General features: G+C 48.3%; 49 protein-coding genes and 2 pseudogenes (1 of these 51 running past the window's edge). 19 read left to right on the forward strand and 32 right to left on the reverse strand.

The genetic code is table 11. The features are described from left to right. Positions 1 to 203: 203 nt before the first annotated feature. The 4 genes from GM173_RS13095 to ilvB form a co-directional block, all read right to left on the reverse strand. Complete coding sequence (locus tag GM173_RS13095; RefSeq protein ID WP_203571835.1) at positions 204 to 677, reverse strand: HAD domain-containing protein; 474 nt, start codon at positions 675 to 677, stop codon at positions 204 to 206. Between the two features lie 226 nt (positions 678 to 903). After that, positions 904 to 1,920 carry a ketol-acid reductoisomerase gene (ilvC, locus tag GM173_RS13100; RefSeq protein WP_028449663.1) on the reverse strand — a complete coding sequence of 339 codons (1,017 nt, stop codon included), beginning with the start codon at positions 1,918 to 1,920 and terminating at the stop codon, positions 904 to 906. A gap of 80 nt (positions 1,921 to 2,000) precedes the next feature. After that, the gene (gene ilvN, locus GM173_RS13105) at positions 2,001 to 2,492 is read right to left on the reverse strand and encodes an acetolactate synthase small subunit (RefSeq protein ID WP_203571836.1); all 492 of its coding nucleotides are present in this window, start codon (positions 2,490 to 2,492) and stop codon (positions 2,001 to 2,003) included. A 12-nt stretch (positions 2,493 to 2,504) separates the two neighbouring features. Continuing rightward, complete coding sequence (ilvB, locus tag GM173_RS13110; protein WP_203571837.1) at positions 2,505 to 4,265, reverse strand: biosynthetic-type acetolactate synthase large subunit; 1,761 nt, start codon at positions 4,263 to 4,265, stop codon at positions 2,505 to 2,507. A gap of 439 nt (positions 4,266 to 4,704) precedes the next feature. On the opposite strand from ilvB, the gene GM173_RS13115 reads away from it, so the two are divergent. The 4 genes from GM173_RS13115 to GM173_RS13130 are packed head-to-tail and all read left to right on the forward strand — an operon-like array spanning position 4,705 to position 6,555. Continuing rightward, entirely contained in the window at positions 4,705 to 5,271 is a 567-nt protein-coding gene (locus GM173_RS13115; protein ID WP_203571838.1) for an RNA polymerase sigma factor, read from the forward strand. Next, the gene (locus GM173_RS13120; RefSeq protein ID WP_203571839.1) at positions 5,268 to 5,597 is read left to right on the forward strand and encodes a DUF3619 family protein; all 330 of its coding nucleotides are present in this window, start codon (positions 5,268 to 5,270) and stop codon (positions 5,595 to 5,597) included. Before GM173_RS13115 ends, GM173_RS13120 begins: the two co-directional genes overlap by 4 nt. Next, positions 5,594 to 5,998, forward strand: coding sequence for a DUF3106 domain-containing protein (locus GM173_RS13125; RefSeq protein WP_203571840.1), 405 nt, complete (start codon positions 5,594 to 5,596; stop codon positions 5,996 to 5,998). The genes GM173_RS13120 and GM173_RS13125 overlap by 4 nt, the downstream gene beginning before the upstream one ends. Beyond that, on the forward strand, positions 5,995 to 6,555 hold the full coding sequence (locus GM173_RS13130; protein WP_203571841.1) for an RDD family protein: 561 nt from the start codon (positions 5,995 to 5,997) through the stop codon (positions 6,553 to 6,555). The genes GM173_RS13125 and GM173_RS13130 overlap by 4 nt, the downstream gene beginning before the upstream one ends. A gap of 271 nt (positions 6,556 to 6,826) precedes the next feature. Here GM173_RS13130 and lnt read toward each other — a convergent pair whose 3' ends face one another. The 14 genes and pseudogenes from lnt to nrdD all read right to left on the reverse strand — a co-directional run bounded on the left by lnt (position 6,827) and on the right by nrdD (position 19,327). Continuing rightward, the gene (lnt, locus tag GM173_RS13135; RefSeq protein WP_203571842.1) at positions 6,827 to 8,359 is read right to left on the reverse strand and encodes an apolipoprotein N-acyltransferase; all 1,533 of its coding nucleotides are present in this window, start codon (positions 8,357 to 8,359) and stop codon (positions 6,827 to 6,829) included. 13 nt (positions 8,360 to 8,372) lie between these two features. After that, positions 8,373 to 9,221 carry a CorC family transporter gene (locus GM173_RS13140; protein WP_203571843.1) on the reverse strand — a complete coding sequence of 283 codons (849 nt, stop codon included), beginning with the start codon at positions 9,219 to 9,221 and terminating at the stop codon, positions 8,373 to 8,375. Between the two features lie 8 nt (positions 9,222 to 9,229). Beyond that, complete coding sequence (gene ybeY, locus GM173_RS13145; RefSeq protein WP_203571844.1) at positions 9,230 to 9,697, reverse strand: rRNA maturation RNase YbeY; 468 nt, start codon at positions 9,695 to 9,697, stop codon at positions 9,230 to 9,232. Next, complete coding sequence (locus GM173_RS13150; protein ID WP_203571845.1) at positions 9,694 to 10,701, reverse strand: PhoH family protein; 1,008 nt, start codon at positions 10,699 to 10,701, stop codon at positions 9,694 to 9,696. The genes ybeY and GM173_RS13150 overlap by 4 nt, the downstream gene beginning before the upstream one ends. An 18-nt stretch (positions 10,702 to 10,719) precedes the next feature. After that, positions 10,720 to 12,066, reverse strand: a complete 1,347-nt coding sequence (gene miaB / locus GM173_RS13155) for a tRNA (N6-isopentenyl adenosine(37)-C2)-methylthiotransferase MiaB (protein ID WP_203571846.1) — start codon at positions 12,064 to 12,066, stop codon at positions 10,720 to 10,722. Between the two features lie 448 nt (positions 12,067 to 12,514). Then, positions 12,515 to 12,880 carry a hypothetical protein gene (locus GM173_RS13160; protein WP_203571847.1) on the reverse strand — a complete coding sequence of 122 codons (366 nt, stop codon included), beginning with the start codon at positions 12,878 to 12,880 and terminating at the stop codon, positions 12,515 to 12,517. A gap of 92 nt (positions 12,881 to 12,972) precedes the next feature. Next, a complete protein-coding gene (locus GM173_RS13165; protein WP_203571848.1) occupies positions 12,973 to 13,890 on the reverse strand; it encodes an ABC transporter ATP-binding protein in 918 nt (305 codons plus the stop codon). A gap of 18 nt (positions 13,891 to 13,908) precedes the next feature. Further along, positions 13,909 to 14,730, reverse strand: a complete 822-nt coding sequence (locus GM173_RS13170; protein WP_203571849.1) for a hypothetical protein — start codon at positions 14,728 to 14,730, stop codon at positions 13,909 to 13,911. A gap of 1 nt (position 14,731) precedes the next feature. Then, positions 14,732 to 15,541 carry an ABC transporter permease gene (locus GM173_RS13175; protein WP_203571850.1) on the reverse strand — a complete coding sequence of 270 codons (810 nt, stop codon included), beginning with the start codon at positions 15,539 to 15,541 and terminating at the stop codon, positions 14,732 to 14,734. Between the two features lie 145 nt (positions 15,542 to 15,686). After that, a pseudogene (locus tag GM173_RS16425) lies at positions 15,687 to 15,774 on the reverse strand (prepilin-type N-terminal cleavage/methylation domain-containing protein); the annotation flags it as partial. Between the two features lie 121 nt (positions 15,775 to 15,895). Further along, positions 15,896 to 16,321, reverse strand: coding sequence for a hypothetical protein (locus GM173_RS13185; protein ID WP_203571851.1), 426 nt, complete (start codon positions 16,319 to 16,321; stop codon positions 15,896 to 15,898). Positions 16,322 to 16,433: 112 nt separating this feature from the next. Beyond that, positions 16,434 to 16,521: pseudogene (locus GM173_RS16055) on the reverse strand (prepilin-type N-terminal cleavage/methylation domain-containing protein); the annotation flags it as partial. 116 nt (positions 16,522 to 16,637) lie between these two features. Next, on the reverse strand, positions 16,638 to 17,093 hold the full coding sequence (nrdG, locus tag GM173_RS13195; RefSeq protein ID WP_203571853.1) for an anaerobic ribonucleoside-triphosphate reductase activating protein: 456 nt from the start codon (positions 17,091 to 17,093) through the stop codon (positions 16,638 to 16,640). Further along, entirely contained in the window at positions 17,090 to 19,327 is a 2,238-nt protein-coding gene (nrdD, locus tag GM173_RS13200; RefSeq protein WP_203571854.1) for an anaerobic ribonucleoside-triphosphate reductase, read from the reverse strand. The genes nrdG and nrdD overlap by 4 nt, the downstream gene beginning before the upstream one ends. Positions 19,328 to 19,379: 52 nt before the next feature. Here nrdD and GM173_RS13205 point away from each other — a divergent pair, with 52 nt between their 5' ends. After that, on the forward strand, positions 19,380 to 19,541 hold the full coding sequence (locus GM173_RS13205) for a hypothetical protein (RefSeq protein ID WP_203571855.1): 162 nt from the start codon (positions 19,380 to 19,382) through the stop codon (positions 19,539 to 19,541). Between the two features lie 275 nt (positions 19,542 to 19,816). Then, positions 19,817 to 19,993, forward strand: a complete 177-nt coding sequence (locus GM173_RS13210) for a hypothetical protein (RefSeq protein WP_203571856.1) — start codon at positions 19,817 to 19,819, stop codon at positions 19,991 to 19,993. Positions 19,994 to 20,122: 129 nt separating this feature from the next. On the opposite strand, the gene hslU is transcribed toward GM173_RS13210, so the two are convergent. Then, the gene (gene hslU, locus GM173_RS13215) at positions 20,123 to 21,445 is read right to left on the reverse strand and encodes an ATP-dependent protease ATPase subunit HslU (RefSeq protein WP_239078523.1); all 1,323 of its coding nucleotides are present in this window, start codon (positions 21,443 to 21,445) and stop codon (positions 20,123 to 20,125) included. Positions 21,446 to 21,853: 408 nt separating this feature from the next. On the opposite strand from hslU, the gene GM173_RS13220 reads away from it, so the two are divergent. From GM173_RS13220 to GM173_RS13230, 3 genes are all read left to right on the forward strand, one after another. After that, the gene (locus GM173_RS13220; protein ID WP_203571857.1) at positions 21,854 to 23,422 is read left to right on the forward strand and encodes a response regulator; all 1,569 of its coding nucleotides are present in this window, start codon (positions 21,854 to 21,856) and stop codon (positions 23,420 to 23,422) included. Positions 23,423 to 23,669: 247 nt separating this feature from the next. Then, entirely contained in the window at positions 23,670 to 25,187 is a 1,518-nt protein-coding gene (ilvA, locus tag GM173_RS13225; protein ID WP_203571858.1) for a threonine ammonia-lyase, biosynthetic, read from the forward strand. Between the two features lie 304 nt (positions 25,188 to 25,491). Continuing rightward, positions 25,492 to 27,708 (forward strand): PAS domain-containing protein, encoded by a 2,217-nt coding sequence (locus GM173_RS13230; RefSeq protein WP_203571859.1) that lies wholly within the window; start codon positions 25,492 to 25,494, stop codon positions 27,706 to 27,708. Between the two features lie 58 nt (positions 27,709 to 27,766). On the opposite strand, the gene cysK is transcribed toward GM173_RS13230, so the two are convergent. Further along, a complete protein-coding gene (gene cysK, locus GM173_RS13235) occupies positions 27,767 to 28,699 on the reverse strand; it encodes a cysteine synthase A (RefSeq protein WP_203571860.1) in 933 nt (310 codons plus the stop codon). A gap of 95 nt (positions 28,700 to 28,794) precedes the next feature. Here cysK and GM173_RS13240 point away from each other — a divergent pair, with 95 nt between their 5' ends. From GM173_RS13240 to GM173_RS13255, 4 genes are all read left to right on the forward strand, one after another. Beyond that, entirely contained in the window at positions 28,795 to 30,015 is a 1,221-nt protein-coding gene (locus GM173_RS13240; protein ID WP_203571861.1) for a multifunctional CCA addition/repair protein, read from the forward strand. A gap of 140 nt (positions 30,016 to 30,155) precedes the next feature. Next, positions 30,156 to 31,301 carry an FIST signal transduction protein gene (locus tag GM173_RS13245; RefSeq protein ID WP_203571862.1) on the forward strand — a complete coding sequence of 382 codons (1,146 nt, stop codon included), beginning with the start codon at positions 30,156 to 30,158 and terminating at the stop codon, positions 31,299 to 31,301. Continuing rightward, positions 31,298 to 34,288, forward strand: coding sequence for a PAS domain S-box protein (locus GM173_RS13250; protein ID WP_203571863.1), 2,991 nt, complete (start codon positions 31,298 to 31,300; stop codon positions 34,286 to 34,288). The genes GM173_RS13245 and GM173_RS13250 overlap by 4 nt, the downstream gene beginning before the upstream one ends. Then, on the forward strand, positions 34,285 to 35,427 hold the full coding sequence (locus GM173_RS13255) for a response regulator (protein ID WP_203571864.1): 1,143 nt from the start codon (positions 34,285 to 34,287) through the stop codon (positions 35,425 to 35,427). The genes GM173_RS13250 and GM173_RS13255 overlap by 4 nt, the downstream gene beginning before the upstream one ends. A 98-nt stretch (positions 35,428 to 35,525) precedes the next feature. Here GM173_RS13255 and GM173_RS16240 read toward each other — a convergent pair whose 3' ends face one another. Next, a complete protein-coding gene (locus tag GM173_RS16240) occupies positions 35,526 to 37,175 on the reverse strand; it encodes a chitinase (protein WP_203571865.1) in 1,650 nt (549 codons plus the stop codon). 255 nt (positions 37,176 to 37,430) lie between these two features. On the opposite strand from GM173_RS16240, the gene metF reads away from it, so the two are divergent. Further along, a complete protein-coding gene (gene metF / locus GM173_RS13265) occupies positions 37,431 to 38,267 on the forward strand; it encodes a methylenetetrahydrofolate reductase [NAD(P)H] (protein WP_203571866.1) in 837 nt (278 codons plus the stop codon). Positions 38,268 to 38,342: 75 nt separating this feature from the next. On the opposite strand, the gene GM173_RS13270 is transcribed toward metF, so the two are convergent. From GM173_RS13270 to GM173_RS13300, 7 genes are all read right to left on the reverse strand, one after another. Then, positions 38,343 to 38,792, reverse strand: a complete 450-nt coding sequence (locus GM173_RS13270) for an outer membrane lipoprotein (RefSeq protein ID WP_203571867.1) — start codon at positions 38,790 to 38,792, stop codon at positions 38,343 to 38,345. A gap of 101 nt (positions 38,793 to 38,893) precedes the next feature. Further along, the gene (locus GM173_RS13275; RefSeq protein ID WP_203571868.1) at positions 38,894 to 40,531 is read right to left on the reverse strand and encodes a methyl-accepting chemotaxis protein; all 1,638 of its coding nucleotides are present in this window, start codon (positions 40,529 to 40,531) and stop codon (positions 38,894 to 38,896) included. 253 nt (positions 40,532 to 40,784) lie between these two features. Continuing rightward, positions 40,785 to 41,396: a 2OG-Fe(II) oxygenase gene (locus GM173_RS13280; protein ID WP_203571869.1), complete on the reverse strand. Its 612-nt coding sequence runs from the start codon at positions 41,394 to 41,396 to the stop codon at positions 40,785 to 40,787. Continuing rightward, a complete protein-coding gene (locus GM173_RS13285) occupies positions 41,389 to 43,389 on the reverse strand; it encodes a site-specific recombinase (RefSeq protein ID WP_203571870.1) in 2,001 nt (666 codons plus the stop codon). Before GM173_RS13285 ends, GM173_RS13280 begins: the two co-directional genes overlap by 8 nt. 243 nt (positions 43,390 to 43,632) lie before the next feature. After that, a complete protein-coding gene (locus GM173_RS13290) occupies positions 43,633 to 43,896 on the reverse strand; it encodes a YkgJ family cysteine cluster protein (protein ID WP_203571871.1) in 264 nt (87 codons plus the stop codon). A 151-nt stretch (positions 43,897 to 44,047) separates the two neighbouring features. Next, complete coding sequence (locus tag GM173_RS13295; RefSeq protein WP_203571872.1) at positions 44,048 to 45,475, reverse strand: hypothetical protein; 1,428 nt, start codon at positions 45,473 to 45,475, stop codon at positions 44,048 to 44,050. Between the two features lie 47 nt (positions 45,476 to 45,522). Beyond that, a complete protein-coding gene (locus GM173_RS13300) occupies positions 45,523 to 45,903 on the reverse strand; it encodes a hypothetical protein (protein WP_203571873.1) in 381 nt (126 codons plus the stop codon). Between the two features lie 313 nt (positions 45,904 to 46,216). Between GM173_RS13300 and GM173_RS13305 the strand changes: the two genes are divergently transcribed. Genes GM173_RS13305 through GM173_RS13325 form a run of 5 tightly spaced genes read left to right on the forward strand, consistent with a single transcriptional unit; the run spans position 46,217 to position 53,729 of the window. Next, complete coding sequence (locus GM173_RS13305; protein WP_203571874.1) at positions 46,217 to 48,331, forward strand: DUF2298 domain-containing protein; 2,115 nt, start codon at positions 46,217 to 46,219, stop codon at positions 48,329 to 48,331. A 2-nt stretch (positions 48,332 to 48,333) separates the two neighbouring features. Next, positions 48,334 to 50,373: a DUF2298 domain-containing protein gene (locus GM173_RS13310; RefSeq protein WP_203571875.1), complete on the forward strand. Its 2,040-nt coding sequence runs from the start codon at positions 48,334 to 48,336 to the stop codon at positions 50,371 to 50,373. A gap of 27 nt (positions 50,374 to 50,400) precedes the next feature. Further along, positions 50,401 to 50,778, forward strand: coding sequence for a GtrA family protein (locus GM173_RS13315; RefSeq protein ID WP_203571876.1), 378 nt, complete (start codon positions 50,401 to 50,403; stop codon positions 50,776 to 50,778). Continuing rightward, positions 50,775 to 51,719 carry a glycosyltransferase family 2 protein gene (locus GM173_RS13320; protein WP_203571877.1) on the forward strand — a complete coding sequence of 315 codons (945 nt, stop codon included), beginning with the start codon at positions 50,775 to 50,777 and terminating at the stop codon, positions 51,717 to 51,719. Before GM173_RS13315 ends, GM173_RS13320 begins: the two co-directional genes overlap by 4 nt. A 15-nt stretch (positions 51,720 to 51,734) precedes the next feature. Continuing rightward, entirely contained in the window at positions 51,735 to 53,729 is a 1,995-nt protein-coding gene (locus GM173_RS13325; protein WP_203571878.1) for a hypothetical protein, read from the forward strand. 108 nt (positions 53,730 to 53,837) lie between these two features. On the opposite strand, the gene GM173_RS13330 is transcribed toward GM173_RS13325, so the two are convergent. The 4 genes from GM173_RS13330 to GM173_RS13345 all read right to left on the reverse strand — a co-directional run. Beyond that, a complete protein-coding gene (locus GM173_RS13330) occupies positions 53,838 to 55,160 on the reverse strand; it encodes an NAD(P)/FAD-dependent oxidoreductase (protein ID WP_203571879.1) in 1,323 nt (440 codons plus the stop codon). Continuing rightward, on the reverse strand, positions 55,157 to 56,134 hold the full coding sequence (locus GM173_RS13335; protein ID WP_203571880.1) for a lysylphosphatidylglycerol synthase transmembrane domain-containing protein: 978 nt from the start codon (positions 56,132 to 56,134) through the stop codon (positions 55,157 to 55,159). Before GM173_RS13335 ends, GM173_RS13330 begins: the two co-directional genes overlap by 4 nt. A gap of 21 nt (positions 56,135 to 56,155) precedes the next feature. Beyond that, on the reverse strand, positions 56,156 to 57,142 hold the full coding sequence (locus tag GM173_RS13340; protein ID WP_239078524.1) for a glycosyltransferase family 2 protein: 987 nt from the start codon (positions 57,140 to 57,142) through the stop codon (positions 56,156 to 56,158). A 346-nt stretch (positions 57,143 to 57,488) separates the two neighbouring features. Then, positions 57,489 to 57,671: the 3' portion of a response regulator gene (locus GM173_RS13345; RefSeq protein WP_203571882.1), read on the reverse strand. Its footprint extends 957 nt past the window's final position; 183 of the gene's 1,140 nt are visible here — the last part of the coding sequence; the start codon falls outside the window, past its right edge — the gene reads right to left on this strand; the stop codon is at positions 57,489 to 57,491.

A 57,671-nucleotide genomic window follows, 5' to 3' on the forward strand; every position in this document is an offset into this window, starting at 1 on the left:
CCTTTAGGCGTAACCCGCCAATCTGATTTCGATGTTACAAAAATCAATCAGCGCGGGTTGATAAAACTAACCCGCCCTACATGGCTTCTTCGGCTTGATATGAGGGGTTTTAAAACCCCTGCTCGACAAGTTACCTATAAAAAGCGTAGGTACGATTAGCATGGCGTAATCGGACGCAAGCGCATTTTTCCGAATACGCTGCGCTAATCGGAGCTACGATGCTTAAACCATCTTTTTATAAATTTTATGTCTTCATCTGTTAAACCAGTTTCATGATTTATCAGGTAAAGGCCTTTGCAGTTTCTTGAAAATAGCTCTTCGCTATCGTCAAGTATTAAGTAATTAAAAATTAGATGCTCTTGGCAGTAATGCTCAATTTCAATTTGCCGGTTTGACAATGAAATTGACGGCGTGATACCAATAATTCTGTGCTGCAATTTGTAATTAAAGATGTTTTTCAATTCTTGAAAAGCTCGACCTTCTCGCCAAGATGAAGAAATGACAACTTCAATGTCAGGCACGCTACGAAGTAGGCGCTCAAATTTTGGGAGTTGTGAAAAGGTGTTATCGAATCCTGGATGGAGAACACCATCAAAATCCAGAAAAATGATTTTTCGATTTTTAGCATTGTGTGCAGAATGAATGTGCAATAACTTTTTTAAGAGTTGTAATGGCATTTGTATGTAAAAGCTCCGCAGCATGTTGCTAAAAATTATTAAACGAATGCCATTAGACTACAAGTTACGTGGATAGAAAAAAACCGGCGCAAAGCCGGTTTTTTTTATTTGACCATCATTTTAGCGAGCGAAACGCGATTGGGCGCGAAGCTAGTGGCGACGTGTACGAAGTCGTACACGAGCCGCGCAGCGACAAAGCATCAATCGCGTTGCAGCCGCTTAAAAATTAGTTTTTAGTTTGGTCAACGATCTTGTTCGCTTGAATCCAAGGCATCATCGCGCGCAGTTTGCCGCCCACTACTTCGATGCCGTGCGCAGCGTTGTTGCGACGCGCTGCAGTCATTGAAGCGTAGTTAGTTTGACCTTCCAAGATGAATTGTTTAGCGTATTCACCAGTTTGGATGTCTTTCAATGCTTGACGCATTGCTTTGCGAGACTCTTCGTTGATTACGCGTGGGCCAGTTACGTATTCGCCGTATTCAGCGTTGTTAGAGATCGAGTAGTTCATGTTCGCGATACCGCCTTCGAACATCAAATCAACGATCAATTTCAATTCGTGCAAGCATTCGAAGTAAGCCATTTCTGGTGCGTAGCCAGCTTCAACTAAAGTTTCGAAGCCCATTTTCACCAATTCAACTGCGCCACCGCACAGTACGGCTTGTTCGCCGAACAAGTCAGTTTCAGTTTCGTCTTTGAAAGTGGTTTCGATGATACCCGTGCGGCCGCCGCCCACGCCCCAAGCGTAAGACAATGCCACGTCTTTAGCTTTGCCAGTTGCGTCTTGGAAGATCGCGATCAGGTCAGGAACGCCGCCGCCACGGACGAATTCTGAACGCACAGTGTGGCCTGGTGCTTTAGGCGCGATCATGATGACGTCGAGGTCTTTGCGTGGCACCACTTGGTTGTAGTGAATCGCAAAGCCGTGAGCGAAAGCGAGTGTTGCGCCTTGCTTGATGTTTGGCTCGATTTCTTCTTTGTACAGTTTTGATTGGAACTCGTCCGGAGTCAAAATCATTACTACGTCAGCGCCAGCCACTGCAGTTTTAACGTCAGTGACTTTCAGGCCGTGAGCTTCAGCTTTTTTTACAGTCGCTGAGCCAGCGCGCAGACCAACAGTCACATCAACGCCTGAATCTTTCAGGTTGCAAGCGTGGGCATGGCCTTGTGAGCCGTAACCGATGATGGCTACTTTTTTGCCTTTGATGATTTCTGGGTTGGTGTCTTTATCGTAGTAAACGTTCAATGCCATGATGTGCTTCCTTTAAATGATATGGGTATTGCTTATGGGGTATTTCCTGTGTTTGGCTACAGGAAGATGCCCTGTTAAAGTTTTAGGATCCGCTCGCCACGACCAATGCCAGAGGCGCCGGTACGGACGGTTTCTAAAATTGCCGATTGATCGAGTGCGCTGATGAAAGCGCTGAGCTTTTCACCGGTGCCAGTGAGTTCAATCGTGTAGGTTTTTTCAGTCACGTCGATGATACGACCACGGAAAATATCCGCCATGCGTTTCATTTCTTCGCGGTCTTTGCCAGTGGCGCGTACCTTGATGAGCATCAGTTCACGCTCAATATGATCAGCCTCGTTCAGGTCGATCACTTTAACCACTTCGATCAGCTTGTTGAGCTGCTTGGTGATTTGTTCGATCACGTCTTCCGAGCCGTGCGTGACAATCGTCATCCGGCTCATGGTTGGATCTTCGGTGGTTTGCACCGTCAGTGAGTCAATATTGTAGCCACGAGCAGAAAACAGACCCGTAACGCGCGATAGCGCACCGGCTTCGTTCTCAATCAGGACAGATAAAATATGGCGCATTCTCATCTCTCCTTAGCAAAGATTGCCGTAGTCACGGTTGTTTTCAAATGGCACGAGCTGCATTGATTGCATATGCGGCGGTAAATCCATTTGGTTAAGGCCTTTCCCGTTTTGAATCATTGGGAAGACGTTCGCTTTTGGATTGGTGATGAAATCCATAAATACCAAACGCTCTTTCATCGCAAAGGCTTCGCGCAATGCAGGCTCAACGTCGGCTGGCTTAGTGATTTGCATACCAACGTGACCGTAGGCTTCTGCCAATTTTACAAAGTCTGGTAGCGCATCCACATACGACTCAGAATAACGCGTGCCGTAGAAGAACTCTTGCCATTGGCGCACCATACCCAGATAACCATTATTCAAGTTAATGATTTTCACAGGGGTGTGGTATTGCTTGCAGGTTGATAATTCTTGGATATTCATCTGAATTGAGCCGTCGCCAGTAATACAAGCCACTGTCGCATCAGGATTGGCGAGTTGTGCGCCCATTGCGGCGGGCAAGCCAAAGCCCATCGTGCCTAAACCACCAGAGTTAATCCATTGGCGTGGGCGATTGAACGCATAGTATTGCGCCGTGTACATTTGGTGCTGACCCACGTCGGAAGTAATAATGGCGTCGCCACCTGTTACTTCATACAGTTTTTGCATCACAAATTGCGGCTGAATGATTTCGCTGTCGGCTGGGTACCATAAGCTCTTCGGAGCGCGCCAGTCGTTGATTTGATCCCACCATGCATTGAGCGCTTTTTCGCTTGGTTTCGCGTTGGTTTCTTTGAGAACTGCGATCAAATCTTTGAGAACGTCTTTCACGTCGCCGACGATAGGCACATCGACTTTCACGCGTTTGGCAATCGACGACGGATCAATATCGATTTGCACAATGCGTTTTGCTTGCGACAAGAAATGCTTCGGGTTTGAGATCACGCGGTCATCAAAGCGCGCGCCGATCGCGATAATCGTATCCGCGTATTGCATTGCCATATTGGCTTCATACGTACCATGCATCCCCAACATGCCGACGAACTGCGGATCCGAGCCTGGATAGGCACCCAAACCCATCAGCGTATTGGTGCATGGCAAATTAAGCATACGAACCAATTCAGTCACTTCAGCGGCGGCATTACCCAATACCGCGCCACCACCGACATAAATGAACGGACGTTTGGCTTCGGCCAGCATCTGTGCTGCTTTTTTGATCTGACCTGGGTGGCCTTTCACTGGTGGGTTGTAGCTGCGAATTGATACCGATTTTGGATATTCAAAAACGTATTTAGCTTGCGTTACGTCTTTTGGCACATCAATCACAACGGGGCCAGGGCGGCCTGTGGTCGCGATATGGAAGGCTTTTTTAACCGTCGTCGCAAGGTCTTTGATGTCTTTGACCAAGAAGTTGTGTTTTACGATAGGGCGTGAGCAACCCACCATATCGACTTCTTGGAAAGCGTCTGAACCAATCGCTGGCGTGCCGACTTGGCCGGAAATCACCACCATTGGGATCGAATCCATAAACGCGGTTGCAATGCCAGTTAAAGCATTGGTCGCGCCTGGGCCGGATGTCACCAGCGCTACACCGATTTTTTCGGAAGAGCGCGAATAAGCATCAGCAGCATGGACTGCGGCTTGTTCATGACGAACGAGAACGTGTTTGAATTTATTTTGTTTGAAAATCGCATCATAGATTTCCAAAACGGCGCCACCGGGATAGCCGAATACGAACTCGACATTTTCTTCGGCAAGACAGCGCGCGAGAATTTCTGCGCCCGAAATCTGCATGGGTTTATCCTGAGTCAATAATTGATCGGTTTTTGCAAGCTGCGTTTGCAACAGGCTACTACTGACCTTGGGGTCAGCAGCCAACACCTCACGGGTAAGCGCTTTGGCCTACCTCCTCCTGTGGGTGTTTTTATTAACTGGATGTTCCGCCGTCTATTGGCTTTTGGCCGTTTTAGACGAAAGTGCGCTTCGCTTGCGGTCTATCTCAGTGCCCCTGCCGTTTGTTTTAAACGACCGGTCGCTATAGTGACTTTTGTGTAGGGGGTTAAAGGTAAACGATGAACCTTGTTTTGGCAAGTTTTTCTGGCTGAAAAAGGCGCTCCAGCGCAACCGCAAAACTCATGACGACAGCAGCTAATGCTTTTGTTAGTATTAATTTCCTGTTTTTGCTCATGTTCATTGACGTGTGCATTCGCATGTGGCGTTTTTCGGAGGTGGTTTGGCCAGTTCGCAGCAATTGAATGACTTCTTGGCGCGGGTGGAGCGCCGTGCTTGGCGGCAAGCGCAATATGCGGTTCGCGACGATGAACATGCGCTCGATATTGTGCAGGATGCAATGCTCAAATTAGCAACGCGCTATGCCGACAAGTCTGAGGCGGAATGGCCGATGTTATTCCAAACCATTCTGCAAAACACCATCCGCGATTTTCAGCGCCGAGCTAAGTTGCGCAATTTTTGGGTGTCTTTGTTTGCTAAATTTTCCAATCATCAGAATGAAGACGAGGCCGATACTGACCCGCTGAATCATTTACCGCACATCAGTGAATTAAACCCCAGTGCCGAAGCCGAAGTGGATCAACAACAGAAAATGGCGCTGATTGAGGCTGGACTAACGGTATTACCTGCCCGTCAACGAGAAGCCTTTCTGCTGCGTTATTGGGAAGAGCTCGATGTAACGGAGACGGCGCAAGTGATGGGGTGCTCAGAAGGCAGCGTGAAAACGCATTGTTCTCGTGCTTGTCATAGTTTGGCTGCATGGCTTAAAGAAAGGGGAGTCACCCTATGAATGAAGAAGAATTCGGCCGTTTGAGCCAAAAAATTGCGGATGCTCCTGTTCCTGAGTCAGTGCAAAATCGCTTGAGACAAGCTCGGCAAGCGGCGCTGGCGCACGGTGCGCAGTCGATGGCTACGCGTGGCGGTTGGATTGCTTTGGTATTGAGTTATCCGAAGTTTGCTCTGACGAGTTTGGCTTTATTGCTTGCGATTGGCCTTGCGGTGTTGCAACAGCAGCGTAGCCAGCCCGATGCGGCGATTGATATTGCTCTTTTGAGTAGCGATGTACCGATGGAAATGCTACTTGATGCTGCCATGCTGGAGGCTCAAGAACAATGAAACGTTGCGCTTTGCTGCTGTTGATGTGTTTTTCGACGGCTTGCTTGTATGCGGCTGATGCTGTGCCATGGAATACATTAACCCCGGCTCAGCGCGAAGTACTGGCACCGATGGCGAATCAATGGGCGACATTGCCTATGGAGGATCAACAGCGTTTTTCTGCGTTGGCGGCACGTTTGCCCAATATGCCTGTTGAAAAACAAGCTAGAATGCGCGAGCGTTTTAGTCGCTGGGCCGCTTGGACGCCCGAGCAGCGGGAAAGAGCGCGCGAGAATTATCGCCGTTTGCAGGCGCTGCCACCGGAGGAGCGAAAACTGCTGATGGAAAAAATGCACCGTAAGCACGAGTACAGAGCTAGCCGAAGTCAATCCATACAATCTGAAGTCGAAAGCAAAAAATGATAGAAAATCAATTATCAACCGCCGGATTGATCCGCCGGATGGTGTCGTTTATGTATGAAATATTATTGCTGACGGCTTTATTGCTGATTGCCGAAGGCGTGTTTCAGGGAGTATTCCAGATTGTTTCCGGATTAAGTGTGACGCAGTTGAGCGATTATCCGTGGCTGGGGGCGTTGAACTTTGTATGGTTGCTGGTGGTGACTTTGCTGTATTTTGGCTGGTGCTGGATGCGCGGCGGGCAAACCTTGGCGATGAAGACTTGGCGCACTCGTTTATTAATGCAAGATGGCAGCAGTTTAACGCGCAAAGCGGTGTTAATTCGCTTTACCGTTGCGAGCGTGTGCTACGGTTCTTTATTGCCAGTGTATCTATTGGCGCGCAAACAAGCTGAATATCAGCCCTTGTTATGGGTTTCGTTGGCGCTGTTTGTATTGCCCTTGCTGTGGGCGCTGTTTGATCGCGATAAGCAATTCATTCACGACCGTCTCGCTCAAACACGAATGGTTTTCTTCCCGAAGGAAGTACTATCTAAACACGCGAAGCCTGAGAGTGATTGATGGGTATTTTCATATAGGCTTTGTTTAGTAAGGTGTTTGAATGTATACCTACCTATTATCTGCAATATTCAGATTTGGCGTTGATATTGTTTCGCGCTCGTCGAGCTGGGGATTTTAAAACCCCTCATATCAAGCCGACGAAGTCGGTGCAGATATATGGGTCGCCTTCTTTTGCTTACTTTTCTTGGCGAGGCAAGAAAAGTAAGTCCCCGTCGCGGATTGCGACTGTAAAACACCGTGCCGCAGGCACTTAAAACCATCAACACAAAATCTAAAAATCGCCCTTTTTTCTTCGTCGTTGCAAAATTCCCGCCAGCAGTAATATCCCAAACATCAGGCCGATCACCGGCTTGTCGCCTGCCCATTGATACGGCGTTGTGCCTTGCATGTGACGCACTTCGCCTTCCAGAATGCCGGTTTGTTCTGGGGCGAGTACGGCGACAAATTGTCCTTTCGGGTTGATGATGGCGGTTTTGCCGGTGTTGGTGGCGCGGATTAAGTAGCGGCCATTTTCCAGTGCGCGGGCGCGTGCCATTTGCGCGTGCTGCTCGGCCGCCCAAGAGCCATCAAACCACGCCATATTGGTGAAGTTCGCCAGCAACGTGGCATTAGCGGCATTGACGCGGATTTCATCACCAAAGACGTCTTCGTAACACACATTCGCCGCCACTTTCCCGCCTACAATATCAAACGGTGCTTGCGCCAACGGTGCGCGCTGAAAACCGCTGAGCGGCATGTCGAGCACTTTATAAATGCTGCCAAACAGCCACGGCAGTGGAATGTGCTCACCAAATGGCACCAAATGCGATTTACCGTAGGGCGTGGCATCAGGTTGGGCCAGGTTCACCACCGAATTGTAATAATGCTGCGGATTTTCACCTTGCGTGGCGACGCCGAGTAATAACGTTGCCGATTTGGCTGCGGCCGCCGCACGTAACTCTTCAACATACCAAGCTGGGATGTCCTTGAAGAAAGACGGTATCGCTGTTTCCGGCATTAAAATCAATTGACCTTTGGCTTGCTGGGTGAGTTTGAGATAGTTTTCTAAGCTCTGCATGTAAAACGCCGAATTCCATTTCATGCTCTGCTCAATATTGCCTTGTAAGACGCTGACCTTGACGGGTTCACCCATCGGCTGAGTCCACGTAATTTGGCTGAGCAAACTGCTGGTGCTGATCACGGCAATCGCAAGGCCGAGCGCAAAGCGCTTGTCGACTAAAAAAATGCTGACGCAGAGAGCGACTAACCAGCCTGCGCCATAGGTGCCAATAATTGGGTATAGCCCGCCAAGCCAATCAATATAGGCGCTACCAATCGACGCCCACGGAAAACCCGTAAACAACCAGCCGCGTAGCCATTCGGTTAAAAGAAATAGTGTTGGAGCGAGTAGTGTGAAACGCCATTTTTCAGGGCAGGGCAGTCGCCAAGTGAGCCAACCTGCCAGCATTGGAAATAGGGCTAAATAAGCAGCAAATAAGAAAACGGCGGTAGCAGCTAACGGTGCGGGCATATTGCCATGGGTATGTAGGCTAATGTAAATCCAGCTGGCGTTGCCAATGAAATACCCCAAGCCCCAGATAAAACTCGGCAGTAGTGCGCGCCGCGCAGAGCCGGCTTGTTGCCAACCGTAAAACAAGACCCATAGCGAAATGAGCAGCACCCAGGCTTGCGACAGCGGGGCAAATGCAATTACAGCGGCTGCGCCACTCAGAAATTGAAGGAGTAATACGGTAGGGCGATTGAGTGTCATCGATTGGCTTTTGGGCGGGTGGGGGCGATGAATCGGTGGTATGAATCGATTCATCGCCAGCAAGGCACTAAGCCTCGTGATTGTCAGTGATTTTCTCGAGCAAAATAGAATGCACGCGGCGACTATCGGCGCGCAAAATCAGACAGCGATAACCATGGCAGTCGATACTTTCGCCTCGTTTTGGTACATGGCCAAAGCAATCCATCATCACGCCAGCTAAGGTATCAAATTCATCGGTGGGGAAGTGGCTGCCGATGGTCTCGTTCAAATCGCTAATTTCTGTGACGCCTTTGACGCGCCAATGACCTTTGCGATCTTGCACCATATTGTCTTCGTCTTCATCCTCGTCGTATTCATCTTCGATGTCGCCGACGATTTGTTCCATCACGTCTTCAATCGTCACCAAGCCTGCCACGCCACCGTATTCATCAACGACAATCGCCATGTGATTGCGATTATTGCGGAAGTCTTTCAACAATACATTCAGGCGTTTGGCTTCGGGAATATAAACCGCTGGGCGCAGCATATCGCGCACATTGAATTCGCTGTCTTTGGCGTAGTAGCGTAGCAAGTCTTTGGCGAGCAGTACGCCAAGCACATGATCTTTGCTGCCATCAATCACTGGAAAGCGAGAGTGAGCGGTTTCAATAACAAAGGGGATAAATTCGGCGGGGGAATCGTTGATGTCGATGACGTCCATTTGCGAGCGCGGCACCATGATGTCGCGCACTTGCATATCACCTACATTGAGCACGCCTTCGATCATACCAAGCGCGTCAGCGTCGAGCAGTTGGCGCTCGAACGCGGAATGCAAAATTTCAACCAGTTCGCCGCGGTTTTCCGGCTCCCGTAACAGGAAATGGGTGAGTCTTTCTAGCAGACTAGGTTTATGACTCGGGGACGGAACGTCGTCCATAATTCAAACTACTCCTTTTCGCTCAGATAAGGGTCATCATAACCCAGCTTCGTGACAATTTGTGTTTCAAGCGCTTCCATCGCCTCGGCTTCTGCCTCATCAATGTGGTCAAAGCCTTGTAAATGCAGCATGCCATGCACGATCATGTGGCAATAATGCGCTAACAGTGGTTTTTTTTGCTCGAAGGCTTCGCGCTCAATTACCGAACCGCATAAGACTAAATCCCCCATCAATGGTGCGCCTGGCGGCAAATCTTCGTTAAAGGTAAACGTCAGTACATTGGTGGCGTAATCTTTTTGGCGATAATCGCGATTTAAGCTTTGGCCTTCTTCTGCATCAACAAAGCGTAGCGTGACTTCAGCTTGCGTAAATTGCTTGGACAGTGCCGCGCGAACCCATTTTTTGAGTAGGCTTTTGCGTGGAATCGGGCTGGCGAGACTTTCGTTTTGGATGGCAAGTTGGATATTGCGACTCATGAGGCAAGGCCTTTGACGGCGCGGCGTTGTTCTTCGCGCGCCGCTTCTTGGGCGGCACGTTGCGCCGCGGTTTTTTCGTAAGCAGTGACGATTTTTTGTACCAACGGGTGGCGAACGACGTCGGCTGCGGTGAAGTGATGTACGCCAATCCCGCGCACGCCTTGCAGTACTTCTTGGGCGTCAGTTAAACCTGACTTCTGATGTTTAGGCAGGTCGATCTGGGTGGCATCACCAGTGACTACGGCTTTGCTGCCAAAGCCAATCCGCGTGAGGAACATTTTCATTTGTTCCGGCGTGGTGTTTTGCGCTTCGTCCAAGATGATAAAGCTGTGGCTTAAAGTACGACCACGCATAAACGCTAGCGGTGCGATTTCAATGATTTGTTTTTCAAATAGCTTGGTGACTTTTTCCACGCCCAATAAATCATACAGCGCGTCGTACAGTGGCCGTAAATACGGGTCGACTTTCTGCACCAAATCACCGGGCAAGAAACCGAGCTTTTCACCGGCCTCAACCGCAGGGCGAACCAAGACTAGACGTTGCACAGTATCTCGCTCTAGCGCATCGACTGCACTGGCTACCGCCAGATACGTCTTGCCTGTGCCCGCTGGGCCAATACCAAACGTCACATCATGTTCGGCAATCATTTTGATGTAAGTGTTTTGCCCCGGCGTGCGGCCACGTAAATCACCGCGTTTGGTGCGCAATTGCGGCACGGTTGGATCAATAATTAGCTCATTGGGATTACGTAAAATTTCAATCAAACCCAGTTGCACCGTATCGACATCGAGCGGCTCGTCGGCATCGTCGTAAAAGATTTCCAAGGCATCAAGCGCTTTGCGTGTTGCTTTGATTGCCCCAGTGACTTTGAACACCTCATTACGCCGCGCAATGGTAACGTCGAGCGCCACCTCGATTTGGCGCAGATTGTCATCCAAGGCGCCGCATAGATTGTCGAGGCGTTTGTTATCGATGGGGGTGAAGCTGATGGATTCGGTATGCACAACAATCCTCGTTTGCGATTAGATTTCTTGCGTCACAATCTCACCGCGCAAGCTGCGTGGGAAGGCGTCGGTGATTTTGACGTGCACAAATTGATTCATCAAGCGCGGATTGCCTTCAAAATTCACGATGCGATTATTGTCGGTACGGCCAGCGAGTTCGGTTTTGTCTTTTTTGGCAAAACGCTCGACCAGCACGCGTTGTACGCTGCCGACCATGGCCAAATTAATCGCTTCGGCTTGTTGTTCCAGACGTTTTTGCATCCGTTGCAGACGGGTGAGTTTGACTTCTTCTGGCACATCGTCGGGTAAATCGGCGGCAGGCGTACCAGGGCGACGGCTGTAAACAAAGCTGTAGCTGGTATCAAAACCGACGTCTTCGATCAATTTCATCGTGCGCTCGAAGTCTTCTTCGGTTTCGCCGGGGAAACCAACGATAAAGTCGCTCGAAAAACACAAATCAGGGCGCGCTTCGCGCAATTTGCGAATCACAGATTTGTATTCCAGCGTGGTGTAACCGCGTTTCATATTCACTAATACGCGATCGGAACCCGCTTGTACTGGTAAATGCAATTGCGAGCACAGTTTTGGCAGCGTGCGGTAGCAATCGATAATCCGCGCCGTCATTTCTTTCGGATGGCTGGTGGTGTAACGAATCCGCTCGATGCCCGGAATTTCGTGCACGTATTCGAGCAAGGTGGCTAAATCAGCGGTTTCACCTTCATCAGAACCATCCAAAATCACACCGCGATAGGCGTTCACATTTTGGCCCAGCAAATGCAGCTCTTTGACGCCTTGCTGCGCCAAATGCGCGACTTCGGTGAGGATGTCTTCAAACGGGCGTGATACTTCTTCGCCACGCGTGTACGGCACCACGCAAAAACTACAATACTTTGAGCAGCCTTCCATAATCGACACATACGCCGCGCCACCTTCAACGCGTGCAGGCGGTAGGTGGTCGAATTTCTCGATTTCAGGGAAAGAAATATCAACTTGGCTGATGCCGGATTTGCGCTTTTCAGCAATCAATTCGGGCAAGCGATGCAAAGTTTGCGGGCCAAATACAATATCCACATACGGCGCGCGTTTGACAATCGCATCGCCTTCTTGCGACGCCACACAGCCGCCAACGCCAATCACTAGATCCGGATTGGCGGTTTTTAGGTCTTTGATCCGGCCTAGATCAGAAAAAACTTTTTCCTGCGCTTTTTCGCGCACGCTACAGGTGTTAAACAAAATCACATCGGCTTCTTCGACATTATCGGTTTTCACCAAGCCTTCGGAGGCGTGTAACACGTCGACCATTTTGTCCGAATCGTATTCGTTCATTTGGCAGCCGAAGGTTTTAATAAATACTTTTTTGCTCATTGCGTAACTTCTTTTCTAAAAAACTTAATGTATATGCCTAGCCGTATTGAAATTTAATGCTTTGATGGGTATACCCATCAAGGAAAATAATAAGCGGCACTATGATGTATTGGTTTGGGAGTTGGTATTTAAATCGTTAGGCTGGATTTTAACGCAAATCACGGCTTGAGCGGCGCTGATTAACTGAGGAATTTGTTACTAAAAACAGAGGCTTGCAAATTGGTCGCTTACTTTTTGCTGCTGAGCTTACCGATTGCTCACGTTTTATGCGTGCTGTCGTTGATTTATCCATGCCAGCGTCAAGTACGTAAAAAGGCTGTTCGATGGATTGAGTGCACGCTGCCATTAACAATGGACAGCGTGTAAATTAAAGCAGTTATATGGTTTAGACAAAAAGCGCCCGGTGATCGGTTCAGCTAGGTCTAGTGCTTGGCAATCGATTCATTGCCTAGCACTGAACAAACAAACATTCCAAACCAAAAAAAGTTGCTCGAGGCTCTTTAATCCGGCCAATCGACTTCAGATATTCCACTTCCTCGGGCGACAAAATCCAAGCTCGCCAAATCAAATCCTGCCGACTCGGCTCAACCTGAACCCAAACCGGAACATTCGCTGGAACACGCTGTGGAGCAAGCAAACGATTTTGCTCATCCCGAATTTGAAATGCAGCGGAAGTGTAATACTCCTTACCATCTAAACGAATGACTGGGGGGGTGAAGGAATCCAAAGTGGTGTAAACGCCTTCGGGCAGTACTCGACCAGCGAAGGTGGGTATGCAAGTAATGAAGAGCAATATAAATAAGAATTTACGCATAAGTTAACGCTCTATTTGATGTTTTACCTTCCATAGTAGCAAGGTTGTTTCATGGAATAAAAGTTAAATCAATAATAGTTGCTGACTTGTGCTTAATTCGAAATTTGATTTGAATTATTTTGCTCATTCAGGATTTTGAAAAATACTGTTTCAAGTGAAACTGCTGGCTTCACTGTGAGCAAGTGGCCATTATTTGCGCTGATCTGTTGAATAAAGTTCGGAAGTTCACTTTGTGTAACTTCAATCTCGAATTCAGAGTCACGAATTTGAATATTTGAGCTATGAATTGGTTGCTCTGCATTGTAGCGCACCAAATAGCAATCTGCGCGTTCCGCGGCAAGCTCACGTGGCGATCGAGTGGTGAGTAGTTCGCCTTTATGAATGAAGCCAAAGCGATCTGCAATACGCTCCACATCATGTAGTACATGTGAGGTGAAAAAAATCGCACCACCTTGTTTTTTGTATTCAGCTAATATTTCGATTACATCTTTACGGCCAACAGGGTCTAGTCCAGACAGAGGCTCGTCCAATACAAGTAACTTTGGGTTAACAACTAAGGCATGAGCTAAAGCAACACGTTGCGCCGTACCTTTGGAAAGTGAGCGAATACGTTGTTTGGCGACATGGCCAATTGAAAAACGTTCAAGCCATTGAGTGCACCATGCGTCTTTGTCTGTACGGCGAATGCCGTACATGTCTAAGCCCATTTGCAGAATTTCTAATGGTGTAAATTGTTCGTATAAAGCGGGCGATTCTGGTACGTAGGCAATGCCTTTTCGAGCATCTGCATTTCTTGCCGATACACCATACAATTGCACATCACCAGTGTAATCATCGATGATATCGAGCATGATTTTAATGGTGGTTGATTTGCCAGCGCCATTTGGACCAACAAAGCCAAAAACTTCGCCTTCGGCTACTGAGAAATTGATATTGTGCAGAGCTTGTATTAATTTGCCTTTTGATCGGAAGTATTTGTTTACTGCTTTATATTCAAGTGCATTAGGCATTTTTTGATAAGCTCAAAATTAATTAAATTTAAACTGTTTGAGTTGAAACTGTCCGTTCTCGAATTCATAACCGAGCCCAAGTGGATCGTGAGGGATCGCTGTTAAAACGCCGCTACTAAAAAGATCAAATGGATTTGTTAGTGGTTTTTTATATTTTGATTCAAAAGTTTTTTGCGCATTTTGTAGTGTAATCAATCCTGTAAGTCTTAATATTCTTTTTTCTAGTAATGCTTTTAAATTGTTATCTGTGCTTTTGTTCTTTTGATCTTTTAAAAAAGCAAGTGCCGCTTCGTTGTTTGATAACGTTCCAGCTTCAATCATAATGGCTATTTTTTTATACATTACACTTTTTTTGTCTGAACGGTCTGCCGCTGTTAGAATTGCTTTTTTTGCTTCTGCCGTTTCATTAAAAAAATAGTGGCGGTTAAAGCCATAAAAGAACGCAGGGATATCATCCCAGTACCGGCATTTCATCGCCTTTTTAAGTATGCTACTGCCCTCTTTAGGAGATCCACCCCAAGAAAGTAGGGCATTTGTATTGTAGTAATTGTCTTCGTGGCAAGGGTTTAGTTGGGCAATAACTGAGTTAACTCTGAGTCGAAATAATGTGTCAATCGCATTATTGCCGCTCCATGTACTTGCTGCGCGAATCGCTTCAAAATTTGCAGCTAAAAATGGATCCCCTGCCGCTAGAATAATTTGTAAAGTGGCAGGAATAACAATCCTATCCATGCCTTGATTTTTATTGGTATTTGTGACTGTTTTGTTGTTTGCCGAAATAAAAACAAATAGACTAAATGAAATCACTGAGGCCAATATGGTAATAAAATTTTTCTTCATTTTATATGAATTTTTTTCTATTGAGAGACCAAATGGATAATGTGATTAGTCCGATTCCGTAAAGTAGGTTGGTTGCTATATTTAACGTCCAATTGTGTGGTAAGAAAGTTAAACTATCGTATAGTGCAATGGCTCTTGTATCTAAAGCATTAAAATCAGGCAGTAAATATCCGAGGATGCCTATTGATGATTTATATTCACTTGAGTTCTTCATAAGAGACGTGTTGTTTTCTAGTAAAGCAATCATTGGCGCAAAAGATCGAGCAGCTAATGTGAATCCGACTGTGCCAATCAAAACAAAACTGGGGGTGCTAGCACGAATGGCTAGTAGTGATGCGATTGCGGCGATCACAAATAATTCAATAGCGATAAAGCTAAATGTAATGAGGTAAGGTTTGCCAAGTGAGACAGGAGTTGCTTGTTCATATCCGGCGCTAATTGATTTTAAGCAAAGTAATAGTGTCAGACTTAGGAGGAATAATAGTGCAATTTGTAATGCATAAATAGCAACCAATCGACCGAGTAAAAAACTTTGTCGCGTCTTTGGGTAGGAGAGGGATGTAAGATAAAGTTTTCGGTCAAACTCTTTAGTAAACAACTCTTGTGCCAATAAAATACAAATAATAGGTAGCACTATTTTAATGTAAGATATTCCTATATCTAATGCAACCGTGGCGGGCTGTCTGCCACTAAACTCAGCGCTTAGCCAAGTAATCAAAATTAAAAATATGGCTGAATATATGCAGATAGGAATAAATTTTGCACGAGAGACGATACGAATTGCTGTTAATATTTCGGTTTTGAGCGGCATGAGCTTTCTTTTCGGGATTCTGTTTCAATAGATTGTAACTATCTTAGTGCAAATCACGGTTCTTTTTTATTTGCGATAATCACCGTCATGCTATTTCTGAGGTCTGTTTGTGCGCTTGAGTCATTACTTTTTGCTCTCAATTCACTAAATTGTGGGATAGCAATTGAAGCTAGAATAGCAATAATAGCCACAACAATCATTAGTTCTATCAAGGTAAACCCTAGGTTTCTCATGATGATTCCTTTTTAGAGATCTAAAGTATGTACTACGTTGATAGATATTAGTGATTGCTGTGGCCGTGGTAGCGATTCATGCCAGTAGACAAAGTTCATCTGACAATCATCGCAAATTTACTTATTTAACTGCGCCTGCTAAATCTGCACCAGAACATGGTTTTGGAAACTCAATCGCGCCCATAGAACCACCCTTGCTAGATAAGGTAAACCCTTTATAGCCAGTAACTTCGATTTCTTTACCTTCCTCAGTGCATCCTTCAATATTCCATTTTGGAGTCTCATTAGGGGCTGCACTATTTGAACATTTAAACTTAGCTGGTCCACGGCTACCAGAGCTACTGCATGTTCCGAATGTAATTGTAGCGGCAGCTTCATCGCAAGCAAATGCAGCAGAAACATTTTTTGATAAGATGATTTTTGCATCATTTTCAAGTAGCTTGCAGTCATCTTTTTTTACTATACCATCTTTAACTTCTGTACCGGCGACTGTAAAAGCAGTAGAGAAGCCAAGTGCGAGTGCTAGAATTGTAAGGCTTTTTTTCATGGTAGTTCTCCAAGTGTTAATTATTTTTGGCCAGCAACTAAAACAGTCAAGCCATTTTTAACGTCTGATTGTGCAGAAGCATCATTTGCTTTTGCACGGTATTCAGCGAATTGAGGGATTGCAATTGCAGCCAAGATACCAATAATCGCTACCACGATCATTAGCTCAATCAGTGTAAAACCTTTTTGTAATTTTTTCATTTTCGAAACTCCTGTTATGGGTGAGGTGCTTGCCTGTTTAGTATAAGCAGGATGTGTGCCAGAGTTTGAATTGGTTTATATATTTTTTAACTTTTTGTATGGTTATATTGTGTAACCTACTGATTTAAGATGTTTAATTGGTATCGCCGTTGGTTGGCAGACCCCCTCCATGGCAGGCTAGTGGGCTGATCTTGCTCATATTTCCCATCAATTAGCACATCAACGTAGTGAAGGATGTCTAGCTCAGCGATTTCTTCATACACATATCCGGTCCATAGCCAAATATTCTTGCTTGGATAACGTTGTTTGAAGGCTTGGCAGAGCTTGAGGATGGCGCTGCGGTTGGCGGGGTGGAGGGGGTCGCCGCCGGAGAGGCTCAGACCATCGTGATTTTCGCAGGCGTCTAACAATTCTTGTTCAATTTGTGCCGTAAAAGGTAAGCCTGCTTTTCTATCCCACGTCGATTCGTTGTAGCAGCCAGCGCAGGCGTGCGTGCAGCCAGTGACAAAAAGCGTCACTCGGATGCCTTCGCCATTCACAAGATCGTGGGTGTAGTAGCGGTCGTAGTTCATACAGTAGCGTAGGTTTCTAGGGTATTGCTCTCTTGATGTTGTTTATTATTGATTTTGGCGATATACCCAGTGCTTGGTTGGGGCGCCGCAAAATGCTTCACGCGGCGCATCACTTCTTTTTGTTTCCCAGCGTTAAATGGCCGTGCATTGGGGCTGCCCAGATAGCCGCAGACGCGGCGGGTGACTGATAGCGTAGCGCTGTCGCTGTTGCCGCAGTCGGGGCAGGTGAATCCGGCTGCGGTGGCGAGGGTTTCGCCCATAAAGCCGCATGCACCGCAGACGTCAACTGGCGTATTAGTGCCGAAATACGGCACTTTTGTGACGGCATAGTCCCAAATGCGCTCAAGGGCGACGAGATTGTGCTGCATATTGGGTAATTCGACATAGGTAATATGCCCACCGCTAGCTAGTTCAGCGTAGCCCGTTTCAAAGTCGATTTTTTCAAACGGATTAACTTTGCGTAGCACGTCCAAGTGGAAGGAGTTGGTGTAGTAGCCTTTGTCGGTTACTTCGGCAATGGTGCCAAATTGCGCTTGGTCGAGTTTGCAAAAGCGATGGCACAGTGACTCGCTCGGTGTTGAGTACAGCGAAAAGCCAAATCCGGTTTCGTCTTTCCAGCGTTTGGTCGTTTCGCTCATGGTGGCGATTACTTGGTGTAAAAACTCGCGTGCAGTAGCATTTTGCGCGGGATGGTTGCCAAACAGTAATGTGCCGACTTCATGTAGGCCGATGTAGCCGAGTGAAATCGAGGCGCGCCCGTTTTTAAAGATATTCATAATCTCGTCATCGGATTTGAGGCGAATGCCGAAAGCGCCTTCCATATATAAAATTGGCGCTACATTCGCTTTGACGCCTTCGAGCCGTTGAATACGCAGGTACAAGGCTCGGAAGCAGATGTCGAGGCGTTCTTGCAGAATGTCGTGAAAGCGTGCTGGATCGCCTTGCGCTTGAATCGCGATGCGCGGCAGATTCAGGCTCACCACTCCGAGATTATTCCGACCATCGAGTTGCTCTACGCCATGTTCATCATGCCAAGTGGATAAAAAGCTGCGGCAGCCCATCGGCGAGACTGGAACGCTGGCACCAGTAATCTGGCGATTGAGCTTGGCCGAGATGATGTCGGGGTACATGCGTTTTGAGGTGCACTCAAGCGCGAGCTGTTTGATGTCGTAATTCGGATCAGTTGGTTTGAGGTTGATGCCCTCGTCGATGAAAAACACTAGTTTCGGGAACACTGGCGTGGTGCCTTCCTTGCCGAGGCCTTTGATGCGTACCCGCAAAATCGATTGCTGAATGATGCGTTCGGCCCAGCTGGTGCCCATGCCAAACGAGAAAGTCACAAAGGGTTGTTGGCCGTTCGAGCTAAATAGCGTGTTGATTTCGTATTCGCAGGCTTGAATGCCGTCGTAGGCTTCTTTTTCGGTGCGCTCTTTGGCGTAACGTTCTGCGTCAGGGATTTGATATTCGGCGGCAATCGCGAGGTTTTTTTCATAACTCTTGAGCACATATGGCGCAAGTGTTTGGTCGATATTCGGAATTGTCGTGCCGCCGTATTGGTGGCTAGCGACTTGCGCGATGATTTGCGCGGTGACGGCGCAAGCGACGCCAACTGATTTCGGGCTTTCAATTTTGGCATTACCCAAGCGAAAGCCATTTTTCAGCATGCCTTTCAGGTCGACGAGGCAGCAGTTGGTGAACGGCAGGAAGGGCGAATAATCTAAATCGTGAAAATGAATATCGCCACTGTTGTGGGCTTCAAGGATGTCTTTCGGTAAAAACGTGCTGGCAAATTGTTTCGATACAATCCCTGCCATCAAGTCGCGCATCACTGGAAACACATTGGCGTCTTTATTGGCGTTTTCTGATGTTGCTTCAATATCGGTTTTGTTGACCAAGCCCATCAATTTCGCATGCAACTCAGAGCCTTGCGCGCGAATGCGATCTCGTTCGAAACGATATTGTATATATACACGCGCAACTTCTGGGTATTCCTGCATCAAAGCGTCTTCAACCAGTTGTTGAATGGTTGGAATATCCAGCACGGAGGGGGTTTTGTTGAACAGGTCGGCTTCATTCAGGCGACGGCATTCGTCTTCAACAGCATTGGTGATTTGTTCGGCAAGTAGCTCAGGCTCAGGATAACGGGCAGCAGTGGCGGCGCGGCGGCAGGCTTCGTAGATTTTGGCGCTGTCATAAGCGGCTTTTGCTCCGTCACGTTTAATCACTTTGAGCATGGTGGTCTGGTTTCCTTGACGAGTTAATCGATTCGTTTTGACGCCGATTGGCGTGCAACTCAGTTCCGCTGCTTCGCAAAAAGTGGGCGAGTTCGCTACGCTCGCCCCAATTGGCTCATTAGGTACTCAACATCCGTTGTCACTGTGCTCTGCCGTACTTGCCAGCTGCGGTGAGAACTTTAGCCATGATGCGGGGTATGGCGTACTACCTTAGTCAATCTAACGATTAGCATTAGATACGGTCATGCTTTGTCGGCTAACTGATTCGTGACTCAGGTCGCTGGATGTGTTGCTATTTACGAATAAACACAATATATGGTGTTTTTTATTGGTTTGCTGCACACAATGCTGTGTTGTTGATGGCGGTCAAATTCTGACGGCTAGAATTTTTTCTGCGTGGGAGTGTTGGCGTTTGGTGTTCTGAATGCTGCTGTAATAAGTGGCATCGTTGGTTGATGTTATCTTCAGTTTTTTACTTAGGCGTTTGCAATGGCTCTGACTCAATCCATCTTGGCGAGTTTTGACTATTTGTCGACCGTGTGTTTGGGTTTAGAGCTGGATTCAAGTGCTTATTCGGTGATTGTGACACGTACACGCTTGGTGGCGCGTTATATGTTTGGTCCGAATGTATCTGGGGTTGGTGTGGGTTTGGCGGTGAGTTTTTGATCTAAGGGTATTCTTATCTAATCTTTTGAATTCAAAGATTCTAAGAATATACCTGCTAAATATATCTGGGCTGTTGAGACTGAATGTACCGAATTGGGTGATCATCTGAATCTCAACAGCCCTCCTTGCTTAGAGCATAAAGCGTGCTAAATCTTGATTGCTGGTAACGCTCGCTAGCTTGCTGCTGACAAAATCAGCGTCAATCGTCACCGTGCCGCGTTTGGCCGCAAATGAAACCTCTTCTAGCAATCGCTCCATCACCGTATACAAACGGCGCGCGCCGATGTTTTCGGTCGATTCATTCACATGCCACGCCATTTCCGCTAGGCGGCGGATACCGTCTTCGGTGTAGATTAATTCCACGTCTTCAGTTGCGAGCAAGGCTTGATATTGCTTGGAGAGGCAAGCATCAGTGCCAGTGAGAATGGTCGCAAAATCATCAACCGTCAGCGAATTGAGCTCGACGCGAATCGGGAAACGGCCTTGCAGTTCAGGGATTAAATCCGATGGTTTGGCTAGATGAAACGCACCGCTGGCGATAAATAAAATATGGTCGGTTTTGACCATGCCGTATTTGGTCGTCACCGTGGTGCCTTCGACTAATGGCAGCAGGTCACGTTGTACGCCTTGGCGTGATACTTCACCGCCTTGACCTTCGGAGCGGGTGGTGACCTTGTCAATTTCATCGATAAATACAATGCCATGTTGCTCGACAGCACGTAATGCCTCGGCTTTGGTGTCGTCATCGTTGACTAATTTGGCGGCTTCTTCGTCGATCAGCATTTTTAGGGCATCGGGCACTTTCATTTTCTGCGATTTTTTCTTGTCGCCCATCGCGCCTTTGAACATATTTTGAATCTGGCTGGAGAAGTCTTCCATGCCCGGTGGCGCAAATACTTCCATCGTCGGTGCGTGCGCAGCAACGTCGATTTCGATTTCTTTGTCGTCGAATTTGCCTTCGCGCAGCATCTTACGGAATTTTTGCCGCGTTTCACTCATGCTGTCTTCGCCGTTGACCTCGCCATAGCTTGGTGTTGGCGGGGGGAGTAATACGTCGAGAATGCGGTTTTCTGCCGCATCTTCGGCGCGGTTACGATTTTTGCTGATGGCGCTATCGCGAAATTGTTTGATCGCGATTTCCATTAAATCGCGAATAATGCTGTCTACATCTTTGCCGACATAGCCCACTTCGGTGAATTTAGTGGCTTCGACTTTAATAAACGGCGCATCCGATAGTTTCGCCAAACGACGGGCAATTTCGGTTTTACCGACGCCGGTTGGACCAATCATTAGAATGTTTTTGGGCGTGATTTCACTGCGTAAGGGTTCAGCGACCTGCTGGCGGCGCCAGCGATTTCTCAGCGCAATGGCCACCGCTTTTTTAGCCGCAGCTTGGCCAACAATATGCTTGTCGAGTTCGTGAACGATTTCTTGCGGAGTCATTTGGGTCATCAATTTTCCAATCTCATACAGGTTACAAGGTACATCGGGGCAAGCAGTTCTTTTTTAAAGGGTGCTTGCTGCGCGAGTATTTGGAGCAGCAGTTTATGCTCGCCAAGCCACCCTGCGTGACGACAGCCTGACATAGCAGACTATGCTGCGCCTGCCGTGCCTTGATTGGCTGAAAAATGTGCTTTAGCGCAAACATAAAACTCATGACGACAGTTGCTAGTGAATTTGCCTGCTATTTCGGAGGTGCAATTTTAAAAATTTTGACTAGGCTTATACATGACGCGTTGTATGCTCAAGGCAGCGCTCGCTGTATGTGGATTAACAGCGTCTGATGCGCGTAAATAAAAACACCAAATGATGTGGCAGGTCAAAGGGATGCTGCATGAATGGATTCATTAAGGGGGCGCAATGATTGATGATGACAATTGGCTTGAGGATGATACTGATTCCTTGTCTAGCCTGCATGTTGAGCCTTGGCATGTACTCGTGGTGGACGATGAGCCCGATATTCATCATGTGACCAAACTGGCTTTATCGAATATCGATTTTTTGAAACGACCATTGAATATTTTGTCGTGTTACTCAGGGAATGAAGCTTTAGATTTGTTGGCAACACGCGATGATATTGCGCTGGTGCTGCTCGATGTGGTTATGGAGACAGAGGACGCAGGCCTGAATGTTGCACGTGATATCCGAGAAAAACTGCAGAATCATCATATTCGAATTATTTTGCGCACTGGGCAGCCAGGCGTGGCACCAGAGCGGCATGTGATTGAAAATTACGATATCAATGACTACAAAGCTAAAACCGAATTAACACGAGATAAATTATATACCGCAGTGCTAGGCACACTGCGTTCGTATAACGACATTATGTTGATTGAACATCAGCGTCGTCAGCTTGAAGCCAATCGTCGTGGCTTGATTAAAGTGGTTGATGCGTCGACGACGATTTTCAAGCAGCAGTCGGTGCTGAAGTTCGCGCAAGGTGTATTAGAGCAGCTGCAAGCGTTATTGTTTTTTGAACAAGATGCACTGTATGTCGTCGTGAGTGGTGGTTTAGCCGCGCTTAGTGATAGCGATAATATGAAGGTAATGTATGCAACAGGCGGATACCAAGCTTACTGTGGTCAATCGTTGGCAGAGGCAGATTTAGCACGCTTGCGTCCGACAATTGATGAAGCATTAAGTAAACGGCAAAGTGTGTTTGCCCCTGATCATTTTGTCGGCTTTTTCCAGGCTCCACATGGTGCGTTGAATTTATTGATCATTGATGGCCCAGTTGCACTCTCTCATCCTGATGCTGATCTAATTGATTTATTCTGCAAGAATGTCGCAATTGCCTATGAAAATTTGATGCTCAATAAAGAGATCGAAGACACGCAACGCAGCATTATTTATCAGCTATCTGAAGTCATCGAAAACCGGTCCAAAGACACCGGCAAGCATATTCATCGGATGGCCGAGTTTTCATATGCCTTGGCGATTGAATTGGGAATGGATGAAGAGGAAGCTGAAATTATCCGCACTGCCAGTCCTTTGCATGATATTGGCAAAGTGGGGATTCCTGATCTAGTGCTGAATAAACCGGGCATTTTGGATGAGCAAGAACGTGCCGTGATGGATACGCATGCGCAGTTGGGTTACGACATGCTGAAAGAGTCTAAGCCACGGATTCTCAAAATGGCGGCGATTATTGCGCACCAGCATCATGAAAAATGGGATGGCAGCGGTTATCCACGCAAGCTCAAAGGTGAAGAAATCCACATCGCTGGGCGAATTATTGCCTTGGCCGACGTCTATGATGCTTTAGCGCATGCGCGTTGCTATAAGCCGCCATGGTCTAGGGAAAAAGTATTAGAGACGATACAGGCCGGTTCGGGTAATCATTTTGATCCTGCTGTCGTTGCGGCATTTTTCCGCTGTTTACCGAAGTTGGAGGAAATTCGTTTAGCTTATCGCGACTGTGATGCTTAATCTTGCGCGGCTGTTGGGCTTGGATGACGTTGCTGTGTAGTGGGGATGCGGTTTCCGCATTCTCGTGGTGACAGCGCTTGGCTTAGTACAAACCCGTGTGGCAAAGCAAATGTCAACAGACCCTAAGTAAATAAAGGTTTTTACGGTTAGAATGGGCGATTGCCGTTGGCATCGCCCTTTTTGTCGTGTGTAATAAGCACATTACTACTCGCTTAAGTATTGTGTGATTAAACAAAGGCCACTCTGAATGAATAAAGACTATCTCGAACGAACATTGTCAGCGCGCGTCTATGATGTAGCGATTGAGTCGCCTCTTGAGCACGCTCCGAATTTGTCGCGCCGTATGGGTAACACGGTTTATTTCAAGCGCGAAGATATGCAGCCCGTGTTCTCATTCAAGATTCGAGGTGCATATAACAAAATGGTGCAGCTCTCACGAGCGGATCTCGAGCGCGGCGTGATTGCCGCCTCTGCCGGCAATCACGCCCAAGGTGTTGCATTGGCTGCGCAGCATTTGAAATGTCGTGCAACGATTGTGATGCCAGCTACGGCACCAAGAATTAAAGTGGATGCCGTATCTCGCCGCGGGGCAGAGGTTGTCTTGATTGGCGACTCATACTCCGATTGCTATGAGCATGCAATGAAGCTCGCAGCGCAGTCGGGCGCCACGTTTGTTCATCCCTACGATGATCCTGATGTGATTGCGGGGCAGGGCACGGTGGCGATGGAAATTTTGCGTCAGCACCCCAACGATATTCACGCTATTTTTATTCCGGTCGGTGGCGGTGGCTTGTTGGCGGGGATGGCGGCCTATATCAAACGTTTGCGTCCTGAGGTGAAGGTGATTGGTGTTGAGCCGACTGACGCTAATGCGATGTATTTATCGCTCAAACTGGGTGAGCGGATTACCTTGCCGCAAGTGGGTATTTTTGCTGATGGGGTCGCGGTTAAGCAAGTCGGTGAAGAGACTTTCCGTTTGTCTCAAGAATTTGTTGATGACGTGATTTTGGTCGATACCGACGCGATGTGCGCTGCAATTAAGGACGTGTTTGAAGATAATCGCTCGATTTTAGAGCCTGCCGGTGCTTTGGCCATTGCGGGGATGAAAGCGTGGGCAGCACGTGAAGGCGTACAAGATCAGACTTTGATCGCGATTGCATCGGGCGCGAATATGAACTTTGATCGCCTGCGCTATGTCGCTGAGCAGGCGGAAATGGGTGAGCAGCGCGAAGCGATTATGGTCGTAACGGTGCCGGAACAACCTGGCAGCTTCCGGACTTTTTGCAGTTTAATCGGCGCGCGCAATGTGACCGAATTTAATTATCGCTATGCAAAAGACACTGAAGCGCATGTATTTGTGGGCTTATCGATTCAGCATCGTTCAGAGGTTGCCGATTTGATTGGTAAGTTGGCTGAGCATCAATTGGCCGCAGTGGATCTCACCGATAATGAATTGGCCAAATTGCACATTCGCCATCTGGTGGGGGGGCATGCCCCGCAAGCGGTGAATGAGCGCTTGATTCGATTTGAATTCCCTGAACGCCCAGGTGCTTTGCTGAACTTCTTAAATGGAATGAGTGACAACTGGAACATTTCTTTATTCCATTATCGCAATCATGGCGCAGATTACGGCCGTGTGCTGGTCGGGATACAAGTTCCTCCCGCGGATGATGCTGAATTTAATGCCTTTTTAACTCGTTTGGCTTATCCGTATTGGATCGAAACGCAAAACTTGGCTTATCAGTTGTTTTTGGGAAGGGATTAGTTAGTTGATAAGAGCGAGTGGCTTAAAAAGCAACGAATCGCTGCGCGAAACAGCTTTTTAGCTTATTCCATTCTATAGTAGGCACAGCATATCGCCTCACCGTATTGAGAGGTTGTTGGTGTTGGATTTGTGAGTCGTGTTGGTGCGGATTTTGCCCTGAGATAAGGGGCAAGCGTGTCGCTGGGTGATGCTCAGTTAGCGTTTGCTACTAGCGTATGGGCTATGCAGGCCGGTTGTTTTCTTGCGTTTCCGTTCCAGCGTGCACACATATTCAATGTCAACCGATTCACGGTGGGGCGTCTTTTTGTCTTCTATTTTGAGTACTCTGCCTGCGATGCACTACTTTCAACGTTTCCGAGTCGCGATTCTTATTTTTTGCACTGGACTATTGCTCACCACTGCCTTGATGGGCTTGTGGTACGGGCAATTGGCATCCCTAAAAGCGCAGCGAGAACATCAGCTGCAATACGCAATAGCGCAGCAGCTTACGGCTAAATTGTTGCAAAAAGAAGCCATCTTGCGTCAGATTCAGGCGGCATTGATCGCTCAGCCTAATTTGTCGCGAAGCTCGTTTAATCAGTTGGTGCTCAATAGTAATTTTCCCCTGCGAACGCCTGCTATTTTCGCGATTGGTTTTATTCGCCCGGTGTCTGAGCTAGAGCTGGAACAATATGTTTTGGCGCGTCGTGCGGATATGGATTTTGGGGCGGGGTTTTACTCTAAATTTAATGTGCAAACCACTTCGCCTTTAGCGCAGGTGTTGGAAATGGTCAGTCCGCTGAATCGAAGTTCCGCGCAATGGCTGGGTCAGGACGTTGCGCAAGCGGTGGACATTCGAGCGGGTTTCACTTCCGCGCAGGGCACTGGATTGGCTTGGGCCTCGCCAATCCAGCTCAACGGCATGCCGCAAGGGGATGTGTATGCGCTCTTTTTGCCGATCTATCAAACGCTGTTTGAGCAGCCCAATCCAGAGTTATTACAAAATAGTTATCTGGGCAGTGCCGTTGCGTGGTTCAAATTAAGTGAGTTGTTAAGCGGCGTTCAGCGTGAAGCGCAGATGGCTGGCTTTGCCTTGCGTTTAATCGATCAGGGGGCAAATGACATGGCTGCCAAAGCGGCGGGCACGATCTTGTTCAGCTCAAAACAATGGCCGACTGTCCTCAGCGCAGCGGACGCTGTCGATCATCAATTATTAAATGTTCTAGGTCGACAATGGCGTTTAGAGTTTATTAATGTGCAAGGCGGGTTATTGCCCTCTGAGCAACGCTTGATGTTGGTCTTGGCTTTGCTGGGGACGGTGTTAAGCGCGGTTTTGGCCTTAGTTTTTCAACGTTTATCACAGCGTCAGCGCGTGCTTGAATTGGCCGTGCAAGGGCGAGAATCTATTCAGCGCATGAGTTTTGAGCGTCAAAGTCGGTCGATGCTTGATGCGGTCAGCGACCCCTTGGTGTTGCGTGACCGTAGTGGCGCTGTGATTTATGCCAATAGTTTGGCCGAGCAGCGTTTTGCTCTGTCAGAGCAGCGGCAAGTGGGGGAGCGCAGTTTTCTGTTTGATGCTGCCGAGCTGGCTAATTTGACAATGCCGGTGCAATTGAGTCAGCAACACCTTGATCGTGATGGTGTTGTGCGGCAATACGATGTGATGATCAAACCACTGCGTAATCAAGATTTGGATTGGGTTGGCAATGTAATCCATGCCCGCGATATCAGTTCTGGCGCGGCGCTGACACAGGAATTGGAATATAAATTGAATCGATTGAGCGAATTGGTTGAAGTTTCCAGTGACTGGTTCTGGGAGCAAGATGCTCAAGCGCGCTTTACCTATGTTTCTGGTGGCTTTTTTGCTGACTTGGATGTGAATCCGGCGATATTTATTGGCAAATGTCGTTGGGAGTTAGGTTCTGGGGGATTAAGCGAGGCGCAGTGGGATGCGCATCGTCATATTTTGGCCTCTCAGCTGCCGTACCGTGATTTTGAATATCAGGTGTTCTTAAATAATCAGATTTTGTATTTTAGCGTGTCTGGACGCCCCATTTTTGCGGCGGATGGCTCGTTTTTAGGCTACCGTGGCGTTGGGCGCAATGTTACTAGCGTGCGTAACGCGCAAGCGGCCTTGCTGGAGGAGCGTCAACGGGCGCTGGCGACCTTGGAGTCGATTGCTGATGGCGTGCTGACGACCGATGTGAACGGACGCATTGATTATATCAATCCGGTGGCATCTGCTTTGCTCGGCTGGGAATTAGAGATGGCGCGTGGGCAATATTTGGGCGCGGTGTATCAGTCGGTCGACGTTAAAAATCGTTTACCTTTAGCCAATTTGGTCACCGCTTCTTTGCAAGGTGGGGCGGATAATCAAGGGGCGCGGCGCAGTGTGCTGCTCAATAAACTGGGTTTACATTTCCAAATTGAGGAAAGTGCCGCCAGAATTCGCGATGAAAATAACCGTACATTAGGCGCGGTATTGGTGTTTCGCGATGTTAGTAATTGGCGTGAAGATAGCGAGCGTGTTGATGGTTTTTGATGGGTATGGCGCTGTGGCTATTTATATGTAATGGCTACAGCGCCATACCTTTTCTTGCTTAGTCTGCTAAACCTTCAAATAGTTTAGTCGACAAATAGCGTTCGCCAAATGATGGAATAATGATTGCAATCAGTTTGCCCGCATTTTCAGGGCGTTTTGCAACTTGAATAGCCGCCCAAGTTGCCGCGCCGGCGGAAATCCCGCACAAAATCCCTTCTTGCGTTGCTAGCAAACGCGCCGTTGCAAACGCGTCATCGTTGCTAACCCGGATCACTTCATCATAAATTTGGGTGTTGAGCACGGCTGGCACAAAGCCAGCACCGATCCCTTGAATCGGATGCGGGCCTTTGGCTCCGCCGCTGAGAACAGGGCTGGCATCCGGCTCAATGGCAATCGCTTGGAACGATGGTTTTTTTGCTTTGAGTACTTCAGCAACCCCAGTAATCGTACCGCCAGTGCCAACGCCAGCAATCAAAATATCAATTTGCCCGTCGGTGTCTTCCCATAATTCAACGGCGGTGGTGTTGCGGTGAATTTCTGGATTGGCTGGGTTTTCAAATTGTTGTGGCATGAAATAATTGGCGTGCTCTTCGGCCAGTGCTTTGGCTTTGGCAATCGCGCCGCCCATACCATCTGGGCCAGGGGTAAGAATCAGTTCTGCGCCGTAGCCGCGTAGCAGTGCACGACGTTCTTTGGACATGGTTTCTGGCATCGTCAGCACGAGTTTGTAACCACGCGCCGCGCAGACCATTGCTAAGCCAATCCCGGTATTACCTGAAGTCGGCTCAACAATCACCGTATCATGGCCGATTTTACCTGCGGCTTCGGCCGCATCAATCATGCTGACCGCGATCCGGTCTTTGACCGAATGCGATGGATTCATGTATTCCAGCTTGGCGACCAAGGTCGCTACGCACCCTTCGGTAACACGGTTGAGTTTAACCAGCGGTGTGCGGCCGATGAGTTCAGTGACATTATTCGCAATTTTCATACGTTCCATCCTGAGGGAGAATTAGGGGATAATCAGCAGATTGTAGTCTGACTTCTTAGTTCAGTAGAAGTAACTCTTCATTTTAAGGAAAGAACATGCAGGTCTATCGCGTGGGTGGCGCTGTCCGAGATCGATTGTTGGGGTTGCCGGTCAAGGACATTGATTGGGTGGTGGTCGGTGCAACGCCGCAACAGATGTTGGATTTGGGCTATAGCGCAGTAGGGAAAGACTTTCCTGTGTTCTTGCATCCGAACACCCATCAGGAGTATGCGCTAGCACGCCTTGAGCGTAAAAGCGGACACGGCTATACCGGCTTTGAGGTTCATGCCAGCCCCGATGTCACTTTGGAAGAAGACCTGCTGCGCCGCGATTTAACCATCAATGCAATTGCCGAAGACGAACACGGCAACTTGATTGATCCCTACGGCGGGCAAGCCGATTTAGCGGCCAAAGTGTTGCGTCATGTGTCGCCTGCCTTTGCTGAAGATCCTGTGCGAATTTTGCGTTTGGCACGATTTGCTGCGCGCTTTGATTTTGCGGTAGCACCAGAAACAATGGCATTGATGCGGCAGATGGTGGCTGATGGCGAAGTAGATCATCTGGTCGCCGAGCGCGTGTGGCAGGAGTTTGCGAAAGGACTCATGGAACACCAGCCTAGGTTGATGTTTGAGATTTTGCGTGAATGCGGTGCGTTAGGACGGATCGCTCCCGAAATTGATACGTTGTGGGGCGTACCGCAGCGCGCCGATTATCATCCGGAAATCGATACCGGTTTGCATACGATGCTGGTGCTGAACTATACCACCGCACAAGGCTGGCCGTTGGCGGTACGTTTTGCGGCGTTATGCCACGATTTGGGTAAAGCCAAAACGCCTGCCGATGTGTTGCCGCGGCATATTGGCCACGAGGCGCGTGGCGTGCCGCTGGTTGAGGCTTTATGCAAACGCCTGCGGGTACCGAGCGATTGTAAAGAACTCGCGGTGATGACGTGCCGCGAGCATACTTTGGTGCATACCGCTGAGCAATTGCGCCCCGAAACGGTGTTGGCGCTACTGACCCGATGCGATGCGCTGCGCCGACCTGAGCGATTTACGCAGATGCTCGATGCTTGTCTGGCAGATGCACGTGGTCGTTATCAATTTGAAAATTGCGCGTATCCGCAGCGCGACTATTTGCTGCATTTGCGTGCCGCTGCCGCAGCAGTTGATGCTGGTGCGATTGCCGCGCAATGCAGTAATCCGAAGGACATCGCGGATAAGGTGGCTACGGCGCGGGTGAATGCGATTCACTTAGCTAAATCAGCTTGGCAAAACTAAGTTGCGATTGCAGATTCGGATATTCGAATTCCACACTATTTTGTTGTGGCGTATGACTTAAACCGGCGTTGTGCCGGTTTTTTTTCGGCGAAATAAAACGTGTTTGCTAAGCTTAAACCTCATTCATGAGGTACTTCACGATGCAAGTTGCGCAAATTAAAGTCAATCAGCTATCTGAACTGAATTCACAAATGCAAAACTTGGCGACCATACAGCCGCAATGGTTACTGGTTTTTGCGAGTCGAGCTTTATTGAGTGATCCGCAATGTTTTAATACCTTACGGCAGCAGTTTCCAGATTCGGCCTTATTGGGCTGTTCAACGGCTGGCGAGATTTCTGTTGATGGTGTGGATGACAATAGCTGTGTGATTACAGCGATTCACTGGCCGCATGGCGTGCCGCGAACAGCGGTCACACAATTGACCAATATGGAAGACAGTGAAGCGGCAGGGCAGCGTTTGGCAGCGATTTTGGGGCAGCAAGCCTTGGCTGGTGTGCTGGTATTGGGGCAAGGCGTGAATATTAATGGGAGTGCCTTGGTGCAAGGGTTGGCGAGCGGGCTTGTGGAGGGAGTGCCGATTATGGGGGGCTTGGCGGGAGATGGCTCCGCATTTGGGCAAACCGTCGTGCTGAGTAATGATGGCGTAGCAAGTAATACCGTGGTTGCACTGGCGATACCTGTTGGTGTTCAAATCGGGCATGGCTCATTTGGTGGTTGGAAGCCATTTGGTCCTGCGCGCAAAGTGACACGCAGTAGTGGAAATATTCTGTTTGAGCTTGATGGTGAGCCCGCTTTGGAAGTTTATAAACGCTACTTGGGTGAATACGCTGCGCAATTGCCGTCTTCTGGATTGTTGTTTCCATTTGAAATGTTGGGGCAAGATCATTCTGCCGTTGGCTTAGTTCGAACCATTTTGGGAATTGATGAAGTCAATGGTAGCTTGATTTTGGCGGGTGACATTCAAGTGGATGGCTACTTACGGTTAATGCATGCAAGTAATGATGCACTGGTTGAAGGTGCTGAAGCCGCGGCGAATGCTGCGCAAAAAATGGTGGGACAGGTCGGGCAAGGTCTGGGATTGCTGGTTAGCTGTGTGGGTCGGAAACTGGTAATGGGGGGACGAGTAGATGAAGAAATCGAAGCCGTAGGCGATGTCTTCGGTCAGCATGTTACCTTGGCCGGATTTTATTCTTACGGAGAGATTAGCCCATTTTTCAATTCAACGGAGTGCAAACTGCACAATCAAACCATGACGATTACGATCTTGAGTGAAGCTCAGGCATGAATAAACTGCTCGCACGTCAGCTAAAACGCCATCTGGCTTGGGCTGATGATTCGACCGTTGAGACCCTGCTGCAATCAATCGAGCGGGCGGCTGATGTGGTCGAAGACCCTGCCGCGGTTGGTGTATTGCGTAATTTTCGCCGCTTACTGACTGCTGTGGACGATGCATATAGCCAGTTTGATCGTGATGTGGCTTTGGGCTCACGTAGTTTACAAATTAGTTCCGATGAATTAACGCAAGCGAATGAAACGCTGCGACAGGAGGCCGCAAGGCGGCAACGCGCGATTGATGCTCTATGGCAAACGGCGGGTCAACTGCAGTTGAGTTTGGGTTTGCCACCTATGGATCAAAAAACGGCCGATTTGGAGCAATTGTCTGCGCTGATGGGGCAATTGGTCGATGCGCGTGAAAAAGCAGAAGCCGCCTTATTGGCGCAAGAGGCTCAGTTTCGGACCTTGGCCAGCAACATCCCCGGCGTGGTGTTTCGATGTCAGATAGATTACCCATGGGGTATGTATTATATCAATGAGGAAATTGAAGTCTTAACAGGCTATACCTCTAATGTTTTCTTGGCTCCAAATCCTTCGCGAAGTTATGGTTCATTGATTCATGTTGAAGATTTAGCGTCAGTGGAATCGGCGGTCAATGTGGCTATGATGCATGGCGAACGCTATTCGGTGGAGTATCGAATTGTCGATGCTAAAGGTCAATTACGCTGGGTGTATGAACGTGGACAAGTGGTGCGTGATGCCAGCGGGCATGCAGAATATTTAGATGGCATGATTTTTGATGTGACCGAGCAAAAAAATGCGGCCAATCAATTGCGGCAATTGTCTGCCGCGATCGAAGCCAGCCCAAGTCCGGTGCTGATCACGGATGTGAAGGGTAAAATTGAATACGCAAACCCTAAATTTGAGCAGACTTTTGGTTATCTGCTCAGCGAAATTCGTGGCAAAAATCCCACCGAAGTGTTGTCAGGCAGTACCACTAAGCCGATTATTCACGAACAAATTATGCAGTCGCTGATGGAGGGCGCAGAGTGGCGCCAAGATTTGCGCAATCGCTGCAAAGACGGTAGTTTGGTGTGGATGTCGGTTTCGATTTCGCCGATTCGTGATGGCGCTGGGCAGATTACGCACTTTGTTGCCGTGTATGAAAATATCGAGCTGCGCAAAGCAGCTGAGCAAGAGTTGATTCGCGCCAAAGAGGCTGCTGATCAAGCCAATCGTTTAAAGAGCGATTTTTTGGCTAATATGAGCCACGAAATTCGTACCCCAATGAATGCCATTATTGGCATGACCCACTTGACCTTGCAGACCGAGTTGACTCACAAGCAGCGTGATTATTTAAGCAAAACCAGTCTGGCAGCGGAATCTTTACTGCATATCCTGAATGACATTCTCGATTTTTCTAAAATTGAAGCGGATCGTTTGCAGCTAGAGCATATCCCGTTTAGTTTTGAAGCCTTGTTTACACAATTGCGTTCTTTGCATCAAATTAAAGCAGAAGAAAAAGGCTTGCAATTGAGCTTTAATTTGGCTGCGGATTGCCCCGTTGCCTTTGTAGGCGACCCTCTTCGCCTTGGGCAAATCCTCAATAATTTGGTCAGCAATGCAATTAAATTTACTCAACAAGGCGGTATTCGCGTCGACGTGGAAATGGTCGCCCAGCTAGCGGGACGAGTTCGCTTGCATATTGCTGTGACGGATACGGGAATTGGTCTGAGCCCCGAGCAAATTAAGCTGCTATTTAAACCATTTTCTCAAGCCGATGGTTCTACCACGCGTCAATTTGGTGGTACGGGTTTGGGCTTGTCGATTTGCAAGCGCCTGATTGCGATGATGGAGGGCGATGTTTGGGTGGAGAGCGTCGCTAAGCAAGGGAGTACGTTTCACTTTACCCTGTGGTTAGAACGCTCGGAAGAAGCACCGTTGACCGAAGTACGGATGAGTCGCGGCCCCAATTTGCACGGGGTACGGATTTTGTTGGTTGAGGATAATCCCTTGAATCAGCAAGTGGCCAATGAATTGTTAGTCGGGGCAGGGGCAAGTGTGATTTTAGCGCAGCATGGCGGTGAAGCTTTAGCCTGGCTTTCGATCAAACCCATGCCGTGCGACATTATATTGATGGATTTGCAGATGCCAGTGCTCGACGGTCATCAGGCGGCGCGACTCATTCGAACCGATGCTCGCTTTAATGATTTACCCATTATTGCAATGACGGCGCACGCGATGTCGGATGAACGGCAGCGTTGTCTTGATGCCGGTATGAATGATTACATCACCAAGCCAATTCAGCCTGATGTGTTATTTACAACGGTGGCTAAATGGGCTGGTCAACATATTATTGATATGACTCAAGTGCAAGTTGATGATGGGTATATTGATGAAAGCATTGTTCCTCAAATTGAAGGGGTTAATACCCAGAGTGTACTGCAGCGTTTGATGGGGGACGCGCATCTTTACGAGGCTTTATTTAAACAGTTTTTGACAGATTACCGTGATGCCAATGCGACTTTGGCGCAATTGCTGCAGTCTGATTATTCTGGCGCGGAGCGGTTTGCCCATTCAATGAAAGGGGTAGCAGGAACTTTGGGGATGACTGAATTAGCCGCAAAGGCGGGTCGATTAGAGCAGGTGTTACACGCCAACCCCGGGCAAGCGGGCGAGTCTTTGCAGCCGTTTAACGATGCACTGGACGCAATGTTGCTCGCTGTAAATCGAGTGTACGGAGCCGCAGCACCACAGCATGTAATGACTGCACTTGATGATGAGCATATCGATGCGCTTATGATGCAATTGCTGGATTTACTTGATGCTTGTGATGGGGATGCTGTTGATTTGTATTACCAATTGTGTGATGGATTGGATTCCGATATTGATCGGCATTTGTTTGATCGTTTAGGCAATGCGATTACCAATGAGTTTAATTTTACGGCCGCTAAGCAGTACTTGCTCGAGATTCAGCATGCAAGAGGTAAGAAATGATTGAATTTGATATGAGCTATCGGCGCACCATCTTACTGGTGGATGATACTCCGGCAAATTTAGCGGTGCTCAATGCTATTTTGAAAGAACATTATAAACTGCGAATCGCTAACAATGGTCAGCAAGCTTTGCAACTGGCCGAGCGATTACCGCTGCCTGATTTAATTTTGCTTGATGTGATGATGCCCGATATCGATGGTTTTGAAGTTTGCCGTCGTTTAAAAAATAATCCGGTCACCGCCGATATTCCTGTCGTGTTCTTAACTGCAAAAACGCAGGAAATTGATGAAATTAATGGCTTTGGAGCTGGTGGTGCTGATTATATTCACAAACCGCTCAGTCCTGCGATTGTGCAAGTTCGTGTTAGAACCCATCTTGAAATGCAAGATTTGAAGAACGCAATTCGCTTGCATAATCATGAATTAGAGGATCGTGTCGCGCAACGCACGCAAGAATTACTCAAAATGCAAGATGCCACCATTATGGCGATGGGGGTAATGGCAGAGTTACGCGATGAAGAAACGGGCTTGCACTTAAAGCGCACACAAGAATACATGCGGATTTTGGCTGCAGCGGTGGCAGAGCATCCACGCTTTGTGAGCCAACTCGATGCCGACAGTATTGAGTGGATGGCGAAATCGGCGCCATTACACGACATTGGTAAGGTCGGTATTCCTGACTTGATTTTGCATAAACCAGGTCGCTTAACGGATGAAGAATTTACCATCATGAAAAAGCACCCAGAGTATGGCCGCAACATTATTTTAGAAGTCGAGCGGATATTGGGCGAGGAGAGTCAATTTTTGCGCTATGCACGTGAAATCGCTTACGGTCACCAAGAAAAATGGGATGGCACAGGTTACCCGCAGGGCGCAAAAGGTGATGAAATTCCTGTTTCGGCACGGCTAATGGCAATTTCTGATGTATACGATGCACTGCGAAATCGCCGCCCTTATAAAGCGCCGTTTTCACATGAAATGGCGATGACCATCATGCTCGCTGGCCGTGGTTTGCATTTTGACCCCGATTTGATTGATGGTTTTGCGCGTGTTGCCGAGCGTTTTGCTGCAATTGCCGAGCAATATGCTGATCCAGATGATGAAGCCATTAATGATATGAGTGTTGCTGCCAATCATTAAATTAAAGAGATCTGGTGATTGATTAGATGTTCTATATAGATTCACCATAAAAAAATGGCGACACTCGATGTGTCGCCATTTTTAATATTCAAGACTTATTATTTTTTGAAATAAGCGCTGTGGCTCTTCGCAAATTGATAAGCTTGTTTGCTATCCCAGTTGATTGACCACGTCATAATGCCACGTAGATCAGGTTGTGCCTTGGCTGGTTTGTACGTGCCGCAATTTTGCAGTTTCATTAAGCAATCGAGTGCTTTTTGTGTTTCAGCAACGGACAAGTAGCCACCACCGGCTGCGCTAGTGGTCGCAGGCAAGCCAAAGCCAACTTGGTCAGGGCGTAGTGCCGGGAATGGTTTGTTTACATCGCCGCCGAGGTTAAAGCCAGTCAGCAACATATCGGTCATCGCAACTTGGAAATCCATTGTACCTTGCGAGTATTGTTTGCCGTCGGTCGCACCGATGCTGCCAGTGTTGTAATGCTGAACGTGCAACATCGTTAATTCATTGCGCAAGCCGTAGATGATTGGCAAGTAACCGCCCCATGTGCCGCCGTAGAAGCCTAGGCCGCCTTGTACGTAATTCACTTCTGGAGCCATTGTCACCATGAATTTATCGCCAAAGCGTGCTTTCAATGCTTTGGTGCCAGCGATAATGTTGACGATTTGTGGGGTTACTGGATTGCGGAAATCGTCGTTCGCGGTGATTGACAGATTGTTTTCCATATCCAAGTCGATACCGTCAAAGCCGTATTTCGCAATGATATCGCCCATCGTTTTGATGAACTGATCGCGTGCTGCTGGGCTATCTAATACGATCACCCCGTTAGCGCCGCCGAGTGAAATCTGTACTTTTACGCCTTGAGATTGCTTGAGTTTAATGTCGGCCATGAATTCGGCTTCGTTAAACAATTTATCCAGCACAAATGCTGCCGTACCTTTCGCGGCAGTTTGGTCGCCTTCAGCAAACGATACATTGATGATGTTGTATTCGGCTGGTACGTCTTTCAGACGAATCACGCCAGAGCCATTATCAAAATTGTGCCAGTAACCAACCACGACGTGTTTTGGTAGTAAATCTGTACCTTGTACAGGCGTTGGGCTCGGCGTAGCGCTAGCTGTTGGGGTAGCGGTCACAACAGGCGTTGCGCTTGGTGTTACTACCGCCGTTGGCGTTGCTGTAACCACTGGCGTTGCTGTCACGACTGGGGTTGCAGTTGGTTTTTGAGTCGCAGTTGGGGCTATGGTTGGCGTTGCTGTTGCTGGAGTACCAGAAACTAAAGCCCATGGCCCCCATTGGTCGGCGCCCGGTACATTCCCTTGTGTCCACCATTTTGCTTCGTAGATTGCGCCGTTGTAACTGATGCGCTGACCACCGTTGTAGACCGTTGCGCTATTCCATGCGGGAACACCCGAAATTGGTGTTGCGGTGACTGCGGAGGTTGGCGTTGCCGTTGCAGCAGCTGTTGCTGTTGGCGCCGAGGTCGGGGTTGCGCTTGCCGTTGGGATTGGTGTAGCGCTGCTGGTGCCCGTTTCTTTCCACAAGGTAGGTGTGGCCGCTGGGTTCCAGTTTGCACCGACGTAGGCAGTGTGCGTAACCAGTGCGGTATAAGTTTTGCCGTTGTAATCGACTACGGTGTTAGCTTGGTACGTTGTGCCTTCTTGCCATGCCGCTGCATGTACGCCTGCGGCAAGTAGTAAACCACCGAGCAAGGTGGCTAGTCGGGTTAAATTTGAGCGTGATTGTGCCATGGTCGTCTCTTCCTTTTGTTGAGTGCGGCGATACATTCGCGTCGCTCGCATTGCTTGAGTCGAATGCTCAAGTCTCACGCGATCATATTCCCTTTTCTTTTTTGTGGGAATATTCAAGATCACATTTGGCAAAAATGTTGCTTACAGGGAGTGTGATAAGCCTGATTTGTATAAGACATGAATTGCTCTCATGCCAAAGCCTGCTATAGAGTGGTAACATTCACCCTTCGATGAATGTGAATAAGTTGCCGCACCATGACCCATCCTTTGCGTCCGATTAGTTTTGAGTTTTTCCCGCCGAAAACCGATGAAGGTGCGGCTAAATTAGCGACGACTCGCCGCCAATTGGCGCAATTTAATCCTGAATTTTTCTCGGTTACGTTTGGTGCGGGTGGTACAACGCAAGATGGCACTTTGCGTGCGGTGGTGGATATTCAAGCCGCAGGTCATGCCGCTGCGCCACATTTGTCGTGCATCGGATCGACCAAAGATAATATTCGCGCGGTGGTGCAGCAATATAAAGATCACGGCATCAAGCATATTGTTGCGCTGCGTGGCGATATCCCATCGGGAATGGGTGAGTTTGGCGAGTTTCGTTATGCCAATGAGTTGGTGACTTTTTTGCGTCACGAATTTGGTGATTGGTTTCATATTGAAGTCGCCGCTTATCCTGAGTTTCACCCGCAATCAGCCAGTGCCGAGGCCGATATCCGCAATTTTGTAAATAAAGTGAATGCCGGTGCGAATTCCGCAATTACGCAGTATTTCTTTAATGCTGATGCGTATTTCCGTTTTGTCGATGAAGTGCAAGGCCGCGGGGTGAACATTCCTATCGTACCGGGCATTATGCCTATTCAAAACTACAGCCAATTGCAGCGTTTTTCCGATATGTGCGGTGCAGAAATTCCGCGCTGGTTGCGTTTGCGGTTGCAATCGTACGCGGATGATACGGCGTCGATTCGTGCGTTTGGTTTGGATTTTGTCACTGAGCTATCAGATCGCTTGTTGGCGGGCGGAGCTCCCGGATTGCATTTTTACACTTTGAACGCCGCTGGCGCAGTATCAACAGTCTGTCAGCGTTTGGGGTATTGATGGGTATTGCTGGCTAGTCATTGTAAGTCAATGGCTTTAATCATATACCTAGAGGGCTTGCCAAGTGGCAAGCCTTTATTTTTTGAGTTCTTGTGCTTGCACCCGCGCGGTTTGACCATTGCTGATTACATCCACCGTTTGCCCCAGCATGAACACTTGTGGGACATCCTGCACCACCACGAGTCGTTCATTATTATCCAGCATCCGAATAGTGAGTTCTTGTGCTGTTTTTTGCGCGATTTCTCGTTCCATTTGATTGCCCAAGAAGCCGCCTAATAGCGCGCCAAAAACGCTACTAATCGTGCTACCGCTGCCGTTGCCGATATGTTTTCCCGCCAGAATGCCGCCAACTATCCCGCCAGCAATACTACCGATGCCGCTGGTGTCATTGATGGTCACGACTTTAACGTGCTCAATTTGCCCCGTGCGGACTTGCGCGACAGGGCGCGCAGTCTGCGATGTGCTGCAGGCACTGAGTAATATAGTGAGCAATAGGGCGGGTAAAAATACAAAGCGATTAGACATGATGCCCTCTCAATTTCTGCGAGAAATAACTTCATTTTACGCGCTTTGCGTCTGGATTACTGTGCACTATGTCAGTTGCTTGCTGGGTGTGGTGATGATGGTTAAATGCGAAAGCGTCCGACCATGGTTTTGAGCTCCGCTGCAATTTGTTCGACGCCTCGCGCGTTCTCGGCGGAGTGGCGGATTGCGATGCTGGTTTCCTCGACCATTTGCGAAATGTCTTCCACGCGCACTGCGATACTGTTGCTAGCGACACTTTGCTCGCGGGTCGCGGACGCCACTTCCTGCAAGTGCTCGAGTGTGGACTGCGCGCCTTGATGAATGTGCTGTAGAGAATCGGCGACGTAGCGAGCCAATTCAACGCCACGGTTCACTTCGGGTAGCGCCGCTTGCATCACGATGACGACTTGTTCGGTTTCACCCAAGATCGCAATCAGCATCCGTTCAATATCGATAGTGGCGGTTGAGGTTCGTTCGGCGAGTTTGCGAACTTCATCGGCCACAACAGCAAAACCGCGCCCTTGTTCCCCTGCGCGGGCGGCCTCGATTGCGGCGTTGAGTGCGAGTAAATTAGTTTGACCAGCGATATCTTTAATCACCGCGGCAATACCGGAAATGGCTTTGGCTTTGCCATCCAATTCTTGAATTTGCAGTGTGGCACCGCTGACGCTGCGGGCAATGTGCTCCATTAATTCGGTGGTATCACGCACTTGACTTACGCCCGTGCGTGCCAGCTCAGTGGCATCGCGCGATGAATGCTCGGTGATGTTTGAGTTGTCAGAAATATGCGAAATACTCACGGTCAGCTCTTCCATCGCGGCCGCCATCGAACAAGTGGCGTCCGCCTGCTTCGTTGCCGCTTGGGAAATCGCGTTACTTGATTGAGCGATTTGTGAAGACTGCTTACTAAGCGTATCGGCGTGTTGTTGTACGGATTGCAATGTGCTGCGCAGACCTTGCACCATCATTGCTAATGAAGCGAGCAGGCTATTGGGATGCTGGCAATTGATCTGCACTTGCAAATTACCCGCGGTGACTTCGCTCATGATCTGCATGGCATCCCGAGGCTCGCCGCCCAGTTGCTGCAAAATGGAGCGTGCAATAATCCAAGACACCCAGCCGAGTAGTAAGGCGAGCCCGAATAATTGGATAGATGCGAAGATGAGTTTGTGGATAAAAGCGGCATTCAGATCATCTTCATACACGCCTGTTGCGATAACCCAATTCCAAGCGGGTACCAACATGGAATAAGCGATTTTGGGTTGCGGTTCTTTAGCGCCGGGTTTTGCAAAATGGAAATATGAAAAATCGCCACCTTTCTTGGCTGCGGCCACTAAGTCCTGCAAAATCATCACACCATTTGGGTCTCTGAGGTCGCCTTTATATTTGCCCACCAGTTCTGGTTTGATGGGATGCATCTGGTAGACCATGTCGGTATTGATAATAAAAAAGTATTCATTTTTTTCAAAACGCACATCCCGCAGCGCAGCAGCGGCTTGAGCTTGGGCATCTTCTTTGCTCAGTTGACCACGATCAGCTAGATTTTGGAAATAATTCACCACGCCAACTGCAGATTCAACTTGGGCACGGACTTTGGACTGGCGCTCTTCGAGCATGCTTTGGCGAAGATCGAACAACGAGAGCGCGCCCATAATAGCGAGCATCAAGATGGCTAACAGACAAAGAGCGAGCAGTCGGACGCTGACTCGCCAGCGTTGCAAGATTGAATTGAAAAGCATGATATTTCCCCTGAGCTGTAATGTACTTGACCGCTTATTGGTATTGAGTTTCTGAATGCGGTAAGACGAGATTGTGCGATTTCAAGTACCAACGAAGATCGGGAAAATGAGTGAGCGGCGGCTAAAGGTTTGCTAGCGGTCTTTAGCGCATGTGGGCGGAGTTCAAATTAGGGAAAACTAATTTAGCGAGCGAGCCCAGCAAAACGCTGGGCGCATGCTAAAAAAAGCCCCCTGAATTAAGGGGGCGTTGTGATTAGTTTGCGCGGCGGCGATACCAGCCAGTGAGCGAGAGGCGTTCGCGTTGTGCCGGCAGCACTTCGTGTTCAAAGCGATTAGATAAGAACACCACTAAAGTTCCGCCGTGCGGCGTTACATCGATGTGGTTTTCATCGTCGAGATAAATTCGCAGCTGCCCGCCGTCGGCGTCGGTCCAGTTGTCATTTAGGTATTGCACTACGGTGACTACGCGGGTGTCTTGGTTGCGGTGTTGGTCAAGATGGCGCTGGTAGAAACTGCCAACCGGATAGCGCGCAAAGTGCCATTCTAGTTCTGCCAAGCCTAAATACAGCTCGCGATTTAAGTGGTGTTGTAGCTCGCTCATCCGTTGATTGGCTGCCGCCATTTCTGCGTCGTCGTTTTCAATCCACAATACCGCATCACCACGAATATCTTGTCGTACTTGATGCGCCGCTTCGCGACCCACACCGGCAGCAACGAAGCATTCTCTGCGTTGCTGAGCAAGTTGCTGTAAAGCGAGTAATTCTGCGGCGGATAGATAGTTGGGAATCACAATCCAGCCTGCGTCGGCCAAAGCATCGGCGATGCTGGTATTGAGATCGTTTGCTTGCGTGGTGATGTTATGCATTGGCTTTATCCTCAATGGCCACGGTTTTGGGGGCAATAAATAGATCTAACGGTCGACTAAAGGCGCGGCGCCAGAATTTACCCCACAGTGGTTTTAGCTCACGCAAATGGCGCTTGCGTGAACGCATCGCGACCCAGAGCGCCAAAGTAAAGCTGACAAATAAATTGGTTATCCCAATCGCTGCGACCCCGAGTGCGCCCGTTAATATAATTGGCCAAGTTAAGGTGAATTCATAAGCTGAAATCGCATAAGCCAGATTCGCAGCCGAGAAAGTAATGTGACGTATATCTAGCGGAAGCCCGAGTAGAAAGCCAATGGTGCCAATACTCCCTAGCATAATCCCGAAGTAGAAATTACCCGCCAATGCGCCTAGATTGTGCTCGATGTATTGACCTAAGCGATGACTACGGTGTTCGCCAAAAATCTTATTGAGGATTGGCATTGCTGCGATTCGCTGCGGAATTTCGTTGTACAGCGATTTATTGTCGTAATAACCCGAGATCAAGCCTGCCAAGAATAAGCAGCAACCTGCAATCGCCGCATAAAAAATACCATTACCGCTAATTGGCATCAGCTCGGCGAGCATTTTATCGGCCTTGGCGGTATCAACAACGTGATAACCCAATTCATACCACCACAACCAAGCGATGCCCAATGCCACGGGCGCTGCGAGCAAGACATTACCAATAATGGCAATAAATTGAGTACGGATGACTTTGACAATCAGCTCGACCAGCTCGGTATAACTATCAGTTTTTTTCATGTCGAGCGAAGGCAGTGCCGCGGCAATGCGCGCCGCAGTCATTGCCGGCTGCTTGGTGGCGACGGTGAAATGCAAAATATGAATCAGCATAAAGCCCAGCGCGTAATTCATGCTAAATGCAAACGCTTCGAGCAGCGGCGGTAAATGCGCTTTGGCGGCTAAAATTTTAATCAACGCCATAAACCCAACAATGACGCCCGCTCCTGCGGCAGAGCGGAACATTTGCAGCCATTCTTTGCGCGTTTCCGAGATGTAATGCTCACCGGTGTGGCTGGCGTGTTCGGTGACTTTGAGCGCCAGCAATTCGGTATTTTCGCGCAATACATCGCGGACGCTGTATTTGCGATTTTCTGCTTTCACCAGTTCCAGAAATAAGCCCAATAAAGCAGGCGCATGATGAGCTTCGGGTGTGGAGTCGACCAATTGAAACAGCACTTTGAGTCGATCAATATGCTGTTTGAGGCGCAGTAGATGATAAGTCAGGCTGACTGAGGCGCCATTTTTCCCCGCTAGTTTCCATACTTTGGCAATGATGGTTTCACATTGATCAAGTAAAACAAAAATATGCAGATGGTCTTCATCAGGTGGACGGCGCGCAGTGAGGTCTTCGCGATAGCGTTCGATATAGCTCAGTACTTCGGCGTTGAGCCGGACAAACGGTGATTCGAATCGCTCGACATCGGGGTGATGCAGGACAATTTCCGGCTCGAGGCCAATCGCAGAGAGTCGGCATGATAAAACCTGAATCGCTTCAAGTTGTTGTAGCCGAATATGCGTTGGAATTTCAAACATACTGAGTTCTTCAGTGTGCGCAGCGTCGCCGATTTCAAACCAGACTTCGGTGGGTATGGCGTTCAACCAAACATAGTCATTATTGTTTGGAAACAATACCCCAAATAAATCTTTTAAATACTCGGGCTTTATTGGTGGCGGTAGTAGCTTAGAGCCAATCCGGCGAGCAATCGCAGTAAAGAAACTCTCATTCGATAAAATACCGGTATCGGTATACAACTGCACTTGGCGAGTGCTACCTAATAGCGTAAACAGTTGCTTGCGCAATGCCGCACGATAGTCGGCGTGTTGTTCCAGCAAATAGCATAGTGCGCGGGCATTGTTCACCGCCGTGACGGTATCGCTGACTTTGGCTGGGCGTAATGCGGCAATGAGTTCTTTCAGGCTGGTGACGGGATCGCTTTTGGCGTCCATCATCCGAATTAGGGTTTGTTCCATATTTTAATCCATCGTCGTGTTGGGGATTAACGCACAGCAGCGCTGATGCTTCAGGCTGCACGATGAGGCGTTCGGTCTACTGAGTCAGTCAGTAGAACCGTCCGAAAGTGCCGATGATTGTACCTTGCTTTTGCGCAGAGGCATCTGTCGTGATGCGGTAATTTGATACTGCGGCGCTCTCGAGTGGTGTGAATTGGGATATGGATAAAACTGCAATTTTTGTGTGATGTCTGTCACTGACTATTAATCTGTGAATGGCGCAGTTACGACTTCAAGCTGCGTCAAAAAAAACATCGCTTCAGCTTTAGAGTTTCCGCACATTTCAAACGACGGTTGTAGCCCAGCGCAAACGGCTGGTCGCTCTGGCTGGCCGAAGATTTTACAGCCCAACTGTTCGTCGAGTTGAATACATAAAACGCCCGCTGGTTTGCCATTAGGCATGCCTGGAATGGGGCTTGAAATCGAGGGTGCTATGCAACATGCGCCGCAGCCTTGCCGACAGTTCATGATTTTTCCTAGCTATTGATTATTAAGTATGGGCTGAATGCTTTTCATTCTTTTTCGCACGTTGGGAAGTTAAGTTATTTTCAGGAATTGTTCGTGATATTTGCCACTTGTTACTTCCTGATGGTGTTGGCACTGACGATTTAACTACCCTTTATTTTGGTTGTGCGAGGGGGCGCATTTTTTCTAAGTTTTGAAAAAGCGCGAAGAGCTGGCGTGAGTTACGATTCTTCACAACGAAGTGGAATAGCTGCTGAATGTGCGCCCGCTTTGCACTACGCACTTCTGCATATTCTGCTACATTATTTGCTATGAGACCCCATTCATTATTTGAGTAGTAAATTTGGCCGTATGCTTGCATTAGAATTTCTGCCGCATGTGTAGAAGGTTTATTGCGATAGCCTTTTGCTGCGGCTGCTCGGTCTGGGAATACAGCATAACAAGGCCGACTATGTCCCGTGAATTCATGTGCTGTTTGTGAAGTCTCATAAAAAGCGGCCGCAATTGTCAATGCAAAAATAAATTTGTGTGGGGGCGAGCCATGCTGTTCGTGACCACCATGTATACCTCGAGTAGAAATATATAACTCCTGCAGTTGTGTACTCCAACTGACAATCATCTCAATGTCCGATTCGGTCATATGTCGCTTGAAGTAGTTGTCGACCTGTGCAAAAAAGCCCCCTGCAGTAAACATCTGCCTGAATATATCCCGTATTTTGTTATCGCCTCCATCGTCTAAGTCTTGTAGTAACACAGGGGGCACACTGAGCATTCCGTGAAAGTTCAAGCGCTGCAAGAATGGAATGCACATCTCTGACGCTTCTCTGCCACGAGCGTCAATCGCAGCAATTTCCAGTAAGACACGATTCACAGAGATATTTGCACTAACGCGTGCCATGAGTATATCTTTTACAGATTCTAGTTCTTCCGATTCGGTCAAGCAGAACTCCTGCAGTTTAGCTGCAATGTGTTGCTTGGCGCCCTCAGATGCAGCCAGCTGTAGAGAAATTGGAGTGCCAACTGTCGATGGGATACGATGCTTCTCACGGAAATTCAGTTCATAAATTTGAATCTGTTTATCGAGTAGTGTTTCGATAAGACTCATGCTTAGACCGAAAGCTGTGTCCGAAGCCAACACCGACACAGTAATTGCCAGTGAGGACTCACAGATGTTTATCCATTCCAACATTGGTCGATAAGCAAGCCGACGCGGCCCATCCATGTGCTTAAGAAAGTCATCTAACAATGCACGACGGTTATCTAAGTGCTTAAGTTCTTGCGCAGTAGGCTCATCACGAAGAAGAAACCGCATAGAAGCGGCTTTCGTATATGCGATGCGGCTTGGCGCATCTGAAGGCCCATCCCAAGCCGATTGTGGCACTTTAACTAATAAAGCATCCGCCCAGTTTTGATGTAGCCTATCCTTTGCATTTGCAAAAATGTTAGCCAGGGGGGTTATCTCGCTTGGGAATTGTCGTGCAAGCGCGCTAGCTTCCTTTGGCGTCACGGTGAGAATATCCGCGAGGTGGCGCTTGACCAATTCCAGGTCTGCTTGTGTGTAGCTTTGGCTTTGTTTGACCATGGTATGCTCCATCCTGTTGTGCGGGCCTACGGCCCGCAGTGTGTTGACTAAGGATATTGCAGACTTGGGGTGCGGAAAGAGGGGGCTGTTTCCGACTCTTGAGATTCGGCGCGTAGTGCCATTCGCACCGAACGGTTTAGCTGTTCACCTGCTAAGCAGGCGCGCAGTCGCTGAATTTCTTGATTGGCCATCTGTAGTGCCTCATCCTCGCTTTTTGCTTTGCCAGTAGTTACCAATTGGCGCGCATATTCAGCTGAGTGCTTGATCGCACCGTTTTCATTCAATGATTGAATACCGTGGTATGTATCATTGGCCCCGGTGATAACACCGCGACCTGTTGCTCCCATGCCCATATGAGACCTCTTTCGTAGTTGTTTGATAAGAAGCCCAAGTATGGCAATTTCGAACCAACTATAACCGTAACGCATTCATCGAGTGCCACAAATAATAAAATTATCCGAGATTTTCTTTATTTTAATAATAGTTGGTGTAATTAGCTTCCATAGGGCTTGCCGTTGGGCATGCCGGGAATAGGGCTGGAAATTGATGGCGCGGTGCAGCAGGCGGCGCAGTGTGGGCGGCATTGAATAGTCATGGATGGATTTCACCGCATTGCGCGCTGCAGCGCAAGCTCTACCGCATGTAAGGATTGCTTGCAGTTGTCGCGGTTTTCCGTAGAATGCCAAAAACGACTACAGAATCGGTTATTTAAATCGATCGCCGACCGGATGGGGGACACTCATGCAGATGATTCATCTGGCTCTGACCTTGGGCTTAATTTTGCTCAATTTGGCAGGGCTAACACTAATTTTCAGTCGCTTTTTGCCGCCAGCATTGGCGCGCGTCACTGGGATTCTCGCGTTGACCTTACCGCTATTTGCTTTGGAGCATATGGTGGGTTTGGGTAAATTGGCGTGGGTTTGGCCTTTGACCAGTTTGCTCAGCTTAGCGTTGATTTATCGGCAACGACATCAGTTGCGTAGTTCTGGCTTTTTAAATGCCGAGTTGGTGTTCTTGTGCTGCTTTGCGTATGCACTGGCATGGCGTTTTTTGTTCCCAAATATTGATAGCTTGGCCGAAAAACTCACTGATTTGTATTTCATTAGCAATTACTTGCCCGGCGCGACATTACCGCCGCAGGACCGCTGGTTTGCTGGCCCTTATCTATTCGATTTCTATTATGCCTATCAGCATTATGTAGCGGCTTTAATTGGCCGTATTTTCTCGCTAGAACCGGGCTTTACGATGAATATCGCTTGGTGCCTATTGGTCGGGATGATTGGTAGTTTGGCTTGGTTTGTGGCAAGTCGTTTTATCGCCGCACGCTGGGTGCGCGGTGTTTTGGTTGCGGCGCTGTTGGCGGGCGGCAATGGTTTGACGCCGTTGATACCGTTTTTGATTGATGCGCCAGCGGTGAGCGGTGAAGCACGCGCTGGGGCGGCGATGGGGCGTTTCTGGGAAGCGACTCGCTTTTCGGGGATGAGCGACGAGAAGGTTAATACTGCGCTAGGTCAAGCTTTATTTCCGCGTGTGCCGGGCGTGGAAACAATGGATATACCGCTCGAAACGATTTCTTTTTATGCCTATCTTGGGGATTACCATCCGCCTTTGGGTGGCTTTGCCTTAATGTTGTATGCGCTCGGTTTAATGGCGGCGAATCGCAAACGGTCTGACGAATTGGCAACAGAAGCGGAGCAAGCGAGCGAGACTTCAGCCGAAAATCCCGATGCAACTGTGACGGCACCCACTCTTGCTATGGCGTCGCCAACATGGTCTGCACCGTTGTTGGCTGCGCTGATTGGCGCTAGTCCCGTGGTGACTCTGGTGACCAATGCTTGGGCACTGCCGCCACAGGCTTTGCTGGTGATGGCGTGGTTGGTGTATCAGCATTTAAACGGTGGGGTAAATTTCAAGGCTTTCTTTGGCGGTGTGGCGATTGCCTTAATGCTGTGCTTCCCGTTTTTATCACATTTTGCGCCGGGAGCCGTCAGCACACCAATTCGCAGTGTGGCGCCGCACGAGCACACGCAATTCAACGTATTCCTCGCTTTGCATTGGCCAGTATTGCTGTTATTGCTGGGCGCATTTTGGCTTGGATTTAAAGAGCGATGGGCGTGGTATCTGGCGCTGGTGCTGCTGGTATTGCTAGGATTTTCAGAGTTTTTGCTGTTTCAGGATGCGATGGGCGGCAAGTTTGCCCGTTTTAATACCACGATTAAATGGTGGTCTTGGATTTGGCCTACCGCGCTGATTGGCCTTGGCAGTATGTTGTACGGCCTAGGAAATCGCTTTAGTAAGGCGGTGGTGCTGCTGATTGCGTTTGCGGTGCTGAGTAATGTGTATCACATCGCCAATTACTGGCTATTTTCATCACGCGTAGACACTGGCAAATTGGCGGGTACTGGCTGGCTGAATCAAGATGCCACCCACGCCAATATGCTGAGCTACTTAAAAAATGCTTCCGATGGCGTAGTGCTCGAGGGCATGCAAGGCGGTGCGTATAACAATACCAGCGCGTTTTCATTGTTTGCTGGCAAGCCGATGTTCTTGGGCTGGCCTTCGCATGAAGGTTTGTGGCGTGGTGGTGCAACGCATATCGGCGCACGCCATGATGAGGTGAATCGTTTTTATGCCGGCACTTTGGAAAACCCTCGGGCTTGGTTAGAAAAAAACGATATTCAATATATTTTGTGGACTCGCTGGGACGAAGCTAAAGGCTCGCACTTGCGCGCGCAAATCGATCAGCAAATTGCGGTCGACTATTATTTCCGCGCATTTGAAGAGTCTGGCTCGATGAAACTCGGTATCTGGGAGCGTCGCCCACCGCGCGCAGCTCGCAAAATGGAAGGTCAATAATCATGAATTTAATTTATTTCACCATCACGATTAGCTTAATTTTAATTAATTTGGCTGGCTTGAGCGCGTTGGCATCGCGCTGGGTGCCTTCGTTCGCTTTAGCGCGTGCCGCGGGGATTTTGGTCGTTTGTTTAACGATGTTTTTTATCGAGCACTTTGTTGGCTTTGGTCAATTAAATTGGGCTTGGCCGTTCACGACTGCGCTGGCAGCCTACATTTTGTACTCTGACCGTGTTCGTTTAAAAGAATCGGGCTTTTTACGTGCAGAGTTAGTGTTCTTAATCGCCTTTGCGTATGGTTTTGCGTGGCGAGTGTCTTTCCCTAGCGTGTATCCAAGCTCAGAACGCGTGATGGATTTGCTATTTATTGTGAGCTATATGCCGGGTGAGACGCTGCCAGGCTTGCACTACTGGTATCCACCGAATCGTTTTGATTTTTACTATGCCTTCCAGCATTATGCGGCGGCCTTAATGGGGCGGATTTTTGGTCTGGCACCGGGTGTGGTTTACAACATCGCCTTTGCGATTTTGATGGCGCAACCGCTCACCTTGGCGTGGGACTTTGCCTCGCGCTTTATACGTAATCATTGGGCTAAGCTGTTGCTGGTTGCTACGTTGGCGATTGGTGGTAATGGTGCAACACCGTTTGTGCATTTAAGTTATCAAGGACCGGAGAATGCACAGGGCTATGAGCTTTCGGTAGAAACCAATAAGCATATGTGGGCTGGCGTGCGTTTTGTCGGTGGCTTTGACCAGATGCTCAATACCGAGTTTGGTCATAGTTTATTCCCGAAAAAAACGGATGGGACATGGACTGCACGTGATCTTCCGGCAGAGAATTACGGTTATCAATTCTTCTTAGGTGATTACCACCCACCGTTGGGCGGCTTTGCGCTATTGCTGTTGGCGATTGCCTTAATTGGCGCATTGGAGTTTAAAACACGCCACAGTGAAGCTTCCTCCGAAATTGAAGTCGCCGACTTGTCCGATCAGCAAAGTGCGATTTACCAAGCTTTACTCGCGCTCACGATTCCTGCCATGGTCGCAACCAATACCTGGACTTTCCCCTTGCTGGGCATGTTACTGCTGTTCTGGATTGGCTGGCGTTATCAGCAAAAGCGTCCGCCAAATTGGCGCGCTTTGCTCATTGGTGGGATTGGCGGTTTTGTTTTAATTTATCCATTCTTAACCGCCTTTACCGCGCGCTCTTTATCGACGCCGATTAAATTGGTTGGTTTGCAAGACCACACACCATTGATGCAATTTATCGCTTTGCATTGGCCGATTATGTTGTTTGCTCTGCTGGGCGTATTTCAAAAAGGCAGCCGTAAAATCACGGTAATGTTTGCGCTGGCATTTGCATTTATGTTGGCGTTTTCAGAAATCGTTTATGTGGATGATCCAACAGGCGGCTTCCAAGACCGTACCAATTCAACGATGAAATGGTGGGGCTTTATTTACACCGGTGCGTTGGTTTCGCTTGGGGCCTTGTTGTTGGCGGCGAAAAGTAAGGTGGTTCGTGTAGTCACGGTTTTGAGCTTAATGGCGATTAACATCTATCTCTATGATGTTGCTCGCTATTACTTTACAACCGAGAAATCGGAGTTTGGCAATTTGTATGCGTCGGGCACGTATACCCGCGATGCAACGGTACGCGACATGTTCCGCTATTTGGCTAAAGCGCCGATGGGCATCGTACTGGAAAACCAATACGGCGATGCTCTAAACGATACGGGTATCTACGCTTTGTTTGCGCAAAAGCCAGTGCTATTGGGTTGGTCAAATCACTTGCTCACTTGGCATAGTAATGTCGGCCAAATGTTTATCTTGAAAGATCAAATCAAGAAATTCTACACCGGTGATATGCCCGATATGGCCGATTGGCTGCTGGCTCAGGATGTGAAATACATCGTTTGGAGCGGTAAAGATGCGGAAAACCGTGCTGGCTGGGCCAAGATTCAGCAAGCAATACAGCACGAATATGCTTGGCATGAGTTTTATGCTGCAGGTGATTTCCGTGTGGGTATATGGACAAAACGCTAGTTTAGCAATGGTTTTGGCCAGATACCTATGTCAAATAAGTTGAGCGCGCAATTCCTGCGTTATCTATTGGTCGGTGGTACGTCGTTTGGAATGGAGTACGGCCTGTTTTGGTTGTTATTTCATTTCTCGACGCCATTGCTGCTGGCCAATACGGTGGCATATCTGACGATATTTTTTGTTAATTTTGTCTTAATGCGACTCTGGGCATTTAAGTCGCAGGGCAATGTTCAACGGCAAATACTGCTGTCTGCGGTGTTAGTTGGGTTTAATTTGCTAGCGAGCAATGCGGTGATTTATTTGTTGGTGAATCAACTGCTAGTGCCCGCCTTGATTGCCAAAGTAATCGTCATGCTGATGGTGGTGGGCTGGAATTTTGTATTGTACAAAAAGGTAATCTATCGATGATGCCGCAACTCATTTCACTGGTCATCCCAGTTTACAACGAAGGCCCGCATATTGAAGCTAGTATGCGTACGGTGCAAAAGATTCTGTTGGAGCATGATATTCGCTACCAAATTGTGCTGGTTGATGACGGTTCGCGTGATGACACATGGCTAGCACTAACACGTTTGGCCGAGCAATTGCCCGGCATTAAATCAATTAAATTATCGCGAAATTTTGGCAAAGAAGCCGCGCTATGCGCTGGCCTTGAAAATGCCGATGGCGATGCCTGTATTGTGATGGATTGTGATTTACAGCATCCGCCGGAGTTAATTCCACAAATGATTCAACTCTGGCGCGAGGGTTGGGATGTCGTGGAGGGCGTTAAATCGGATCGTGGCCAAGAATCTGGCGTGTATAAGTTTGGCGCAAAAGTGTTTTATCGCACTTTTCAAAAATTATCCGGCTTTAATCTGCGTGGTGCATCCGATTTTAAACTGATGGATCGCAAGGCGGTGGATGCTTGGCGCACCATGAAAGAGCGCGATACGTTTTTCCGTGGCATGTCGGCTTGGGTCGGCTTTAAGCGTTATGCGATGCCATTTGTCGTGGCGCAACGCACCGAAGGCGCTAGCAAATGGTCGCCAGTCAAATTAGGCCGTTTGTTCATTTCGGCAATTAGCGCGTTTTCTTCATTGCCTTTGCAGTTAGTGACACTACTGGGCGGCTTATTTTTTTTGGGGTCGCTGGTGTTGGCGCTGCAAACTTTGTATATGAAATTGTCTGGTCACGCCTTTGATGGTTTCACCACGGTGATTTTGCTGCAGTTGATTATTGGCAGTTCGCTGATGCTTAGTTTGGGCATTATCGGCACCTATTTGGCGCGGATTTATGATGAAGTGAAAGGCCGCCCTCGCTATCTAATCAGCACGCAAGTTGAATCGTTACACACTGAATCAACCTAATATTTGGATCTCGCCATGTTGGCTGTACTGTATTTAATTGTCACTTTTGTTTTGGGTTTCCAGTTATTGAAGTATTTATTGCCGTGGGTGCTGGATATTCCGCAGCGGACGAGTTTGGCGGGTACAGCGGTAAATGTACCGCTGTGGATGATCCGTTGGCCAGCTGCGTGGTTGCTCGGTGCATTAGTATTGAATTGGTTGACTTTTATCGGCGCCAATATGGCGGGCAATATGCTCACAGGTGCGGTGATTACATTGGTCATCGCCTTGCTTGCCTGTGTGAGCTGGGGCTCTTATCGATATTCATTGACCGAGCTAAAACCGCAAGCAGGATGGTGGCGGCAGTTGATCGGTATTGAAGGGGCGTATGTCCTGTTTGCCTTGTTGATTGCTAGCTTTATCGCTTGGTATACGCTGATTATTCACAACGGCCAGCTTTATATTGGCAATACGGTGTGGTCTGATTTTGGCCCACACTTGGCCGTGATTCGTTCATTCTCAATGGGTGAAAATTTCCCGCCACAATACCCGCATTTTCCTGAAGGCAATATCCGCTACCACTTTTTATTTCAATTTTTGGTGGCAACATTAGAGCGCTTGGGTTTGCCGCTGGACTGGGCTTTTAATGTGCCGAGTATCTTGTCACTAGTCAGCGTGTTTATGCTGTTGTATGTGTTGGCGGTGACGCTGACAGGCTCTCGTGCCGTTGGTGTTTTGACCGGTATTTTCTTTATTTTCCGTTCCTCATTTGCTTTTTTTACCTTTGCTAAAGACCATCTGGATGGCAGTTTATGGTCAGCAATCGTGAATGTTTCGCTGCATATCGGCAAAACGCAAAATGAAAGCTGGGGATTATGGGCGCAAAACGTCTATGCCAATCAGCGGCATTTTGCATTTTCGATTGGGATCATGCTGCTGATTTTGTTGGCGCTGTTGCCCTTGCTGCAAAAAATGATTGCAAGTTCTGGCTCATCAATCCGTAGTACAGCAAGCGCGTGGCTAGAAAAAGACAGTTGGCTCGTTGCCGATTGGCGACGCGCGCTGACACTTGGCTTTTTGCTGGGCGCAATTGGTTTTTGGAATGGCGCGGTGGTGATTACTGCGCTGATTGTATTGGCGGTCATGGCTTTGTTCTGTCGCAATCGCTTAGAGTTTCTTGTGATTGCAGTGTTGGCGGTGGCGATGTCGATGCTGGAGTCGCGCTGGTTTATTGGCGCAGGCGCATCGGCAGTCAAACCCATGCTGTATTTTGGCTTTTTGGCCGAACATAAAACGCTGGCTGGTTTAACGGCGTTCTTACTTGAATTACTGGGTATATTCGTACCGCTATTTATTGTTGCTATGTTTGGGCCAATACGTCGAATGGGTATGTCTAAAGGCTTGGCTTTAGCCTTTATTACGCCACTGGTGTTTGCGGTACTGGTTTCATTAACGACCGATATTAACGCCAACCATAAATTCATTATGGTTTCTGTCATGCTGGCCAATATCCTGATTGCCGCACTAATTGTGTACCTATGGAAAACAGGGGCAGGCGCGCAGCGTGCCTTGGCTGTGATCTTTACTGGCTTGATGACGGTGACTGGTTTGGTTGACTTGCTTACCTTGTACAATATGAACAAGGGTAATGTCTTGATTCAAATGGATGATCCGGTTGCCAGTTGGATTAAAACCAATACAGCGCCAAAAGATGTGTTCCTCACTGATTGGTCGGTATTACATGCGGCGCAATTTGCGGGGCGGCCGATCTATTACGGCTGGCCGTATTATGCTTGGTCGGCAGGTTACGATACCGACACGCGAAGCCGCTGGTGGAAACGCATGTATTCAACCAGCAGTCCCGATGAATTAAGAATGATCGCACGCGGTGAAAACATTAAATACATCGTGGTTGATAATAATAATCGTGGTAACAAGGAATATGTGTTGAACGAAGCTTTGATTGCTCAAACATTCCCTTTGGTGTTTAGTCATCAAAAAGATGGCACTATGATTTATCGGGTTGAGTAAAAATAAGCCTGACAGTTGATGTAATTGATCAGATAGGAACCGATTCTTGATAAATTGATGAGCATAAAAAAAAAGCCGACTTAAGTCGGCTTTTTTCTGTTGGAATATTTAGCGGCTCAGCTGTTCTGCTAGTTTTTTACCCAATTTGCGCCCTTCACGAATCGCATAGTTGGTGCCACGATCCTCGGGGTAGATTTGCGCCATTGAGCAAAGATGGAATCCTTCTGCCGGGCCTTGCTCAGATGGGATCAATTGACTGTAGTTCTTTTCGACCACAGGTTGTGACCAGCGTGCTTTCCATACATTATGGCGAATGATCCAGTCGCGGCTGAAGGCGGGGAACATTTTTTGCAAATGAGGCATCGCGTAATCGAGTACTTCATCCGGCGTCATGCTGTACATCGCTTCGGTGTGCGGCAGGTATTTTGATAAATACACGATATGGCGGCCACCGTATGATTTAACGCTTTCAAAATTGGTGTGCTCAATGACGGCGACAAATGGAAATGATGGGTCATTTACGTTGAGCCAATAGGTTTTCGATAGACTCTCTTTTAGTTCAAGCACCAAGCAGACGTTACTGAGGTAGTTGATGCGATTCAGTTGTGCTTGATATTCTTGGCTCGCCCAGTTGGAAACCATCTTGGCAATCAGCGGTAAAGCCACTGTCGCAATCACATGATCACTAGTGATGGTGCTGTTCGGAGTTTTGATTTGCCATTCGCCGTCGATACGTTCAAAAGACTCAACCGGGCTATTGAGCAAAATTTGACCGCCGAGTTCACGGATTTTATCTGCGAGTGATTCAGCCAGAGCCACAAAGCCGCCTTTGTAATAAGCAAGGCGTTCTTCGCCGCCTTTGCCGCGTGATCCGCCGCGTAGTTTGAGTTTATTCCAAAACCACACTGCAGAGATTTGATCGGCAACAGGGCCGAATTTGCCCTTCAGCAGTGGCTCCCAAACGATTTTGTAGACTTTCTCGCCACCCATTTCAGTGAGCCATTCAGTCGCGGTTTTATTTTCCAACTCCATCCAATTCTCAACCTTGCGCGCACGTAACGCTAATAGGCCAAGGCGAATCCGGTCGAGCATTGGCAATGGTGTGAATTTAAGTAGGTCGAGTGGTGTAGAGAGCTTGAAGAAATTATTGGCGTAATACACGCCCGTATTGGTTGGATTGATTGAAACATGATCTTGCAGCCCAAGTTCGTCGATCAAATCCATCACGCTGCGATCATTAGTAAACCAGTGGTGGTAAAAACGATCGAGTTTTTCACCATCCACATCAAATGCCGCAGCAAGACCGCCGAGTTCCGCTTCGGCCTCCAATACGGTGACTGCAATGCCTTTTTTGGCAAGTTCATACGCTGCTGATAAACCAGTAAAGCCGCCACCAATAATGGTGACACGTTTGGCATTAGAAATGCTCATGACAAAGTTTCCGTTTTAGGTGTTTTGATTGAATGCTTGGCAATATAAAGGCCGCCAATCAGCGTGGGCGGGAACCATAATAGCGCATGAACTAAGAATGCATACGCTGTCGCTGCGACTTGGCTATTGCCCAATAATTTCATCGCATGAACGGTAAAGAAATCAAAGGTGCCAACGTATCCCGGTGTTGATGGAATCAAGGTGGCCAGTGTGCCAGTTGGTAATGCGAGCCAGCCCGCTTGCGGTGCGCTCAGCGCAGGTAATGAGAGTGCCGCAAAATAAAACACCAAGCCTTCTGCGAGCCAAGCACAAAGCGAAAATGCCAGTAACTTGAGCATCATACTGCCCTGCGCCAAAGTGGCTAAAGTGCTGATTGCTTTGTTGGCTTCTTGCTGGATTTTCTCGCCAATTGTCGGTGAGATTCGTTTAATCAGATTAGCGGCAAAGCTAATTAGTGGGCTAAAAGAGCGAGGAAATACCAGCACGAATAAAATCAATACCGCGCCTGCTAGCAATAAACTTGCGCCAACTCCAGCAATCGCATTGATTTGAAATACTAATAAAGCACCACCGAGCATGACAATCACCATCAATAAATCGAGCAATCGTTCGACAAAAAGGGTGGCCAGTACAGTGCCTGAGGTGGTTTGCAAGGTTTTATTGAAGGCAAAGGCGCGCATCACGTCGCCTGCGCGAAATGGAAGTACATTATTGGCTGCAAAGCTAGCGAGGAATGGCCCCGCTACTTGGCTTGCGCGCAAGTTGGGGGCGTCATGTTGGAGCATCGCGTGCCAGCGCAAAATACGGCAGCTGTAGCCGACAACAAATGCCACGATGGCCGCAAAAATAAACTGTCCTTGTGCCGCCGCTAAGGTCGCGTGTAATTCGCGCCAGTCGATACCGCGCAAAATGAGCCAGCCAAACAACCCCGCTAACAACACGCCTAGGCCTAAACGTAGGTATTTTTTATTCATAGTATGTTTGCACTTGCGGGCTTATTTGCGGTCAACGACAGGGCTGCGGCTATGCGCAGGCATTTCATCGCCTTGATAACCAATGTATTCTTGCACGATATACAGTGGCCGGCGTTTGATTTCGCTGTAAATGCGACCGATGTATTCGCCCAAAATACCGACACAAAGTAATTGCACGCCACCGATAAACAGTACTGCAATCATCAGCGCGGTCCAACCTTCAACCCAAGTATTGGTAAAAAGTCGCATGCCAATCGCGTAAATGATGCCGAGCAAAGCCATCGCTGCCGCAGTTACGCCTAAACCAATCGCCATCTGTAGCGGCTTGCTCGAAAACGACATAATGCCATCCGTCGCAAACTTCAGCATTTTGCGCAAAGGATATTTGGTTTCACCAGCAAATCGTTCGGCGCGGCGATACGGTAGTGCCGTTTGCTTAAAGCCTATCCAGCTGACCATACCGCGTACAAAGCGATCTTTTTCTGGCATCGCGCGAAGTACATCGACAACAGGGCGACTCATCAGCCGGAAATCGCCAGTATCGAGCGGAATCGGTACATCAGAGAGCTTATTTAATAGTCGATAAAAACCACGCGCGGTGGCCAGTTTAAATGCCGATTCACCAGGGCGTTCTGTGCGTACTCCGTAAACGACATCATAGCCTTCACGCCATTTGGCGATCATTTGATGTACGACTTCGGGTGGATCTTGCAAATCAGCATCAATTAAGACGACCGCGTCGCCACGCGCAGCGTCGACACCGGCAGAGACGGCGATTTGATGACCAAAATTGCGCGCAAAGCCAATAATGCGGATTTCTGGGTTGTTTAACGCGGCGGCTTTGAGTAAGGCTCGAGTTTGGTCTTTACTGCCATCATCAACGAATACGAACTCAAGACGCAGATCGCTGATACCTGCACGAAATTGAGCCAGGCGTTTGAGTGTCTCCCCGATAACTGCTTCTTCGTTGTAACAAGGGATCACGATTGAAAGTAATGGGTGTTGCATGAGGGTCTTCTCCATCCGCCGCGCTCTGCGTGCCAATTGCGCCTCAGTGTCAAATTCAGCGCGCTGATTGTCTTGGCTTATTTTTGTGTAGTGTGTTCTGTTTAAGTACAGAATTGGAGCTAACCTTACATCATCGAGGCTAGCTTGAAAACCCATGAATTGAGTCGGAAGTGATTTTGATGACAATCGGCAACTGTTTTGGTCGCTATATTCGTGAGTGCTAATTGAGTTAGCCTAGCGTCACTAGAAATAGCGTTAGCCTATGCCAACGCTAGTGGATTTTCGAGACTCGCGCCGACTCGCGGCAAACAACGTATCAGCGCGGTTAAAACCAGCTCTACAAACTTTAGCTGGGCTCGATGGTATTTTGGAGTTCTTTAATTGCGTTACTGAGTTGATCTTGAAAGTGAGCCTCCGCAAGCAAAGAGCTAGAGACGTCTTCAAGGCCGTCTTGGATAATCGTCATTAAGGCGTTTTCTTGTCGTTCGGTTAATTCTAAACCGACCAGTGCTAACTCTACTTTCATCAT

Origin of the sequence: Deefgea chitinilytica (assembly GCF_016881405.1) — a bacterium.
Classification (GTDB): Bacteria; Pseudomonadota; Gammaproteobacteria; order Burkholderiales; family Chitinibacteraceae; genus Deefgea; species Deefgea chitinilytica.

Bases quoted from the DNA above. Each gene is read 5' to 3' on its own strand.
- GM173_RS13330 (WP_203571879.1), bottom strand. From the start codon at position 55,160: ATGAGCATTTCTAATGCCAAACGTGTCACCATTATTGGTGGCGGCTTT.
- metF (WP_203571866.1), top strand. From the start codon at position 37,431: ATGACCCATCCTTTGCGTCCGATTAGTTTTGAGTTTTTCCCGCCGAAA.
- miaB (WP_203571846.1), bottom strand. From the start codon at position 12,066: ATGAGCAAAAAAGTATTTATTAAAACCTTCGGCTGCCAAATGAACGAA.
- nrdG (WP_203571853.1), bottom strand. From the start codon at position 17,093: ATGAACTACGACCGCTACTACACCCACGATCTTGTGAATGGCGAAGGC.
- GM173_RS13220 (WP_203571857.1), top strand. From the start codon at position 21,854: ATGATTGATGATGACAATTGGCTTGAGGATGATACTGATTCCTTGTCT.
- GM173_RS13280 (WP_203571869.1), bottom strand. From the start codon at position 41,396: ATGCATAACATCACCACGCAAGCAAACGATCTCAATACCAGCATCGCC.
- GM173_RS13295 (WP_203571872.1), bottom strand. From the start codon at position 45,475: ATGGTCAAACAAAGCCAAAGCTACACACAAGCAGACCTGGAATTGGTC.
- GM173_RS13305 (WP_203571874.1), top strand. From the start codon at position 46,217: ATGCAGATGATTCATCTGGCTCTGACCTTGGGCTTAATTTTGCTCAAT.
- GM173_RS13320 (WP_203571877.1), top strand. From the start codon at position 50,775: ATGATGCCGCAACTCATTTCACTGGTCATCCCAGTTTACAACGAAGGC.
- GM173_RS13300 (WP_203571873.1), bottom strand. From the start codon at position 45,903: ATGCGTTACGGTTATAGTTGGTTCGAAATTGCCATACTTGGGCTTCTT.
- GM173_RS13275 (WP_203571868.1), bottom strand. From the start codon at position 40,531: ATGCTTTTCAATTCAATCTTGCAACGCTGGCGAGTCAGCGTCCGACTG.
- GM173_RS13335 (WP_203571880.1), bottom strand. From the start codon at position 56,134: ATGAATAAAAAATACCTACGTTTAGGCCTAGGCGTGTTGTTAGCGGGG.
- GM173_RS13165 (WP_203571848.1), bottom strand. From the start codon at position 13,890: ATGCCTAATGCACTTGAATATAAAGCAGTAAACAAATACTTCCGATCA.
- GM173_RS13310 (WP_203571875.1), top strand. From the start codon at position 48,334: ATGAATTTAATTTATTTCACCATCACGATTAGCTTAATTTTAATTAAT.
- hslU (WP_239078523.1), bottom strand. From the start codon at position 21,445: ATGACCCAAATGACTCCGCAAGAAATCGTTCACGAACTCGACAAGCAT.
- ilvN (WP_203571836.1), bottom strand. From the start codon at position 2,492: ATGCGCCATATTTTATCTGTCCTGATTGAGAACGAAGCCGGTGCGCTA.
- GM173_RS13325 (WP_203571878.1), top strand. From the start codon at position 51,735: ATGTTGGCTGTACTGTATTTAATTGTCACTTTTGTTTTGGGTTTCCAG.
- lnt (WP_203571842.1), bottom strand. From the start codon at position 8,359: ATGAATCGATTCATACCACCGATTCATCGCCCCCACCCGCCCAAAAGC.
- GM173_RS13285 (WP_203571870.1), bottom strand. From the start codon at position 43,389: ATGGAACAAACCCTAATTCGGATGATGGACGCCAAAAGCGATCCCGTC.
- GM173_RS13125 (WP_203571840.1), top strand. From the start codon at position 5,594: ATGAAACGTTGCGCTTTGCTGCTGTTGATGTGTTTTTCGACGGCTTGC.
- GM173_RS13340 (WP_239078524.1), bottom strand. From the start codon at position 57,142: ATGCAACACCCATTACTTTCAATCGTGATCCCTTGTTACAACGAAGAA.
- GM173_RS13185 (WP_203571851.1), bottom strand. From the start codon at position 16,321: ATGAAAAAAAGCCTTACAATTCTAGCACTCGCACTTGGCTTCTCTACT.
- GM173_RS13095 (WP_203571835.1), bottom strand. From the start codon at position 677: ATGCCATTACAACTCTTAAAAAAGTTATTGCACATTCATTCTGCACAC.
- ilvB (WP_203571837.1), bottom strand. From the start codon at position 4,265: ATGCAGATTTCGGGCGCAGAAATTCTCGCGCGCTGTCTTGCCGAAGAA.
- GM173_RS13160 (WP_203571847.1), bottom strand. From the start codon at position 12,880: ATGCGTAAATTCTTATTTATATTGCTCTTCATTACTTGCATACCCACC.
- ilvA (WP_203571858.1), top strand. From the start codon at position 23,670: ATGAATAAAGACTATCTCGAACGAACATTGTCAGCGCGCGTCTATGAT.
- GM173_RS13240 (WP_203571861.1), top strand. From the start codon at position 28,795: ATGCAGGTCTATCGCGTGGGTGGCGCTGTCCGAGATCGATTGTTGGGG.
- GM173_RS16240 (WP_203571865.1), bottom strand. From the start codon at position 37,175: ATGGCACAATCACGCTCAAATTTAACCCGACTAGCCACCTTGCTCGGT.
- GM173_RS13270 (WP_203571867.1), bottom strand. From the start codon at position 38,792: ATGTCTAATCGCTTTGTATTTTTACCCGCCCTATTGCTCACTATATTA.
- GM173_RS13130 (WP_203571841.1), top strand. From the start codon at position 5,995: ATGATAGAAAATCAATTATCAACCGCCGGATTGATCCGCCGGATGGTG.
- GM173_RS13255 (WP_203571864.1), top strand. From the start codon at position 34,285: ATGATTGAATTTGATATGAGCTATCGGCGCACCATCTTACTGGTGGAT.
- GM173_RS13210 (WP_203571856.1), top strand. From the start codon at position 19,817: ATGGCTCTGACTCAATCCATCTTGGCGAGTTTTGACTATTTGTCGACC.
- GM173_RS13140 (WP_203571843.1), bottom strand. From the start codon at position 9,221: ATGGACGACGTTCCGTCCCCGAGTCATAAACCTAGTCTGCTAGAAAGA.
- GM173_RS13175 (WP_203571850.1), bottom strand. From the start codon at position 15,541: ATGCCGCTCAAAACCGAAATATTAACAGCAATTCGTATCGTCTCTCGT.
- ybeY (WP_203571844.1), bottom strand. From the start codon at position 9,697: ATGAGTCGCAATATCCAACTTGCCATCCAAAACGAAAGTCTCGCCAGC.
- GM173_RS13170 (WP_203571849.1), bottom strand. From the start codon at position 14,730: ATGAAGAAAAATTTTATTACCATATTGGCCTCAGTGATTTCATTTAGT.
- GM173_RS13315 (WP_203571876.1), top strand. From the start codon at position 50,401: ATGTCAAATAAGTTGAGCGCGCAATTCCTGCGTTATCTATTGGTCGGT.
- GM173_RS13290 (WP_203571871.1), bottom strand. From the start codon at position 43,896: ATGAACTGTCGGCAAGGCTGCGGCGCATGTTGCATAGCACCCTCGATT.
- GM173_RS13245 (WP_203571862.1), top strand. From the start codon at position 30,156: ATGCAAGTTGCGCAAATTAAAGTCAATCAGCTATCTGAACTGAATTCA.
- nrdD (WP_203571854.1), bottom strand. From the start codon at position 19,327: ATGCTCAAAGTGATTAAACGTGACGGAGCAAAAGCCGCTTATGACAGC.
- GM173_RS13120 (WP_203571839.1), top strand. From the start codon at position 5,268: ATGAATGAAGAAGAATTCGGCCGTTTGAGCCAAAAAATTGCGGATGCT.
- GM173_RS13250 (WP_203571863.1), top strand. From the start codon at position 31,298: ATGAATAAACTGCTCGCACGTCAGCTAAAACGCCATCTGGCTTGGGCT.
- cysK (WP_203571860.1), bottom strand. From the start codon at position 28,699: ATGAAAATTGCGAATAATGTCACTGAACTCATCGGCCGCACACCGCTG.